The organism is Streptomyces sp. NPDC005811, from assembly GCF_040630405.1.
Lineage (GTDB): Bacteria > Actinomycetota > Actinomycetes > Streptomycetales > Streptomycetaceae > Streptomyces.
On the sequence record NZ_JBEXXK010000077.1, the window covers coordinates 1 to 47,459 of the forward strand.

44 protein-coding genes and 2 pseudogenes are annotated in these 47,459 nt (G+C 72.4%); 15 read left to right on the plus strand and 31 right to left on the minus strand.

The window, feature by feature from the left end; genetic code table 11:
- Positions 1–46: 46 nt before the first annotated feature.
- Complete coding sequence (locus ABZ490_RS47190; RefSeq protein WP_359005397.1) at positions 47–1,273, minus strand: transposase; 1,227 nt, start codon at positions 1,271–1,273, stop codon at positions 47–49.
- Between the two features lie 283 nt (positions 1,274–1,556).
- Here ABZ490_RS47190 and ABZ490_RS47195 point away from each other — a divergent pair, with 283 nt between their 5' ends.
- Positions 1,557–2,552, plus strand: coding sequence for an LLM class oxidoreductase (locus tag ABZ490_RS47195; RefSeq protein ID WP_359005400.1), 996 nt, complete (start codon positions 1,557–1,559; stop codon positions 2,550–2,552).
- A gap of 44 nt (positions 2,553–2,596) precedes the next feature.
- Here ABZ490_RS47195 and ABZ490_RS47200 read toward each other — a convergent pair whose 3' ends face one another.
- From ABZ490_RS47200 to ABZ490_RS47270, 15 genes are all read right to left on the minus strand, one after another.
- The gene (locus tag ABZ490_RS47200) at positions 2,597–2,782 is read right to left on the minus strand and encodes a hypothetical protein (RefSeq protein ID WP_359005404.1); all 186 of its coding nucleotides are present in this window, start codon (positions 2,780–2,782) and stop codon (positions 2,597–2,599) included.
- A gap of 95 nt (positions 2,783–2,877) precedes the next feature.
- Complete coding sequence (locus ABZ490_RS47205) at positions 2,878–6,558, minus strand: AMP-binding protein (protein ID WP_359005407.1); 3,681 nt, start codon at positions 6,556–6,558, stop codon at positions 2,878–2,880.
- Entirely contained in the window at positions 6,555–7,490 is a 936-nt protein-coding gene (locus ABZ490_RS47210) for a helix-turn-helix domain-containing protein (protein WP_359005409.1), read from the minus strand. Before ABZ490_RS47210 ends, ABZ490_RS47205 begins: the two co-directional genes overlap by 4 nt.
- Positions 7,491–7,634: 144 nt before the next feature.
- Positions 7,635–8,819, minus strand: coding sequence for a transposase (locus ABZ490_RS47215; RefSeq protein WP_359005412.1), 1,185 nt, complete (start codon positions 8,817–8,819; stop codon positions 7,635–7,637).
- Positions 8,816–9,931: a 3-dehydroquinate synthase family protein gene (locus ABZ490_RS47220; protein WP_359005415.1), complete on the minus strand. Its 1,116-nt coding sequence runs from the start codon at positions 9,929–9,931 to the stop codon at positions 8,816–8,818. The genes ABZ490_RS47215 and ABZ490_RS47220 overlap by 4 nt, the downstream gene beginning before the upstream one ends.
- A gap of 8 nt (positions 9,932–9,939) precedes the next feature.
- Positions 9,940–11,124 carry a chorismate synthase gene (gene aroC, locus ABZ490_RS47225; protein WP_359005418.1) on the minus strand — a complete coding sequence of 395 codons (1,185 nt, stop codon included), beginning with the start codon at positions 11,122–11,124 and terminating at the stop codon, positions 9,940–9,942.
- Between the two features lie 96 nt (positions 11,125–11,220).
- On the minus strand, positions 11,221–12,381 hold the full coding sequence (locus tag ABZ490_RS47230) for a prephenate dehydrogenase (RefSeq protein ID WP_359005528.1): 1,161 nt from the start codon (positions 12,379–12,381) through the stop codon (positions 11,221–11,223).
- A complete protein-coding gene (gene aroH, locus ABZ490_RS47235; protein WP_359005422.1) occupies positions 12,381–12,761 on the minus strand; it encodes a chorismate mutase in 381 nt (126 codons plus the stop codon). Before aroH ends, ABZ490_RS47230 begins: the two co-directional genes overlap by 1 nt.
- A 37-nt stretch (positions 12,762–12,798) precedes the next feature.
- Entirely contained in the window at positions 12,799–14,190 is a 1,392-nt protein-coding gene (locus ABZ490_RS47240; protein WP_359005425.1) for a class II 3-deoxy-7-phosphoheptulonate synthase, read from the minus strand.
- Between the two features lie 85 nt (positions 14,191–14,275).
- A complete protein-coding gene (locus ABZ490_RS47245) occupies positions 14,276–15,088 on the minus strand; it encodes a class II aldolase/adducin family protein (protein ID WP_359005428.1) in 813 nt (270 codons plus the stop codon).
- 173 nt (positions 15,089–15,261) lie between these two features.
- Positions 15,262–16,797 carry an FAD/NAD(P)-binding protein gene (locus ABZ490_RS47250; RefSeq protein WP_359005431.1) on the minus strand — a complete coding sequence of 512 codons (1,536 nt, stop codon included), beginning with the start codon at positions 16,795–16,797 and terminating at the stop codon, positions 15,262–15,264.
- A gap of 47 nt (positions 16,798–16,844) precedes the next feature.
- Entirely contained in the window at positions 16,845–17,387 is a 543-nt protein-coding gene (locus ABZ490_RS47255; RefSeq protein ID WP_359005434.1) for a flavin reductase family protein, read from the minus strand.
- A 246-nt stretch (positions 17,388–17,633) separates the two neighbouring features.
- Positions 17,634–17,954, minus strand: a complete 321-nt coding sequence (locus tag ABZ490_RS47260; protein WP_359005437.1) for a LysR family transcriptional regulator — start codon at positions 17,952–17,954, stop codon at positions 17,634–17,636.
- Positions 17,955–18,053: 99 nt separating this feature from the next.
- Positions 18,054–18,425 carry a hypothetical protein gene (locus ABZ490_RS47265; RefSeq protein WP_359005440.1) on the minus strand — a complete coding sequence of 124 codons (372 nt, stop codon included), beginning with the start codon at positions 18,423–18,425 and terminating at the stop codon, positions 18,054–18,056.
- Positions 18,422–20,146: a class I adenylate-forming enzyme family protein gene (locus tag ABZ490_RS47270; protein WP_359005443.1), complete on the minus strand. Its 1,725-nt coding sequence runs from the start codon at positions 20,144–20,146 to the stop codon at positions 18,422–18,424. Before ABZ490_RS47270 ends, ABZ490_RS47265 begins: the two co-directional genes overlap by 4 nt.
- Before the next feature lie 316 nt (positions 20,147–20,462).
- On the opposite strand from ABZ490_RS47270, the gene ABZ490_RS47275 reads away from it, so the two are divergent.
- Positions 20,463–20,978 carry a shikimate kinase gene (locus tag ABZ490_RS47275; protein ID WP_359005446.1) on the plus strand — a complete coding sequence of 172 codons (516 nt, stop codon included), beginning with the start codon at positions 20,463–20,465 and terminating at the stop codon, positions 20,976–20,978.
- A 159-nt stretch (positions 20,979–21,137) separates the two neighbouring features.
- Here the strand turns inward: ABZ490_RS47275 and ABZ490_RS47280 are convergent, their stop codons facing one another.
- Positions 21,138–21,812: a ScbR family autoregulator-binding transcription factor gene (locus tag ABZ490_RS47280; protein WP_359005448.1), complete on the minus strand. Its 675-nt coding sequence runs from the start codon at positions 21,810–21,812 to the stop codon at positions 21,138–21,140.
- Between the two features lie 191 nt (positions 21,813–22,003).
- Between ABZ490_RS47280 and ABZ490_RS47285 the strand changes: the two genes are divergently transcribed.
- On the plus strand, positions 22,004–22,969 hold the full coding sequence (locus tag ABZ490_RS47285; protein WP_359005531.1) for a ScbA/BarX family gamma-butyrolactone biosynthesis protein: 966 nt from the start codon (positions 22,004–22,006) through the stop codon (positions 22,967–22,969).
- A 136-nt stretch (positions 22,970–23,105) separates the two neighbouring features.
- Here ABZ490_RS47285 and ABZ490_RS47290 read toward each other — a convergent pair whose 3' ends face one another.
- The gene (locus ABZ490_RS47290; RefSeq protein WP_359005451.1) at positions 23,106–23,894 is read right to left on the minus strand and encodes an SDR family oxidoreductase; all 789 of its coding nucleotides are present in this window, start codon (positions 23,892–23,894) and stop codon (positions 23,106–23,108) included.
- Between the two features lie 184 nt (positions 23,895–24,078).
- On the opposite strand from ABZ490_RS47290, the gene ABZ490_RS47295 reads away from it, so the two are divergent.
- Positions 24,079–25,101 carry an NAD(P)-dependent oxidoreductase gene (locus ABZ490_RS47295; RefSeq protein WP_359005454.1) on the plus strand — a complete coding sequence of 341 codons (1,023 nt, stop codon included), beginning with the start codon at positions 24,079–24,081 and terminating at the stop codon, positions 25,099–25,101.
- On the opposite strand, the gene ABZ490_RS47300 is transcribed toward ABZ490_RS47295, so the two are convergent.
- From ABZ490_RS47300 to ABZ490_RS47335, 8 genes and pseudogenes are all read right to left on the minus strand, one after another.
- On the minus strand, positions 25,055–25,474 hold the full coding sequence (locus ABZ490_RS47300; protein ID WP_359005457.1) for a PPOX class F420-dependent oxidoreductase: 420 nt from the start codon (positions 25,472–25,474) through the stop codon (positions 25,055–25,057). The two genes, ABZ490_RS47295 and ABZ490_RS47300, sit on opposite strands and share 47 nt — an antisense overlap.
- Before the next feature lie 34 nt (positions 25,475–25,508).
- Complete coding sequence (locus ABZ490_RS47305) at positions 25,509–26,012, minus strand: nuclear transport factor 2 family protein (protein WP_359005464.1); 504 nt, start codon at positions 26,010–26,012, stop codon at positions 25,509–25,511.
- On the minus strand, positions 26,003–27,649 hold the full coding sequence (locus ABZ490_RS47310) for an AMP-binding protein (protein WP_359005467.1): 1,647 nt from the start codon (positions 27,647–27,649) through the stop codon (positions 26,003–26,005). Before ABZ490_RS47310 ends, ABZ490_RS47305 begins: the two co-directional genes overlap by 10 nt.
- Positions 27,650–27,791: 142 nt before the next feature.
- Positions 27,792–29,276 carry an MFS transporter gene (locus tag ABZ490_RS47315; protein ID WP_359005470.1) on the minus strand — a complete coding sequence of 495 codons (1,485 nt, stop codon included), beginning with the start codon at positions 29,274–29,276 and terminating at the stop codon, positions 27,792–27,794.
- A 105-nt stretch (positions 29,277–29,381) separates the two neighbouring features.
- Positions 29,382–30,602: an acyl-CoA dehydrogenase family protein gene (locus tag ABZ490_RS47320; protein WP_359005473.1), complete on the minus strand. Its 1,221-nt coding sequence runs from the start codon at positions 30,600–30,602 to the stop codon at positions 29,382–29,384.
- Positions 30,603–30,711: 109 nt separating this feature from the next.
- The gene (locus tag ABZ490_RS47325) at positions 30,712–32,226 is read right to left on the minus strand and encodes an FAD-binding oxidoreductase (RefSeq protein WP_359005476.1); all 1,515 of its coding nucleotides are present in this window, start codon (positions 32,224–32,226) and stop codon (positions 30,712–30,714) included.
- Between the two features lie 440 nt (positions 32,227–32,666).
- A pseudogene (locus ABZ490_RS47330) lies at positions 32,667–32,846 on the minus strand (nitrate reductase); the annotation flags it as partial.
- 545 nt (positions 32,847–33,391) lie between these two features.
- A complete protein-coding gene (locus ABZ490_RS47335; protein WP_359005479.1) occupies positions 33,392–33,625 on the minus strand; it encodes a helix-turn-helix domain-containing protein in 234 nt (77 codons plus the stop codon).
- A 561-nt stretch (positions 33,626–34,186) separates the two neighbouring features.
- Here ABZ490_RS47335 and ABZ490_RS47340 point away from each other — a divergent pair.
- Complete coding sequence (locus ABZ490_RS47340) at positions 34,187–34,549, plus strand: hypothetical protein (RefSeq protein ID WP_359005482.1); 363 nt, start codon at positions 34,187–34,189, stop codon at positions 34,547–34,549.
- A 12-nt stretch (positions 34,550–34,561) separates the two neighbouring features.
- On the plus strand, positions 34,562–34,846 hold the full coding sequence (locus ABZ490_RS47345) for a hypothetical protein (RefSeq protein ID WP_359005485.1): 285 nt from the start codon (positions 34,562–34,564) through the stop codon (positions 34,844–34,846).
- A gap of 112 nt (positions 34,847–34,958) precedes the next feature.
- On the opposite strand, the gene ABZ490_RS47350 is transcribed toward ABZ490_RS47345, so the two are convergent.
- A complete protein-coding gene (locus ABZ490_RS47350; protein ID WP_359005488.1) occupies positions 34,959–35,888 on the minus strand; it encodes an EamA family transporter in 930 nt (309 codons plus the stop codon).
- 116 nt (positions 35,889–36,004) lie between these two features.
- On the opposite strand from ABZ490_RS47350, the gene ABZ490_RS47355 reads away from it, so the two are divergent.
- Positions 36,005–36,859 (plus strand): LysR family transcriptional regulator, encoded by an 855-nt coding sequence (locus tag ABZ490_RS47355; protein WP_359005491.1) that lies wholly within the window; start codon positions 36,005–36,007, stop codon positions 36,857–36,859.
- 52 nt (positions 36,860–36,911) lie between these two features.
- Here the strand turns inward: ABZ490_RS47355 and helR are convergent, their stop codons facing one another.
- From helR to ABZ490_RS47370, 3 genes are all read right to left on the minus strand, one after another.
- On the minus strand, positions 36,912–39,080 hold the full coding sequence (helR, locus tag ABZ490_RS47360) for an RNA polymerase recycling motor ATPase HelR (protein ID WP_359005494.1): 2,169 nt from the start codon (positions 39,078–39,080) through the stop codon (positions 36,912–36,914).
- A gap of 88 nt (positions 39,081–39,168) precedes the next feature.
- Positions 39,169–39,474 carry an antibiotic biosynthesis monooxygenase family protein gene (locus ABZ490_RS47365; RefSeq protein ID WP_359005497.1) on the minus strand — a complete coding sequence of 102 codons (306 nt, stop codon included), beginning with the start codon at positions 39,472–39,474 and terminating at the stop codon, positions 39,169–39,171.
- A gap of 45 nt (positions 39,475–39,519) precedes the next feature.
- The gene (locus tag ABZ490_RS47370) at positions 39,520–40,494 is read right to left on the minus strand and encodes a carbohydrate kinase (RefSeq protein ID WP_359005500.1); all 975 of its coding nucleotides are present in this window, start codon (positions 40,492–40,494) and stop codon (positions 39,520–39,522) included.
- Positions 40,495–40,686: 192 nt separating this feature from the next.
- Here ABZ490_RS47370 and ABZ490_RS47375 point away from each other — a divergent pair, with 192 nt between their 5' ends.
- The 4 genes from ABZ490_RS47375 (at position 40,687) to ABZ490_RS47390 (ending at position 44,739) form a co-directional block, all read left to right on the plus strand.
- Complete coding sequence (locus tag ABZ490_RS47375) at positions 40,687–41,709, plus strand: sugar ABC transporter substrate-binding protein (RefSeq protein WP_359005503.1); 1,023 nt, start codon at positions 40,687–40,689, stop codon at positions 41,707–41,709.
- 89 nt (positions 41,710–41,798) lie between these two features.
- On the plus strand, positions 41,799–42,794 hold the full coding sequence (locus ABZ490_RS47380; protein WP_359005506.1) for an ABC transporter permease: 996 nt from the start codon (positions 41,799–41,801) through the stop codon (positions 42,792–42,794).
- Positions 42,791–43,627 (plus strand): ATP-binding cassette domain-containing protein, encoded by an 837-nt coding sequence (locus ABZ490_RS47385; protein WP_359005509.1) that lies wholly within the window; start codon positions 42,791–42,793, stop codon positions 43,625–43,627. The genes ABZ490_RS47380 and ABZ490_RS47385 overlap by 4 nt, the downstream gene beginning before the upstream one ends.
- 95 nt (positions 43,628–43,722) lie before the next feature.
- On the plus strand, positions 43,723–44,739 hold the full coding sequence (locus ABZ490_RS47390) for a LacI family DNA-binding transcriptional regulator (protein ID WP_359005513.1): 1,017 nt from the start codon (positions 43,723–43,725) through the stop codon (positions 44,737–44,739).
- Between the two features lie 128 nt (positions 44,740–44,867).
- Here the strand turns inward: ABZ490_RS47390 and ABZ490_RS47395 are convergent, their stop codons facing one another.
- Positions 44,868–45,296: a DUF6299 family protein gene (locus tag ABZ490_RS47395; protein WP_359005516.1), complete on the minus strand. Its 429-nt coding sequence runs from the start codon at positions 45,294–45,296 to the stop codon at positions 44,868–44,870.
- Positions 45,297–45,529: 233 nt separating this feature from the next.
- On the opposite strand from ABZ490_RS47395, the gene ABZ490_RS47400 reads away from it, so the two are divergent.
- The 4 genes and pseudogenes from ABZ490_RS47400 to ABZ490_RS47415 all read left to right on the plus strand — a co-directional run.
- Positions 45,530–45,724: a DUF5999 family protein gene (locus ABZ490_RS47400; protein ID WP_359005519.1), complete on the plus strand. Its 195-nt coding sequence runs from the start codon at positions 45,530–45,532 to the stop codon at positions 45,722–45,724.
- 97 nt (positions 45,725–45,821) lie between these two features.
- A complete protein-coding gene (locus tag ABZ490_RS47405; RefSeq protein ID WP_359005522.1) occupies positions 45,822–46,634 on the plus strand; it encodes a PaaX family transcriptional regulator C-terminal domain-containing protein in 813 nt (270 codons plus the stop codon).
- Between the two features lie 146 nt (positions 46,635–46,780).
- The gene (gene cysC, locus ABZ490_RS47410; protein WP_359005525.1) at positions 46,781–47,347 is read left to right on the plus strand and encodes an adenylyl-sulfate kinase; all 567 of its coding nucleotides are present in this window, start codon (positions 46,781–46,783) and stop codon (positions 47,345–47,347) included.
- Positions 47,344–47,459 (plus strand): annotated as a pseudogene (locus ABZ490_RS47415) (sulfate adenylyltransferase small subunit); the annotation flags it as partial. The gene cysC and the pseudogene ABZ490_RS47415, both read left to right, overlap by 4 nt.

Genomic DNA, 47,459 nt, shown 5'->3' on the forward strand with positions numbered 1-47,459 from the left:
CCCCGTGGGGGCGGGGGCCGGATCCGGCCCCCGCCCACTCGGTGGATCACGCTGTCGCCCGGCTCACCTCCGTCACCGGTTCGGCCGTGCCGGAGAGGACGGCGACGGCGTGCGCCACCGAGGCGAGGGTGGCGTGGCGGTGCCAGCCGCTGAAGGAGCGGCCGGAGTAGTCGCGGATGCCGACCCGTTCGGCGATCTCGCTGAAGTCCCGGTCGACCCGCCGGGTCAGCCGGCTCAGCCGCAGCAGCTGCGCCGGATGCAGGTCGGTGATGTCGGTCAGCCACAGCTCTCCGGGCCAGCGCCCGCCGTTCTCGCCGACGCCGAGCAGCACCAGGTCACGGCCCCCGGCCGGACGCCGCGCACCGGGCCGGGGCAGTCGCACCCGGACGGCGGCGGTCAGCCCCGCGTGCACGGCCCTGCCACCCGGCTCCGGCCCGCGCTGGATGAGCGGCTGACGCAACGGCCTTACCGCCCTCATCAGTTGATGAGCCGTCATCTCGTTGTCGACGACGGTCCGCGGAAGTCCCGGGTCGACCGCGGTCACCTGCGCATGGGCGCTGACACGCAGCAGCATCGGCGCGCCCGCGCTCTGCAGCCGGCGCACCAGGCTCGGCACGTCGGACTCGCGCGCGTCCATCACGGCCGGGCGCACGGGCAGCCCCCAGTCCCGGGTGATGGCGAGATACGCCTCCACGGAGCACTGGTCCATGGTCTCGGCCGACATGTGCTCCGGGATGGACGCCTGTCGCCGCCGGGTCGCGTCCTTCAGCCAGGTCTCGGGCAGGTGCAGCCGCCAGTTGACGGGCGTGCTGTGCTCCTCGGACACCGCCCAGACCCCCACCGCCTGCTGGGCGTTGAGCATCTGCCCGCGGCTGGGGTCGAAGCGGCGTTCCACTCCGACCGAGCTGTCGCCGGCCTTGGGAATCACCATGGGCCCCAGCACATAGGCGCGGGCCGGGGAGATCTCCTCCAGGTGGTGGGCGAGGGCCCGGCGGACCGGGCTCCAGTCCCAGGTGGAGCCGCTGATGAAGTGGTGCAGGCTCTGTTCGGCAGCCTCCCCGCCGAACAGCGAGGAGATGTTCCGTATCGACTTGCGGCCCTCGACGCCGAGCAGACCCAGGACGTACTCCACCCCCCGGCGCCGCTGGTCGCTGCGCGGGAGGGACTCGAAGAGCACCTGGCCCAACTCCCCCAGCACACTCTCCTGCGACGTCTCCTGCGCCCGGCGGAACGACTCCCCCGGTGTGGTGCGCTTGTGCAGCCTGGTCTGCATTCCATCCCACCTCGCCACTCGGTCCCGGCTCTCTGTCAAGGAGCCTCGGACCAGGCGTCAAAGGAGCCGCCAAGGCAGGGAAAACGTGCAGGTCAGGGTGCGGACCGCAGGAGGAACGGGCGGCGCGGTGCGCGGACCGGTCAGGATCCGTGCGCGGCCTCGGCACCCGGCGGGCCGGGCGGTGCCCAGGATGGCGGGCGGAGATGGTGTCGGTTTGTTCGCTCACCGCGGCGGGACCGGTCACGGCCGGCCACGGTGAGCGAACTCATTTCTCGGAGGTCCCGTGTCCCGCTTCGACTCCCAGTTCGCCGAGCGGCCCGGATTCGCGCGCATGTTCCGTCCCGACGCCCTGACTCTGGGCGTGTTCTTCCCGCTGGAGTCGTACGACGGCCCGGTGGCCCGGATGGACGTCGTGGAGCAGACCGAGCGCGCCGTGCAGGCCGAACGCGCGGGCTTCGCGGCCCTGTGGGTGCGGGACATCCCGTTGCTGGACCCGGCGTTCGGCGACGCGGGGCAGATGTACGACCCCTGGGTGTGGCTGGCCCACACGGCGGCCCGCACCTCGCGCGTGGCCCTGGCCACCGGCTCCACCGTGCTGCCGCTGCGCAACCCCATCGACACGGCGAAGTCCGCCGCCTCGCTGGACCGGCTCAGCGGCCGGCGGCTGGTGCTGGGCGGGGCGACCGGGGACCGGGGCGTGGAGTTCCCGGCGTACGGCCTGGACCGCGACGACAGCGGGGAGTTGTTCCGTACCGCGGTCTCGACGCTGCGGCGCCTGTGGGCGGAGGACTTCCCCGCCGTCGACTCGCGTTACGGCGCCCTGCGCGACGCGGGTGTGCTGCCGAGGCCGGACGGCGGCGCCGTCCCGGTCCTGGTCACCGGGCACAGCCGGCAGAGCGTGCCGTGGATCGCCGAGCACGCCGACGGCTGGCTCATGTACCCGCGCCCGCTGATCCAGCAGCGCCGCACGACCGCCCTGTGGCAGAAGGCGGTGCACGAGGCGGGTCAGCCGGGGAAGCCCTTCGCCCAGTCGCTCTACCTCGACCTCGTGGAGCGCCCCGACGCCCGGCCCAGCGCCATCCATCTCGGCTACCGGACCGGCCGGCGCTATCTGCGCACCCACCTGGAGGGCCTGCGGGAGGCCGGCGTGCACCATGTCGTACTGAACCTCAAGTACGGTCGCAGGCCGGCCGCCGAGGTCCTGCAGGAGCTGGCCGAGCACGTCCTGCCGCACTTCCCCGCCCACGAGGCGGCCACGCCGGCGGCCTCGGCCGCCTGAGGCCCGGGGAGTCCGACCGTACGCACGTCAGCCGGAGGATGCCGTCAAGCGGCCTCCTCCGGCTGACGTGCGCCGCACCGGCCGCAGACGGACGCGTGCCGTTCGTGCTCCTCACCCGTACGCCGCCGTCCGGGACGCACGGCCCCGCACGGCGGTTCGAGGCTGATCTCCACTCCCGCGGGCACCATCAGCCAGCGGGCCGGTACTGTCGCGTACTCCTCTTGCCGCACGCCGCCTCCTCGGTCGGAGCCATGCCGTACCGGCGGACCCGGTCGGACCGACAGACAGCTTCGGCCCGGCCGGCCCAGCCGGGGTGAAGGCCCGGTCAACGGCCGTGGTCGGCGGCACCGCGCCCCGCCCGCCAGGGCGCCCATTCCGCCGCGGTCAGCACCCCCGACACGGAGCGGTCGCCCAGGTCGCGGTCGGCTCCGGGCAGGACGTGGAGTTTCCCGTGCTGCGGGGACGGCAGCGCCAGCCGGATCAGGTCGGGCACCCGGAACGCGAGGACGGCCGGGTCGCCCTGGTCCACCGGCACCACCACATGGTGGTCGCACAGCCGGCCCACCAACGACTGGACGGACCAGGTGTCGCCGCCCAGCAGCCGCCGGGCCAGGGGGATGTCGAAGGGGGCCGTCCCGGTCGCCGCCAGCAGCGCCAGCGCCCGGCGCAGCGAGCCGGGCAGCCGGGCTATGGCGCCGGCCGCCCGGGCCAGCACGTCGCAGGCCTCGTCGTGCAGTTCCGCCGCCAGCTGACCGTCGTCCACCAGCGCACCGGCCAGGTCGGGCAGCGTCCACATCGGGCGGGACGCGAACTTCTCGCCCACGGCGCGCAGGGTCAGCGGGAAGTTGCCCATCAGCCGGGTGACCTCGGACAGCACGCCCGGTTCGGCGACGCTGCGCTCGGCCCCCGCGACCCGTGCGAAGAAGTCGGCCGCGTCCCGGGCCGACAGCGGCCCGAGCCGCAGGGTCAGGGCGCCGGGCAGGCCGGGCAGCCGGACCCGGGAGGTCACCAGCGCGAGGCTCGCGCCGCCGGCCGGCAGCAGCGGCAGTACCTGGTCGGTGCCGGCGGCGTCGTCCAGCAGCACCAGCAGCGACCGCCCGGCGCTGAACGACCGCAGGAGACCGGCCAGTTCCTCGCTGTCCTCGGGCAGCCGGGCCGGGTCCTCGCCGCAGTCCCGCAGCAGCCCGCGCAGTACGGCGGCGGGCCGTCGCGGCCGGTCCTCGTCGTCGTGCAGCCGGACGTGCAGCACCCCGTCCGGGAACCGGCCGGCGATCCGGTGCGCCGCGTGCACGGCGAGCGCGGTCTTGCCCACCCCGGCCGGCCCCAGGACCACGACGACCCGCGGGCCCTCCCCGGCCGCCCCCTCCTCGGTGAGGGCGGTCAGCTCGGCCAGTTCAGCGGTGCGCCCGGTGAAGTCCGGGGCGTCCAGGGGCAGTCGGCCCCGGGCGGCGGGCGCGGAGGGTGCGGCGGAAGCCGTGACGGGTGCGGGTGCGAACTCCGGCACCGGCTGGGGCAACACCTCGCTCAGCACGTCCTGTTGCAGCTTCTGCAGCCGCTCGGAGGGTTCGATGCCCAGCTCGTCGACGAGCGCGCGGCGCAGCCGTGCGAACGCCTCCAGGGCCGTGGCGCGCTGCCCCGACCGGTGCGCGGCGAGCATCAGCTGCGCGGCGAACTCCTCGTTGAGCGGATGGTCACCGGTGATCTGCTGCAACTCCCCCACCAGGCCCCGGTGGCGGCCGAGGAGCAGGTCCGCGGTGATACGCAGCTCCAGTGCGCCGAGCCGGGAGTCGGCGATCTGCGCGATCTGCGCGGCGAGCAGCGGTCCGGTCTCCAGACCGGCGAAGGGCTCCCCCCGCCACAGCGCGAGCGCCTCGCGCAGCACGGCCGCCGCGGTGCGCGGATCGCCCTCTGCGAGCGCGCTGCGGGCGCGGACCACCTCGTGGTCGAACTCCCACAGGTCGAGCTCGCCGGGCTGGAGGTCGATCCGGTAGCCGCCCGGCCCGGTCCGCACCCGCTCGTAGGAGTTGACGGGGCAGCGCAGCGCCTTGCGTATCTGGTAGACGTACGTCTGCACGGTCTTGCGGGCCAGCCGCGGCGGCTCGGACTCCCACAGCTCCTCGATCAGGGCCGAGGTCGACACCAGGCGGTTGGCGTTCAGCAGCAGTACGGCCAGGGCACGCCGGGCCATCGGAGCGGTGGGGGTGCGGTCCTCTCCCTGCGCGCGGATCTCGAGGGGGCCGAGCACCCCGATCCGCAGCGCGTCGCCGTCCGTGGCGGCCCCCGCGGTGTCACTCATGACCTCTTCCCCCTTCTCCGGTCGTGCCGACCGTGCCTCGCGCGGGACGTCCGCGGCATGACGGTCGATACGATCCTGCGTTTCGTACCACTCCCGCATCCGGGATCTGCGAAGTTTCCCGATGCCGGTCCTGGGGATGTCCTCCACGTCCACCGCGACGACGTGCGCCACGTGCAGGCCGAGGCGGCCGGCGACGCGGGCCCGGACGGCCACCGCCGCGTCGTCCGGGACGGTGCCGGGGCTCGGGTGGTAGAAGACCGCGAGTTCCTCGCCGCCTTCGCCGGTGACCGGGGAGGCCACGGTGTGCGACGGGGTGACGAAGTCCAGTTCCTCCACGACGGCCTCGATCTCGTGGCTGTGCCGGCGCACCCCGTCGCACTCGACGAGGTCGTCCGCCCGCCCGGTGACCGTGAGGACACCGTCCTCGACATAGGCCAGGTCGCCGGTGCGGAACCAGCCGTCGGGGGTGAAGGAGCGGTGGGTCTGCCCGGCGTCGTCGAGGTAGCCGCGGGTGACCGAGGGGCCGGTGACCTGGAGGTGGCCGACGGTGCCGGCGGGCACCAGCCCACCGCGGTCGTCGACGCAGCGCACGGCGGTACCCGGCTGGGGGCGCCCGGCGGGCACGGGGCGCCCGTCCTCGGCGGTGAGGTCGGAGAGCCGGCAGTCGACGACACCGGCGGCCGTCTCGGACATGCCCCAGCCGGGGAACATCGCGTCGCCGGGCAGCCCGAACGGGGCGAGCAGCGCCATGAACCGCCGCACCACCGCGGCGCGTACCGGCTCCCCGCCGTTCATGACGTAGCGCAGCCGTCTCAGATCCCAGCTCCGGCCGGCCAGCCGGTGGGCCTGGCCGTTGACGAGGGAGAAGGCGAAGTTGGGCGCCCAGGTCGTGCAGGCGCGGTGCCGGTGGGCGAGGTCCAGCCAGCGCAGCGGGTCGGCGAGGACCCAGTCCGGGCGGGCGTGCACCTGGTAGGCGCCGAGGTAGACGTCGCGCACATGGAACAGCAGCAGCCCGCCGGCGTGGTCCAGCGGCATCCAGTTGACCGTGCGGGTCGCCCCGCCGAGCCCGTTGACGCGGGCGGTGGCGGCACTGCGGGCGAGGATGTTGCGGTGGCTGAGCATCACCGCCTTGGGCACTCCGGTGGAGCCCGAGGTGAGCAGCAGGGCCGCGAGGTCGTCGGGGCGGGCCGGGTGGCGGTGGTGGTCGGGGGCATCGGCGCGCAGCAGCCGCGGGTGGCCGAGCCAGGCCCTGGCCCAGCTCGGGTGGGCCCGGGTGGCGGCGAGGACGGCCTGCTCCCGCCCGGTGACGACGCGGGGACGGCCGTAACGCTGCCAGACCCCCTCCAGCAGGCCGGGCGCGGCAGCGCGGGCGGCCGGGGTGCTGCCGGTCCCGACGAGCAGCGGCACGAACCCGCCCAGCACACAGCCCCAGAAGACGGCCAGCAGCTCGCGCTCCTCGGCGATGTGCAGGACGACCTGCTCTCCCGGACTCACTCCGGCCTCCCGCAGCCCGGCGAGCATCCGGGCCGCCTCGTCCAGCAGCCGCGGATAGCTCCAGTGGGTCTCGCCGCCGTCGCCACCGACGAAGCACACACCCTGGCCCTGGGCGGCGGGGGCGAGGGCGGCCCGGATCAGCGCGTTGCCGAGCGTGCCGCACTCCGGGTGCGGGGCGGGCCCGCCGTCCAGCAGGGAGCGTCCGGTGCCGGTCATGAGGCACGCTCCCGGCGGTACTCGGTGGGGGTGGTGCCGTAGCGGTCGCGGAACTGGCGGCTGAAGTGGGACGCCCCGTACAGGCCGGCCCGTTCGCCGATCAGCGCGACCGGCAGATGGTCCAGTGCGGGGTCGGCGAGTTCGGTACGGCAGCGGGCGAGCCGTTCGTCGCGGATCCAGCGGGCTGGGCTGATCCCGTGTTCCTGGAAGATCTTCTGCAGGTAGCGCAGCGAGACATGATGCTCGCGGGCGATCGACGCCGGGCTCAGGTCGGGCTCGGCCAGCCGCTCGCGGACATGGGCCTGGATGTGCAGCATCAGCGTCTGCCGGGCGATCTGCGGGTCCTCGGCGACCTCGCGCATGCGCTCCGCGAAGAGCGCCGCGGTCAGCCCCACCACACTGCCGCCGAGCAGATCGACCGCGGTCTCGACCTGGCTGCCGTGCCGGCCGAGCCCTTCCAGCAGCGAGGACAGCAGGGCGGCCAGGCCCTCGGCCCCGGACCACGGACGGGCGGTCAGGGGTTCGGCCTCGGGGGCGGTCAGGCCCACGAGCCGGTGCGTGACCATGACGTCGACCAGCCGGAAGTTCTCCGGCATGACCACCTTGTAGGGGCGTGTGCTGTCGAAGCAGACGAGCTGCGGGGCGCGTACGGTGCCGTGCCGGCCGTCCTGGAAGACCCAGACCTCGCCGGTCATCGGCCGCACGACGCGCAGACAGCCCGCCGTCCGGGTGTCTATCTGCCGGTTCGGCCGGATCAGTTCCGCGGGGCCGCTGCCCTTGACCAGCGCCACCCGGACCCCGCCGAACTGGTGGGTCCTGGTGGTGCCGTCGAGCGGCTCGTCGTGCTCCCGGACGATCTGCACTCCGCCGCGGCCGGGGGGAGCGGACCCGGCCGCGGCGCGCACCGGCTCCAGTTCATCGAGACGTACCACCGCGTCTGCCTCCATCCGTGCGTCCTGTTCTCACCCTTCAAAGAAAACATACCTGCATGCCGGTATCGCAATGGTATTGGAGAGTTCGATGACGCACGGCCCGGGGCCGGCCCCGGCGATGGACTCGGGACGGAAGGACCCTAGCTAGGGACGTGGTGGCGAGGGGGTGGTCCTGCTGTGGGTGGGAGGCAGGAGGGTGGTGGCGTGGGCGGCCGAGGCGAGGGTGATGTGACGGTGCCAGCCTGCGTGGGAACGCCCCTCGAAGTCGTACAGCCCGACACGGCGGCCGGCACCGCTCGCGCCCCGCGCGACCTGTGCGGGGACGGCGGTCAGCCGCACCAGGGCGACCGTGTCCAGGTCGGTGAGGTCGGTGAGCCAGAAGGCGGCGTCCAGCGGGCTGACCGGGTCGCGCAGCGCCAGCAGAAGCTGACGGCGCCGGGGCCCCGGGCCGTCGGCGGCCCGGCACGGCACCTGCGCGACCTCACGCCGGCCGGTCGCGGGTCGAGGCGCGGGCACCCGGCTGAGCAGACCGCGCGGCAGGGCACCGGCCAGCTCGCGGGCGGTGCCCGGGGGCCCGGTGGCGCGACCGTCGACGCCGAGCCGGGTCAGCAACTGGGCGGCGCTGATGCGGAGCAGGTAGGAGAAGCCGTGAGCGCCGAGCCGGGCGGCGACCTGACCGGCCGGGGCGTGGCGGGCGTCCAGGAGGACCGGGGGGTGGGGCGCCGCTCCGGTGCGGGCGGTGTCCAGGAGCATCATCAGCCCGGCCGACACCCCGTCCAGCGCGACCGCGTCGGCGGGGATGCCGGCCTGCTCGCGCAGCTGCCCGTCGCCCAGCCAGCGCGGGGTGAGCTGGAGGTGCCAGTCGACCGGACAGCCGCCCCGGTCCGAGGCGGCCCACAGTCCGAAGGCCCGCTGCGCGCTGACGGTCCGTGCGGTGCGCGGGTCGGCGAAGTGGTCGACGCCCACTCCGCCGCGTCCGGCACGGGGCACCGTCGCGGTGTGCACGACCCAGGCCCGGGGCGGCAGCGAGCCGCCCATGTGCCGGGCGAGGGCGGCCCGTACCGGCCGCCAGTCCCACGTCGACGCGCTGACCAGGTGATGCAGCCGCTGAGCGTCGGCCGGATCCCCGGTGTGCGAGGCGATGTTGCGGATGGTCTTGCGCCCCGTCGCCTCCAGCAGCCCCCGGATGTACAGCTCCGCGCTGCGCCGCTGGTCGCGGCGGGCGAGAGAGCGCAGTACGTGATGCGCCAGGTCGGCGACGGGATCGGGGGTGGCGGTGGGCCGGGGACCCCACCGGGGTGGGGCGTGCGCGGCCGCGGGGACGGTCATCCCGAGATCCGGGCGTACGCCGCGTTCAGGAGGTCGGGGTCGGGGTCCTCCAGCAGGGCGGGGCGGCCGAGGGCGTCCAGGACGACGAACCGGAGGCGGGTGCCCCGGGCCGGTCCGTCGACGGCGAACGCGGCACGCAGGCGCTCCCAGGCATACCGCGGATGCGAGGTCGGCAGCCCGACAGCCGCCAGCACGGACCGGTGCCGTTGCACATCCCCGGCGTCCAGCCGCCCCGCCTCACGGGCGAGTTCAGCCGCGAACACCATGCCGACGGACACCGCGTGCCCGTGCCGGACGCGGTAGCGCTCGGTGTACTCGACGGCGTGGGCGAGCGTGTGGCCGTAGTCGAGGAACACGCGCGCGTCCCCGGCCGACGCGTCACCGGCCGCCGCGCCCCCGGCGACCACCGCGACCTGGGCCCGCAGCGCGCCCTCGATCAGTTCTCCCGCCCGCTCGCCCGTCGGGTCCGTCGCGGCGCGTGGGTCGGACTCGATCAGGTCGAGGAGGGCGGGGTCGGCGATCAGGCCCGTCTTCACGATCTCGGCGAGGGAGCCGGTGTACTCGGCGGGCGGGAGGCTACGAAGGAGGTCCAGGTCGCACACCGCGCCGACGGGCGAGTGGTGGACGCCGGCCAGGTTCTTGCCCTGGGGCACGTTCAGGGCGGACCGGCCGCCGACGCCCGCGCGGACCATGCCCGCCGGGGTGGCCGGGGCCAGCACCAGGGAGATGCCGCCCTGCCAGGTCGCCGCCAGGAAGCCGGCGAGGTCGACCGTGGCACCGCCGCCCAGCGCCACCACGGCGTCGGCGGCGGTGAAGCCGGACTCGCCGAGCTGCGACCACAGGTAGACGAGGACACCGGCGTCCTTGGCCGCCTCACCGGGCGGCACCACCAGCGGCAGCACCTGGCGGCCGGTGCGTTCGAGGTCCCCGGCGATCCGGTGGGCGGCGCCGGCCAGCTTCGGCGGGTGCACGATCGCGACGCGCAGCGCCCGGTCGCCGAGCATGCGCCCGGCCTGCTCGTGCAGTCCCCGGCCGAGAACGACGGGGTACGGTGCCGGGCCCGCCGACCTCAGGGAGACGGACGTGGGGGACGAAAAGGTCGGGAAGGTCAAGGCAGTCCTCATTCGATGGTCAGATGGTCGAGATAGGCGCGGTGGTTGCGGGCGGTCTCCGGCACGCTGTCACCGCCGAACTTCTCCAGCGCGACGTCCGCGATCACGAGGGCGGTCACGGCCTGGGCGACCACGGCGGCGGCCGGTACCGCGCACACGTCGGAACGCTGGTGGTGGGCCACGGCCGCCGCACCGGTGGCCACGTCGACGGTGGCCAGGGCCCGCGGCACGGTGGCGATCGGTTTCATCGCGGCCCGTACGCGCAGGGGTTCCCCCGTCGACATGCCGCCCTCGACGCCGCCGGAACGGCCGCTGGAGCGACGTACCCCCGCGCCGGTGGGGACGATCTCGTCGTGCGCGGCGGAACCGGGGGCGGCGGCGAGCGCGAAGCCGTCCCCGAACTCGACGCCCTTGATGGCCTGGATACCCATGAGGGCACCGGCCAGCCGGGCGTCCAGCCGCCGGTCCCAGTGCACATGCGAGCCGAGACCCGGCGGAAGGCCATGGACCAGGACCTCGACGACACCACCGAGGGTGTCCCCGGCCCGCCGCGCCCGATCGACCTCGGCGACCATGGCGGCCGACGCGACGGCGTCGTAGCAGCGTACGGGGTCGGCGTCGAGCCGCCCGGTGTCCTCGGGACCGGGCAGCGCGGGCGAGCCGGGTCGCTGTCCGCCGAGCGCCACGACATGGCTGACCAGCCGGATCCCGTACGCCTGTGCCAGGAAGGCCTCGGCGACGCTGCCCAGCGCGACCCGGGCCGCGGTCTCCCGGGCGCTGGCCCGCTCGAGAACGGGCCGGGCGTCGTCGAAGCCGTACTTCTGCATGCCGGCCAGGTCCGCGTGGCCGGGGCGGGGGCGGGTGAGTGGGTCGTTGCGGGCCTGGCCCGCCAGTACGGCGGCGGGCACCGGGTCGGCGGCCATCACGTTCTCCCACTTCGGCCACTCGCTGTTGCCGACGCGGACGGCGACCGGGCTGCCGAGGGTGCGACCGTGCCGCACCCCGCCGACGAAGTCCACCTCGTCGCGCTCGAACTTCATCCGGGCACCCCGCCCGTACCCCAGCCGTCGGCGGGCGAGCGCTTCGGCGACCTGTTCGGTGGAGGTCCGGACGCCGGCCGGCAACCCCTCGAGCACAGCGACCAGGGCCGGCCCGTGCGACTCGCCGGCGGTGAGCCATCGCAAAGCAGACAATGCAGTTCCTTCGGTCGGGGCCGTTCCTCTGGTGGGAGCCGTTCTCTCGATGGGCGCCGGTCTTTCGACGGGTGCTCCGTCATCTCGGTGACGTGCTCACGCCGCCGTGCGCACGCCCGTCCGGTCGCGGACCACCGCGGGCCGGGACGGGGTGTGGGCGGCGGGTGCCCCGAACCGCTGGACCCGCCAGCCGCAGTCCTTCAGCCGCTGGACCATGCCCGGGGCTGCGGTGGGGGCGACCATCAGCTCGACCAGGCCGCTGGGTTTGCCCGGCGAGTGGTCGATGGACATGTCCTCGATGTTGACGTCGAGTTCGGAGGCGGCGCCCAGCAGCCGCGCCAGCTCGCCCGGCTGGTCGCCGATCAGGATCCGTACCGGCACACAGCCGACGTCGGAGGCACCGTGCTTGCCCGCGATCGCCGCGCGCCCGGCGAGCCCCCGGGTGAGCAGGTCGGCCAGCAGGGTGGTGCCCTGTGCGCGCTCGTCGGCGTCGACGGCGGCCAGCCCCCGCAGCGCGGCGACGGTGACGTCGAGGTCCGCGGCGAGGTCGGCCAGCACATCGGCGACGGCCCTCGCGTTGGCCTCCAGGATGTCGCCCCACAGCCGTACGTCGCCCTCGGCGATCCGGGTCACGTCCCGCACCCCCTGCCCCGCGAGCCGTACCGCGTCGGCGGACAGGTGCTGCAGCCGGGCCGCCACCAGCGCGGCCACGACGTGCGGGGCGTGGGAGACCGCGGCGACCGCCCGGTCGTGCGCCTCGCTGTCCATGAGGACGGGAATCGCACCGCACGACGCGACCAGCTCCAGTGCCCTGTTGAGCGTCTCGCGTGTCGTGTCTGCGGACGGGCTGAGCACCCAGGTCCGCTCCTCGAACAGCGTGGCGCAGGCGGCCAGCGGCCCGGAGCGCTCCCGCCCGGCCATGGGATGGCCTCCGACGAAGGCCGAGGGGTCCGTGCCGTGCGCGGCGGCCCCCCGCTCCGGCCGGCCCTTCACGCTCGCCACGTCTGTGTAGGCGTGGGCGAGCCGGCGCGCCTGCTGCTCGGCGAGCACCGCGCCGACCCGGCGCGGCGGTACGGCGAGCACCGCGATGTCGGCCGGCCCGGGCGGGGGGCCGACCAGTCCGGCGCCGAGCGCCGCGGCGGTACGGGCCGTGGACTCGTCGGTGTCGGTCAGGTACACGGTCACACCGTGCCGCGTCAGGGCCAGCGCGATGGAGGTGCCGATCAGGCCGGTGCCCACCACCGCGGCGGTGCGGATCACGCCGGGTCCTGTACGGCCGTGGCGAGGTCCCGGCGCAGTGCGGCGGCGCCCCCGAGGTAGACGTGCTGGATCTCGGGCTTGGGCCGCTCGGTGTCGGCGTGCGCGAGGATCCTGACCACCCGGGGCAGCGCCCCTTCGATGTCGAGTTCCTGCGCGCACATCAACGGCACGTCGGCCAGGCCCAGTTCACGCACGGCGACGGCTGGGAAGTCGCTGTGCAGGTCGGGCGTGGCGGTGAAGATGACGCTCACCAGGTCGTCGTGGACGAGTCCGTTGGCGTCGAGCATCTGCTGGAACAGGGTCTTCACGCTGTGGCGCAGATGGGTCCGGTCGTCGCGCTCCAGCTGGACCGCGCCGCGCACTGCTCGCATCGTCATGGCACCCTCCTCGTTCGGTGGTACGGATCGTGACGGCTCAGGCCACGGAGGCGATCCGGGGGCCGGGCTGGTGGACGGATGTGGTGCGCTCGCGGTAGAGCTCGGCGACCTGGAAGGCGAGGTCGAGGGACTGATAGCGGTTGAGGCGGGGGTCGCAGGCTGTGCGGTAGCGCTGGTGCAGGTCGCTGACGGCCACGTGGTCACCGCCGCCGACGCACTCCGTGACGTCCTCGCCGGTCAGCTCGATGTGGATGCCGCCGGGGTGGGTGGCCAGGGCACGGTGTACCTCGAAGAAGCCGCGGACCTCGTCCAGGACGTCGTCGAAGCGGCGGGTCTTGTGCCCGCTGGGCGCCTCGAAGGTGTTGCCGTGCATGGGGTCGCACAACCAGACGACCTGGGCGCCGGAGGCGGTGACCTTCTCGACGAGACCGGGCAGCACGTCCCGCACCTTGTCGTGGCCCATGCGGGTGATGAAGGTCAGCCGTCCCGGTTCGCGCGCCGGGTCGAGCCGGTCGATGAGGGCCAGCGCCTCGTCGGCGCTGACGCCGGGGCCGAGCTTGACGCCGATCGGGTTGCGCACCCGGGCCGCGAACTCGACGTGCGCGCCGTCGAGCCGGCGGGTCCGCTCGCCGATCCAGATCATGTGCGCGGACACGTCGTACGGCAGCGCGGTGCGCGAGTCCGTGCGGGTGAACGCCGCCTCGTAGTCGAGCAGCAGCGCCTCGTGGCTGGAGTAGAACTCGGCGGAGTGGAACTCGCCGGGGTCCGCTCCGCAGGCGGCGAGGAAGGTCAGCGCGTCGTCGATGGCCCCGGCGAGATCCTCGTACCGCTCGCCGATCGGTGAGCTGGCGACGAAGTCCCGGTTCCACTCGTGGACCTGGCGCAGGTCGGCGTAGCCGCCGGTGATGAAGGCGCGGATCAGGTTCAGGGTGGCGGCGGAGGCGTGGTACATCCGCTTCAGCCGCTCGGGGTCGGGCCGGCGGGACTCGGGGGTGAACTCCAGGCCGTTGACCGAGTCTCCCCGGTAGACGGGCAGTTCGACGCCGCCGCGCACCTCGGTGGGCTTGGAGCGGGGCTTGGAGTACTGGCCGGCGATACGGCCGATCTTCACCACCGGCACCGAGGTGGCGTAGGTGAGGACCGCGGCCATCTGCAGCAGAGTCTTGATCTTGTCGCGGACCTTCTCGGCGGTGACCTCGCGGAAGGTCTCCGCGCAGTCGCCGCCCTGCAGGACGAACGCCTCGCCGCGGGTGACCTGGGCGAGCCGGCTGCGCAGTTGGTCGCACTCGCCGGCGAAGACGAGCGGCGGATAGTCGGACAGCTCTGCGACGACCGCGCGCAGGGCTTCGGGATCGGGCCAGTCGGGCTGTTGCGCGGCCGGCAGCCGGCGCCAGGAATCCGGGGACATCACGGTGTGCTCAGCGTGCATACGGGTGAGGCCTCGATCTCGTACGGAGGGAAGGACCGGCCGGACCGGACCGCGGGCGTGCGGGGTCGGGAGTGGGGGACACGCCCTACTCCTCGAGCAGGTCGGGCTGCTCGGCGGTGATCTCGTCCCACAGCAGCTGGAAACTGAACCAGCCCAGCTGCTCGTCGCCGAAGCCCTCACGGGCGGCCAGGGCCTGTTCGTGCGTGAAGGTCTGCGGGGTGCCCGCGGCCAGGGCGAGCAGCTGTACCTGGGCGCAGCTGTCGTAGGTGAGGAACCAGTGCACGGCCTCGTCCAGGGAGCCGCCGACCGTGATCAGGCCGTGGTGGCGCAGCAGGATGGCCTGGTTGTCGCCGAGCCGCTCGGCGATGTCGCGGCCCTGGCCGAGGGAGACCGAGGGGCCCTCGTAGTCGCCGTAGAGCACCTGGCGTCCGTAGAACGCGGCGGACTCCTGGTCGATGGGCTCCAGGAGCCGGCCGAGGGCACCCAGCGCCCGGGAGTGCGGGGTGTGGGCGTGGGCGGCGGCCGTGGCGCCGGGGTGCAGTTCGTGGATCTGCGAGTGGATGACGAAGGCGCTGGGGTTGACCGGGTGGTGGCCGCTGACGACGCGTCCGGTGGAGTCGACGCAGATCAGGTCGGCGACGCGGACCCGGTTGAAGGAGACGCCGAAGGGATTGACCCAGAAGCGGTCCTCGTGCTCGGGGTCGCGTACGGATATGTGGCCGGATATGCCTTCGCCGAAACCGTACTTGCCGAACAGTCTCAGGGCGGCGGCCAGCCGCTGCTTGCGGTGCCTGCGGGTCTCGTCGTGCGTGGCGAAGTGCGGCTCCCCGGGGATGGGCAGCCCGGTGGCGGTGTCGGCGAGGTGGGCGGGACGGGGCTCGGTGGCGGTGACGCTCATGCGCGATGGTTCCTTCCTGGGTGGGCGAAAGGGGGCGCGGGGCGGTAGTCGATGCGCTGTGCGGTATCGATGTGCTGTGCGGTATCGATGTGCGGTTCCGCCACGCGGGCGCGACCGGCCACGACGGCGCCGCGGACGATCGATGCCCCGTCGCGGTGCTGTCGGCGCGGCCGTCAGGCGGCGACGGGGGTGCTCTCGCGGAGCGCCGCGTTCACCGTCGCCGCGTGTTCGAGGATCGCGGCCACGATGTCCTGACTGCGGTCGACGAGGGACGGGATCCCGAAGGTGAAGAACAGAGCGCCCGCGGCGATGTTGCCCAGGCCGTACAGCCGCGGGTCGGGCCGGCCGTTGCTGGTGAGCCGGCTGGTGGCGCGGGCCAGCTGGAGTCCGCCGTGCGGGTGGCGGCTGACCGCGCGGGCCCGGATCAGCGAGGTGACCAGGGACAGCGCGCTGGTGGGGATGCGCCCCTCGGAGGCGTTGACGGCGCTGATCACCCGGTCGGCGCACAGCTCGGTGCCGTCGGCGGCGACGACGTCGAAGCCGCCCTCGTCGGCGGGGGTGATGTCGAGCACGCCGGAGAACATCTCCAGCTGCCCCGTCTCGACCAGGTCGAGCAGGACGGCTGCGCTGCTCGGCGGCATCGGGCAGCACAGGCTCATGATGGTGCGGTAGTGGGCGCGCAGGATCTGGATCTTGTCCTTCTCGCGCAGCAGCGGCCAGACGTCGGGGCCGGTCTCCGGCACGGCGCGCTGCAGGATGCGCAGACCCATCTGCGGCGAGTCGACCTCGTCGATCTGGCGGCGCAGCCGGTCGACCGGGTCCTCCAGGTCGACGCGGAGGATCTCCTGGACGACGGCGTCGAGGTCGGCCCCGGCGTCGCGGAACTCGGCGCGCAGGACCGCCGCGATGTCCTCGATGGCGAGCTCGCGCCGCCCCCGGGCAGTGGTGTGAACGCGCTCCGGTGTCAGATGGCGCAGCTCGAAGTGGACGGGCCGCTGCCGTACTCCGGGCAGCACACCGCGGCGCGAGAGCAGGCTGATCGGGCCCTGGTGGCCGCGCGCGGCCAGCGACAGCACGATGTCGACGGCGGTCAGGCCGCTGCCGATGACGGCGACGTGCTCGTTCTCGCCGATGTCCGCGAGCGTGCCGGAGACCGGATAGGGGTCGCCGACGAAGCCGGGCGTGCCGGCGAGGCCGTAGACGTCCTTGGGGCTGTCGCCGCCGACGGAGAGCACGACGTAGTCGAAGGCCCGGGACTGCCCGCCGGTGCTCAGCCGCACCTGGTTGGGCAGGCGGGAGGCGGAGGTGACGGCCTCGCCGATGATGTCGACGCGCCAGCCGCCCCGCCGCAGTTCGCCGAGGGCCGCGTATGCGGACTCCTCCAGGTACTCGCCGTAGACCGGGCGGGGGGCGAACCGGGCCCCGGAGAGCCGGTCGACGCCCTGCGAGACTCCGGTGACGCGGTCGCGGGCCTGCAGCCAGCGCTCGAAGTGGCCGAGGTCCCCCGCGCGCACCGACATGTCGTCGGGGGTGGCGTTCACCCGCAGCGTGTCGGTGTCGACCTGGTAGGCCCGGCCGCGCCACAGATGGGGCGACGGCTCGAACAGGGTGAGGGTGCCCGGGTCGCCCCCGCTGCGGGCCAACGCGTCGATCAGGCAGACGGCAGCCGCGCCGCCGCCGACGACGCCGATCGATATTCCAGAGGGCATGAGTCAGTCACCTATCGGTATGCGGACGGCTGGTGGGCGGAGTGCTCTCATGACTGCGGGGGCTCGAAGCGGTGGAAGCCGCCCTGCAGGAAGATGAGCGGGGAGCGGGTGCCGCGGACGCCGAGCCCGACGACCTCGCCGATCACCATGACGTGGTCGCCGGCCACCATGTGGTCGCGGTAGCGGCACTCCATCCAGCCGGCGGCGTCGAAGAGCAACGTGCCGGTGTGGACGCCGAGTTCGCTGGGCCGGGTGTGCACGAGACGATCGCGCTCGGCGCGTGGGCGGGCGAAGAGCCGGGCGAGGTCCTCCGATTCGCCGTCGAGGATGGAGATGCCCCAGACCCGGGCCTCCATCAGGTCGGTGAGGAAGCCGGAGTCGCTGCGGAAGCCGAGCGACACCAGCGGCGGCTCGAGCGACACGGAGGTGAGGGAGTTGACGGTGACCGCGCTGTGCCGACGGCTGTCCTGTTCCTGTCGGTGCGTACTGACCACGCAGACCCCGGTGGCGAAGTGGCGCATGACGGCGCGCAGGTCGCTCGGGGCGTCGACGGCACCCGTCGGCTGGTCCGCTGCTGGGGCCTGACCCATGGTTGGTCCTCTCCGGGTGTAGAGCGGGAACGAACGCGGATGTCCCAAAGCGACCGGACGGGATCCGCTGTCAGCGACTGTAGGAACGGGGCCGATTCCCCGCTTGCCGTCCCGCGCACGGGCTCTTGCGGAATAACGCGCCCCGGTTACGCCCCCGTGCGGGCCCCCGGCCCTCGCTTCCGTACACGTGTGACGGCCGGGCCCCGAAGGGACCGGCCGTCACGGGTGCTCGGCGAGAGGCGGCACTCAGAGCAGGGTGCGCGAGGCCGCCGGACGCACCCGGCGGTCGTGGGGGCGTTGCGCCCGTACGGCGACCCGCCCGACCTCGCGACGGGCCGCCTCGGCGATCTCGATGATCCGTTCGGCGTGCGGCAGCAGCAGCTCCCCCGCTTCGGTCAGCGCCAGTCGGCGCCGGCTGCGGTCGAACAGCTCAGCGCCGAAGGCCTCTTCGAGGTTCTTGATCTGTGCGGTCACGGTCGACTGGGCGTAGTGGAGGTTCCTGGCGGCGCGCGTGAAACTCAACTCCGCCGCCACCTCACGGAAGGCCCGCAACTGCTGGAACTGCACAACACGACCCCTTTCTACGACTCGCTCTCCCCGAGATGCAATAACATACCAGCCTGCCTGTATATTTTCGCCTACGCGGAAGCCACCCCGTTGAGCCGATCAGTCGGACATCACGGCGGGCGACATCAGGTCCCGGGCGATCTGCGGCAGCACGGCATCCAGCAGCTCCCCCTCGCGCACGGCCCCTTCGACGGTGCGCGGCATCTCGTCGACGGCCACGGCATGGGCGTACAGATCGGGCAGATTGCGCTGGCAGGCCGCGAGCACGGCACGCCGCCCGGCCATCTCCTGCTCCGCGGCGAGCGGGACGAACGCCACCACGACCGCGCCGCCCAGCTCGGGAAGTTCGGTGAGGACGAGGGCGCACTCCCGCACACAGGCCAGTTCCAGCAGCTCCGCCTCAAGGGCGAAGAAGTCACTGTCGAGGTCGCTGTCGGTCATCCCGCTGTCGGTCCTTCCGGCGCCGGTCATGCGGAGATCTCCTGTCGTGCGCTCTGCTCCAGCTGGAGGTTGAGGGAGATGATCGGCAGGACCGCCTCCAGCAACTCCGCCGTACGGATCCGGCCGGTGGGGCTGTACGGGATGTGGTCGACGGCGATCACATGCGCCGGAATGGACGGCACACGACGGGCGCAGGCGGTCCGCAACGCCCTGTAACCCGTGGCCTCGCGCCCTACTGCGACGGCGATGAACGGCACGACCAGGGCGACGCCGAGCGCGGGCAGATCGACCCGGACCACGGCGGTGTCGCGCAGGCAGGGCAGATTGAGCAGGTCCGCCTCCAGCCGGAACAGCGCGGCGTCGACGGCGCGGTCGCGAACCGGCCGGGTCACCCCCGAACGGCGACCGACCAGCGTGAGCCGGCCCCGCTCGTCCAGGACGCCCAGGTCGTCGGTGACGAAGAAGCGCTGCTCACCCGTACCTGCGTCGAGGGTGACGAAGGCGTCCTCGCCGTCGAGGTAGCCGTCCATCACATGGTGTCCGGCGACGGCGACACGGCCGGGGCGTCCGGCGGGCAGCACGGCTCCGCTGCCGTCCAGCACGGCGACCGTGGTGCCGAGCACCGCCCGCCCGGTGCGCGCCCGGGTGACCTGCGCCTCCTCCGGGGTGAGGATCATGCTCAGTCCGGCCTCGGGCGTGCCGTACGCGAGGTGCAGCACGGGGCCCAGCCGCTCCCAGGCCGCGTTGACCGTCCAGCGGCCCAGGTGCCGTCCAGGCGTGATCACGCACCGCAGCCGCCCGCTGTGCGCCAGCATGGCGGCGGCGGGGTGGGCCAGCAGCCGGCCCAGCACATCCGGGGCGATCACCGCGGTCGTGGCGCCTTCGCCGGCGGCGAGCACGGCAACCGTCTCCGGGTCCTGGGTGTCGTCCAGCACCACGGTGGCACCGACCGCGAGCAGCGTGTGCGCCATCTGCAGTGACAGCGACTGCCACAGCGGCGCGGCCACCAGATGGACGTCCCCGGGTTCGAACCCGAACTCGTCGACCAGGTCGACGAGCCCACGCCCCTCGGCCGCCATCCGCCGTACCGCGATCCGCGGCCCCCGCGCGCCGGGCACGAGCCGGAGGGACTCTCCATGCAGGGGTTCGGGGAGCCGCCGCGAGGGTCCGGTGCGCATCAGGCGGTGGCAGGACACGGGTGCGTCGGGCCGGGGGGCGTTCGGCGGCCGGGAGTCCGGCGCGGTCGACACCTCGGCAGGCGGGGCGAGCGGCGGCTCGGGGCGCGTCCCCGCATCCCGCGCCCGCCCTTCGGACACCGCCGCGTCCGCGGCCGGCTCCCCGAGGTCGCCCTCGGCCGGCCCGTCCAGTGCGATCTCCAGCGCCCGGGACCTGGCCGGCCACGTACGCTCGGCCAGCAGCGGCCGGTACTCCGCTGTGACGAACACCGCGCACGGGTCGAGCAGGCCGAGAACGGCTTCGAGCCGGCTGGGGTCTTCCTGCGGGTCGAGTCCCGTGCAGGGGATGCCGAGGGTCGCGCACGCGGCCAGGGCGACCGCGAGCTCCCAGCGGGGGCCGGACAGGAACACCGCGCGAGCCGGACGGGTTTCGGGCAGCCGGGCCGAGAGCCCGGCCGCGAACCGGTCGACCGCGTCGGCGAATGCCGCCCAGGACAGGCGCGTCGGTCCGTCGACGAGGGCGATCGCGTCCGGGCGGGCGGCCGCGTGCCGGCGGATGTCATCGAGCTTGATCATGTGGCTTCTCCGTGGTCGGTGAGCCCGGGCCCCGACGTCTGGCCGGAACCCGACCAGGGTAAACAAACCCGCATGCGGGTTTGCAAGGCGTATTGGAAAGTGCGATGACAGGGGCCCTTATGTCAGGTCGCGCCCCTCGACCCGCCCACCGGCCCGCACGATCGAGGACCGCCGCCCGGCCCCGCCCGACGCGCCGTGCCACCACCCGGACCCGAGCATCCCGACCCGACGCACCCGACCCACGCGAGGAGGCCCCATGCCCGCCGACCGGCCCCGCCCACCCATCGCCCGACACCACCACCGTCAGGGAGCCCTCATGAGGCCGGTCGCCGTTCTGATCGGCCTGCCGGGGGCCGGCAAGTCCACGGTGGGGCGGCTGATGGCAGAGCTGCTGCGGGTCGGGTTCCGCGACACCGACGAGGACATCGCGCGCACCGCCGGACAGTCGATCGCGGAGATCTTCGCGGCGCACGGCGAGCCCCGCTTCCGCGAGCTGGAGAGAGCAGCCGTACGCACCGCGCTCGCCGAGCACGACGGCGTACTCGCGCTGGGCGGCGGCGCCGTCCTCGACTCGGGCACCCGCGAACTGCTGGCGGGCGGACCGGTCGTCCATGTCGACGCCGAGGCCCACGAGGTGCTGGGCCGCGGCGACGGCCTCACGGGCCGTCCGCTGCTCACCGGCGACACCGCCACCCGGCTGCGCGAACTGGCGGCACGGCGCGCCCCGTTGTACCGCGAGGTCGCCGGGGCGACCGTACCGACCCTGGGCCGCACCGCCGCACAGGTCACACAAGCGGCCCTGCGAGCCCTGGCCCTCACCCCGGTCCGCTGACCACCCGCCACCCGGAAGGGCGCCAAGGGCGGGTACGCCGGGTACCCATCCCTTCGCCGCCCGCCCGTACGCCGGGTCCCCCGCCCCGACGCACACACCCATGACGCTCCCGAGGAACCGCCGCCCCGCCGGGCGGCCCCCCGCCCCCGGCGGCCTCCGTCATCCGGCCGCCCGCTCCCGCGCCACCTCTTCCGCCTTCTCCATCATCCGTTTGCCGCGGCCCACCTCGATGTCCAACTGGTCGTAGGTCTCCGGCGTCGCGATCGAGCGGGCCAGTTGCCGGTAGAGCACGGCGGCCCGTTCCTCCACGTCGGCGCGGTCGCTCATCACCTCGGACATCAGCTGCACTCCACTGAACGCGCCGACGAACATCTGTGCGCAGTCGTGGATATCGATGTCGGGCAGCAACTCGCCCTGCTCCCGAGCCTCGGACAGGATCGCCACGTGCGCGTCGATCCAGGCCTGGTACGGCACCCGGCGGTCGATCTCGTGCACCTGGTCCACCGCCAGCCTGATGCTGCCCTGCAGCATCCGGTCGAAGGTCAGCCGGTGCGCCACGAGCAGCCCCAGGTCGAGCACGTCCTGGAGCTTGACCCTGCGCTCGGCGGGCGGCACCTCCAGATAGCCCATCTGACTGCCGACCTGCTCGTCCAGCACGGCCTGCGCGAGTTCCACCTTGGAGGCGAAGTGGAAGTAGAAGGCCCCCTTCGTCACCCCGCACCGGCGGTACACATCCAAAATCGTGGCTCCCGCGTAACCGTGTTCCGCGAAAACCTCTCCTGCTGCATCCAGGATCACTTGCCTGGTCCTGACCGCACGATCCTGTCGCGCCACGCGGCCTCCTCACTTTCTCGGACCGCCCGGGGGGACGGCTCCCGCTGCGTGCTCCGGCGGGCTCGCCTTCTCAATCCATTGAAAAACAAACCCGCATGCCTGTACCTTACCGACCGCGGGGGGAAACAGCCATACCCCCACTCGGCATGCACCTTCACCGACGAAGGAAGAAGGCAATGACCTTGAGTGATATGGCTTCAAGCGTCCGGGACATCCAGCAGAGCACGCTTCGCACCGCATTCCCGGAGCTCACAGCGGCAGAACCGTTAAACCCGCCGGCCCTGCCGGTGGATCGGACGCTCGTACACAGGGCACACCTGGACGACGTGATCCCCACACAACTCACACGCCGTGACGACACACACTTCACGATTTCCACACGCTGGCCCTCGGCTCACCGGCTCTTCGCGGCGGACGGCCGCTACACGGCCTCGCTCGTCCTGGAGTCGATCCGGCAGACCACCCTGCTCGTCTCGCACGCGGAACTGGGGGTCCCGCTGCGGCACCACTTCGTGATGTGGGAACTGTGCCACCGACTGGACGCGGCGCTGCTGACGCGCGCGACGGTCCCCACGGGGGTCACCCTGGACGTGCACGTCATCGCGCTGCGGAGACGGGGTGCAGTGCCCTCCAATGTCGACATGGACATGACCATAAAGGTGGGGGACCGCCCGGTCGGCTCCGGCTCCATCCGGTTCAACATCACCTCGCCCGCCGCCTACGCGCGCATACGCGGGGCCATGACCACCTCCGACGCTCCGGAAGTCGCGGCCGCGCTGCCCGAGCCGGTGGACCCGCCGACGGTCCGTCGCACCCGGGCCGACGTGGTCCTCGCCCCCGCCGACCGGCCCGGCCGCTGGCAGCTGCGGGCCGACCCGGCCAACGACCTCTTCTTCGACCGGGTCAACGACCACATCCCGGCGATGGTCCTGGTCGAGGCGGCCCAGCAGGCCGCGAACCTCCTCGTCCCGTCGAGCGGGTTCACCCCGTCCTCGTCCGAGATGAAGTTCTCCCGGTACGTCGAGTTCGGCGTCCCGACCTGGATCGAGGCCCACACCTTCACCGCCGAGGACGGCACCACCTCGGTCAGCGTCACCGGCCACCAGCACGAGCAGCTCGCCTTCGTGATCCGGTTCGCCGGGTCAGCCGGCAGATAGTGCCGCCTGCCGCGCACGGTACGGCGAACTCCCCGGCGGCCCGGGCCCACCGGGGAGTCGGCGTACCGGTGACCGCCGGCGGCGCAATCGTCTCCTTCAGGATCCGGTCGACGTCACGAGCCGTTCCGAGGCCCGGTCAGCGGATCGTCCGGCCGGAGTCCGCGTGCACAGTGACACCGGCGACGGCGGCGGCCCGGTCGCTCAGCAGCCAGGCCGCCGTCTCGGCGATCTCCATCGGGTCCGCGGTCCGCGGCGACGACGAAGCCGCGCCGCGCAGCAGGTCCTCGGCGCCACGCAGCAACTCGTTGGCGCCACCGCCCTGCTGGAGCCAGTCGTCGAGCATCTCACCGCGCATCGAGCCGGGGACGATCGCGTTGATACGGATGTCACGCGAGGCGTACTCGGCCGCCGCCGCCGTGGTCAGCCCGAGCACGGCGTGGTCGGCGGCCCTGGCGACCGCCGGCGCGGGGGCGGCGGCCGGTTGCCCGGGGCTGGCGGCGTTCACGATGGCGCCGCCGTGCGGCAGCATCGCGCGGATCTGGTGCCGCATGCAGTTCCACACCCCGCGCACATTGGCGTCCATGACCAGGTCGTAGAGCTCGTCCGCCATCACATGCAGGGCGGTGTGCACGGCCGCGGGGCCGTTGATGTTGAAGGCGACATCCAGTCGCCCGAAGGCGGCGAGCGTACGGTCCACCGCGTCGGCCACCTCGCCGCTGTGCGCGACGTCGGCCGTCAGGTACTCGGCCGCGTACCCCTCCTCCTGCAATTCGCGGGTGAGTGCGTCCAGTCTGTCCCCCTGGCGGCCGACCAGCATGACCGTCGCGCCCTCGCGACAGAACAGGCGTGCGGCCGCCGTTCCGATGCCGGTCCCCGCCCCACTGATAAAGGCGCACTTGCCTGCAAGAAGGCTTTGTTGCGTCATGAATTCAAGCTATCGGAAGGCTGCATTCCATCAGCGTCATGGACCATCACTCGGTCTGTTCCCTCCCTGGTAATCCGCGTTCTCATCGGAATTTCACCGCCGAACGCTCTTTCTTCGATCGGGCCACCGACTTGACGGACGTGGCCGAAAAAGTATGCCCGCTGCTCCCCACAAGGATGACCACATGAGACCGAGCCGCATTCTGATCACCGGTGCCACCGGTTTCATCGGCGCCAGGGTGACCGGGCTGCTCGCGTCCGGCACGGCCGGCGGCCCCCGTCCGGCCCGGCCGGCGCTGCGGCTGCTCGTCCACCGCTCCCGGCCTGGGCTGCCCGGCGCCGACCCGGTGGAGGTCCGCCGCGGCAGCCTGAGCGACCCGGCGTCCCTGCACGGCCTGTGCGACGGCGTCGACACGGTGCTGCACCTGGCCTCGCGGATCGGCGGCAGCCTCGAGCAGTGCCGCGCGGTCAACGACACCGGCACCGCGGCGCTGCTCGCCGAGGCCGAACGCAGCGGCACCGTACAGCGGTTGATCCAGCTCGGCACCACGGCGGTGTACCGCGACGGCGCCCATCGGGGCGCGGCGGAAGAGGAGTTGCCGCTCGGCCCAAGCTCCCCGACCAGCATCACCCGCCTCGCCGGCGAGGAACGGGTGCTGGCGGCGGGCGGGCTGGTCCTGCGCCCACATCTGGTCTACGGCCGTGACGACCTGTGGGTGGTGCCGGCCCTGGCGCGATTCATGACGGAGCTGCCGCACTGGGTGGACGGCGGCCGGGCCCGTATGTCGGTGATCGGCGTCCGTGACCTGGCCCGCGTGATCACCGCCCTCGCCCTGCGCCCGAGCCTCCCGCGCGGCGAGGTACTGACCGCCGCCCGCTCCGAACCGGTCACCGGGAAGGAACTGTTCACCGCCGCCGCCCGGGCCGTCGGTCTGCCGCTCCCGGCCGGCGAGGTGTCGTACGCGCAGGCCCTTGCCTGGCCCGGCACGGAACAGGACCCCGGCTGGCAGCGGCGTCTGTCGCTGCTGACGGTGGATCACTGGTACGACAGCTCCCGGCTGTGGCGGCTGCTGGACACCGAGCCCGGCACCAGCTTCGCCGACGACTTCGCCGCGGACGCCGACTGGTACCGCTCCCGTCTCGCCGGGCGGTACGGCGGGATCAGTGGCCCCACACATACTGTCTCCGGGGCGCGATCCGCAGGATGACACGGGGTGAGCCGATGTCCTCGGGCGGGTAGGGGCGTCCGGTGTACTTCAGGGCGAGTTCGTCGATGTGGTCGCGGGCCGCGGCGCCCGTCGTCCCGCCCACCACCCCGCCGCGGACCTCCACGTACCGGTAGGGGTTGTCCCGCTGCCAGATCATGAGCGTGGCCCGCGGGTCGCGGCGCAGGTTGCGCACCTTCTGCCGCCCCACCTCGCTGTTGACGAGGAGGTGGTCGCCGTCGGCGGCCACCCACACGATCTGCGTCTGCGGGATGCCGTCCGGCATCAGCGTGGTGAGCGCCGCGAAGTTGGGCCCGTCCGCCAGCGCGCGTACCTCCTCGCGCAATACGGCGGTTTCGGCCTTCTCGGTGGTCAACGTACGTGCTCCTTCCGTCTGTCCGGGGTGGCCGTCAGCGGCCGAGGATCACCTGCGGGTCGCCCGTGAACCAGAGATTGGCGACCCGGACCCGCCGCATCAGCCAGCGCCGGTCGTCGCGGACCAGGTCGACGTCGTACAGGTTCTTCAGCAGGAGGTGCCGGCTGTGGTCGGCGCCGGGCAGGTGCTGTGCCTCCACCAGCGCGGTCAGCCCGGCCACGTCCCCGTCCTGCCGCACCCGGCAGTTGCTCACCGTGTGGGAGGTGTCGAGGTCCACGTCCGGGGCGAGAACGTGCGCCGCGATCGTGTCCACCCCGTGCATCGGCGGGAACTCCAGGCCGATCCGGGCGCCGACGGGCCGGAAGTCGAACTCGGCGTCGGGGGTGAACGCCGAGCGGAACAGGGCCGTGTCCTTCAGGTCGCGGCCCAGCGCGAACCGGTGCAGGGCGTCGACGATCTCCTGGCGGTCGGACAGTTCCCGGAGGGCGTCGGCGGTCGTGGTCGCGTCCAGGGCGTGGTGATGGTGGATCAGCTGCATGTCGGTGTGGACTCCTCGAGAAGAGCACGCAGTTGAGCGCGCTTGGGCTTGCCGGTGGGGGTGCGGGGGATGTCCGCCGGGTCGAGCGGTACGACGTGGTCGACGGCCAGGCCGAACCGCGCGCCGACGGCCGCCCGGACACTCCGTACGGCCGCGCCGGTGTCGGTGCCGTCGGATAGTGCGCAGAAGACGGCCAGCTCGCCGCCCTCCACCGTGCACGCCACGGCCGACGAGGCCACGATGCCGTCCAGTTCCTCTACGAGCAGCTCGATCTCGTGGCCGTGGCAGAGCAGTCCGCCCTGCCGGACCAGGTCGTCGACGCTGCCGGTGACGGTGAGCGCCCCGTCCTCGACGACGGCCATGTCACCTGTCCTGAACCAGCCGTCCGCGGTGAACGCACGCCGGGTCAGCTCCTCGGCTCCCGCGTACCCACGACTGACCGTCGGGCCGCTGACCTGCAGATGGCCGAGGCTGCCCGTGGGCAGCACGCGATCGTTCTCGTCGACCACCCGTACGGCGACCCCGGGATGGGGCACGCCGACCGGCACGTAACGCGCGTCCTCGTCGAGCAGCCGGGCGTCGAGACGATGATCGACGACGCCCGAGGACGTCTCCGACATGCCCCAGCCGGGACGCATCACGGTCGCCGCCAGGCCGTGCGGGGCCAGGTTCGCCACGAAACGCCGGATCGTCCGCGCCTTCACCGGGGCGCCGCCGTTCATGACGTAGGCCACGCAGCTCAGGTCCCAGCGCCGCCCCGGCTCCGCCTCCACTCGCGAACTGACCCGGTCGAAGGCGGAGTTGGCGGCCCAGGTGGTGTTCACCCGGTGCCGGTCCATCAAGTCCAGCCAGCGCAACGGGTCGGCGAGGACCCACTCCTTGTCCGCGTGGATCTGCGTGGCCGCCGCGACCACGTCCCGGACATGGAACATCACCAGGCCGCTGACATGGTCCAGCGGCATCCAGTTGAGGGTCACGCACCGCTCGCCCACCCCGTTGGCCAGGGCGGTGCCCGCCGAACGGCTCAGGATGTTCTCGTGACTGAGCATGACGGCCTTGGGCGCGCCGGTGCTGCCCGCCGTCAGGACGAGCACGGCGACGTCGTGCCCGCCGCCCGGCGTCGGCGCGGTGTCGGCCGGCCCGGCAGGTCCGCCGCCGAGGACATCCACAGGACCGATCCAGTGTGCCCGTGGGCCCTCGGCCGGCCCCGGCAGCAGGGCGCCGGTGACCGTGTCGGTGATGATCCACGGCCCGCGCAGGGTGTGCCAGGCCGCCTCCAGCGGGCCGGGGCCCTGCGAGGAGACCGGCACGGGCACGAACCCGCCCAGCACACACGCCCAGAACGCGGCGAGCAGCTCACGCTCACGGCCGAGTCGCAGCAGCACCCGCTCACCCGGCCGTACCCCGGCCCGGCGCACACCGCCCAGCACCCGCGAGGCCTCGTCCAGCAACTCGCCGTAACTGCTCCAGGACTCGCTGCCGGACCCGTCGATATGACAGATCGCCGGGTCACCGCGCCGCCGTGCGGCTTGGTGCAGGGCCTCGGCCAGATTCGCCGGGCCCGGCTCGGGCAGCGGCCCCCCGGCGAGCAGCGAGACCTCGGCGACCGGCTGACGGCCTGTGGTCTGCGGGGACACCAACGGTGTACTCCTTCGGCTCGTTCGGCAGTTCAACTGTTCGACTGTTCGGCACGGGCGCGGACCCGCGCGACCGGCGGCCACGACGGCGCCGCGGACGATCGACGCCCCATCGCGGCACTTCCCGCGGAACACGTGGCGCTCAGCGCGCAACGGCTCCCGCCGCCCGACGCCGCGCAGCGCCACGCACCGCCGACACCAGGGCGAACAGCATGGTGAGCGCGGAGATACCGGTGACGACGTACAGACCGGAGTGGTAGCTGTCGAGCCGGTCCGCGGCGGAGGAGCCGTCGCCCGCCATGGTCGCGGTCACCGCGGCCAGCACCACCGCGGCACCGACCTGGTAGCCGGTCTGCAAAATGCCCGCGGCAGCGCCCTGCTCGGACTCGTCGACCCCGCTGGTCGCCTGCACATAGGCGCCGGTGAAGGAGAACGGGAAGGCGACGCCGATCAGCAGCATGGTCGGCAGAATGACGCCGACGTAATCGGACGCCGTACCGATCCGCCAGAACAGCAGGTACGCCGCGGTGTAGGCGACGAACCCAGCGAAGATCATCCAGGCTGGGCCGAAGCGGCCGACCAGCTTGCCGGCGCGCGGCGCGATGGTGGCGATGAGCAGCCCGCACGGCAGGAAGGCCAGCGCCATCTGCAGCGGGGACCAGCCGCGCAGCGACTGCATGTAGAGGGCGCCGACGAACTGGAAGCTCATGTACGTGCCGAGGATGGCCGCAGCCGTCAGGGCGGCACCGATCAGAGCACGGTTGGTGAGCAGTCCGAGCCGGATCAGCGGCTCGGCGGTACGCTGCTCGACGCCCACGAACAGGGCGACCAGGGCAGCCGCCACGACGAAGCCGCCGATGGTGGTGGCGCTGCCCCAGCCCGCCTCGGGCGCCTGGACGATGGTGAACACCAGCAACAGCATGGCGAGGGTGACCAAGGCGGCCCCCGTCACGTCGTAGGTGCGCCGGCCCGGGGCGCGGGCGGGGTCGCGCGGCACCAGCGCGAGTGCGCCGAACAGCACACCGAGGGCAACGGGCACAGGCAGCAGGAAGGTCCAGCGCCAGCCGATCTCGGTGAGCAGACCGCCGAAGACCAGGCCCATGGAGAAGCCGGCCGCGCCGCACGCGGTGTAGATGCTGACGGCCCGGTTGCGCTGGGCACCCTCCGGGAACGTCGACATGATGATCGCGAGGCCCGCCGGGGCGGTGAAGGCCGCGCTGACGCCCATCACGAAACGGGCGGCGATGACCAGCGCGCCGTCGCTCGCAAGCCCGCCGGCCAGCGAGGCGGCCGCGAACACGGCGACTGCGACCAGCAGCACCTTGCGCCGGCCGAGCAGGTCGGCCATCCGGCCGCCCAGCAGCAGAAAGCCGCCGAAACCCAGTACATAGGAGCTGACGACCCACTGCACGGCCGAGGTGGACATGCCCAGGGAGGACTGGATCGGCGGGACGGCGATGCCGACCATCGCGTTGTCGAGCGCGTCCAGGAACATCGCGCCGCACAGCACGATCAGCGTGCCCCAAAGACGGGCACTCCAGGCGGAGTTCGCCTCGGCGGGCGCCGACCCGGCGGTCGGTTTGTCGGTGACGTCGTTAATGACGGGTGGTTCGGTTGACGTAGCCATGAGAGCCGGTCCTCGTGATCGATGGGGTGTGGAGTGGTGCGATGGCCCGCGTCGGGTCGGGCGACATGGGGGGTGCTGCGGTGCGGTGCGGTGGCCTTCGTCGGATCAGGCGACGACGCCCACGCTGTAGGCGTTCTGCGGAACGCCACCCAGCAGATGGGCACCTGCGGACTGGACGACCTGGTCCTGGGCGATGACGTGCTGGCACATGGTGTTGAGGTCGCGCAGCCAGCGGTCGAGCACCGAGGGCCGGTAGACCGCGGAGGTCGCCACCAGGTCGAAGAGGGAGGTCACGACGGAGCGGGCGGTGCGGAAGGCGCCCACCCGGGCCAGCACGGTGGCCACCTGCTCGTCCCTGGTGGGTACGTCGCCGGCCTCGAGGATCTCCCACTGCTCGCGCAGGCTGCCGTAGACGGCGTAGCGGGCGGCGGACAGGTCCATCTCGGCCTGCGCGATGGTGGTCTGGACGCGGTAGCTGTCGGTCCAGGAAGTCTGGGTGGTGCGGTCGATGCGGGTCTTGGCCACCTGGCGGACGTGGTCGATCGCGGCGCGGGCGACCCCGAGCGGCACACCGGGCATGTTGCGCAGGACAGCGTCCGGGGTGCCGGCGGCGCCCTCGACGCGGGGGGTGGCGAAGCTGAAGGTGTACTCCTCGGGGACGTACAGGTTCTCCGTGCGGTAGTCACGGCTGCCGGAGCCGGCCAGGCCGGTGGTGTACCAGGTGTCCTGGATCTCGAAGTCCTCGACCGGGGCCACGACGATCCGCCAGTTGCCGGGCGCCCCGGCCGGGCCGGGCTCGAGTTCGCCGCCGCGGGTGACCAGCACGCCGCCGACGACCCAGGTGCTGTGTGTGATGCCGCTGCCGAAGTGCCACTGCCCGTTGACCCGGTAGCCGCCGGGCACCCGCTCGGCGCGGCCCATCGGCATGATCGCCCCGGCGGTGACGGCGTCCGGGTCGGCCAGCAGCCGGCGGGCGACGTCCTCGGCGAGGAAGCCGGCGTAGATCGGGGTGTCCATGCCGATCATGGCGCACCAGGCTGCGGAGGCGTCACCGGTGGCGAGGGCCTCGACGACCTCCGTCTGCTGCATGGGATCGAGGTCGGGCCCGCCCCATGCCTTCGGCAGGGCCATGCGGAAGACACCGGTCCCGCGCAGCAGTTCGACGACGTCCGGTGGCAACTGCCGGTTGTTCTCGATGTCCTCGGCGCGCTCCCGCAGCCGGGGCGCGACGGCGCGGGCACGCGCCAGGACTCCCTCCGCGGTGAGGGAGTCCTGCTGCGACCCGCGTGTGATGGAGGCGGTGTCCAGGACTTCTGTCAGTGTCATACGGCGCTCTCCCAGCATCCGGTGTGTTGCAGTCAGGGGCAGGTGCGGCAATTCGGCAGGCGCATAAGGCGCGGCAGGCGGGGCAAGCGGGGAATTGAGGGCCGGGCACTCAGGTGTAGCGGCCCGGGGCGATGACGTGGTGGGGGTCGACGGCGTCCTTCAGCAGCCGGGCGAAGGCCCGCGCGCCGGTGCCCGCCGAGAGCCGGTCCGCCCAGTCGGCGTGCTCGATGCCGAGGCGGTAGGGGATGAACCCCTCGGCCACGAAGAGCTTGTGGAGCCGGTCCAGCGCCCGGTGCGCCCGCTCGGCCTCGTCCTCGGCCCGTGCGAACTTCATCGTCACCACGCAGTCGACGAGGTCCGGCCCCAGCGCGTTGAGCGTGACCCCGCAGCGTATGCCGGTCTCCACGCGTACCTGCTCGACCAGCTCGTCCACCCGCGCCAGCGCCGGCCCGGTGAACGGCACCAGCGGAAGGAAGAACAGAAAGCCGCCCTCCTCGTCCAGCCGTGCGGCGGGCCGGCCCGTCTTGGCCTCGAACAGCACGTCCGTCGGGTCCGGATCACCGGCGTACGCCCGCTCCACGCGGACGGCGATGTCGTGGTTGGGGGCGTCCGGGTCCCGGGCGTCGCGGTCCGCGACGGCGGTGAACAGCCCGGACTTGACGGCCTCGGTGACCACGATGCCGCAGAGCGCGTCGACGGCCTCCGTGGTCCCGTCCACACAGACATGGACCAGGTACTGCCCGGCCGGGCTGTCGTAGGCCTTGGCCGCGGCCTCGTTGTAGATCTTCACCACGCCACGGCTCAGCCCCTGGCTCACCCAGCGCTGCACCTCCCCGGTGGCCGCCTCCACCTTGTCCGGCGTGAAGTTGAGCCGGACCACCCGCAGGTCCTCGGGCCGCGGCAGCAGCCGCACGGTGGCCGCGGTGATCACGCCCAGGCTGGACTGGACGAACAACTGCACAAGGGAGGGCCCGAGCCCGTGGGAGTACACCGGGGTGGTGCGATCGGCGTCCGGCCACCATCCCACGCGGATCAATTCGCCACTGGGCAGGACGACTTCGAGCCCGGTCAGATCATCCACCCGCTGATGGCGCAGCCCCACACCGCGGTCCAGCGCATTGCCGACGACACTGGTGCCCGCGGAGGACACCGTCACGTTCAGCATGCGCTCGCTGCCCTCCAGAAGGCGGGCGAGCCGGGCCTGGGTGACGCCGGGCTCCAGCACGGCCCAGCCCTGAGCGACGTCGATGTCGCGGATCTGGTCGAGCCCGGACAGATCGAGCACGACGGCCCCGTCCTGAGCGGGCTCGCGGGAGCCGAGACCCCAGTTGCCGCCGGTGCTGAAGGTGTGCAGCCGGGCCGAGGTCCGCCCGTCGGCGAACAGCCCGACGACACGGCGCACCTCCTCCGCGGTCTGCGGGCGTACGACACCGAAGACGGTGCGCGAGCGGTACAGACTGACATTCGGGCCGAGCGGAGTGGACAGCGGCCCGCCGGCCACGGCTTCCTCCGGGTAGATGACCCGGTCCGCGCCCACCACCTGGGCGGCCTTGTCCAGCACGGCCCCCAGATCGTCGGGCGCGAACACCTCGTGCCCGGCGGTTGCTTCCGGAAGGACGGTCATCGAAACACCTCGAGTTCCTTCGTCAGGGGCGGTCGAAGGCGGCCGGAGCACGGTGCTCACCAGGCGCCGCGTCCACGTTAGGAAGGAGGAGCCATCCGCCTTCCCGCGAAAGCGCACGCGCACTGCGGAGTTCGCGCACACCTCACCGGCGTGCGGGTTCTTCGCACGCCCCCGCCGAGGCCGAGCGGCTGCACGGTCCGGTTCGAACCAGTACGGACCGGGGTCCGGCCAAGCCCCCGATCGGGCAAAAAAACGGCCCCTGACCAATACTTCCGCTGGTCAGGGGTACTTGGCGGCAGACGAGTCGGGCTGTACGCCGGGTACTGTCGCCCTCCCGATATAGAGGCACAGGCGCGCTCCGCCACATCCGTACCCGGCGTACTCACCAGCCACCAGCCAGTCTGCGGTCGAGCTTCCTGGTTCCGCCCGGTGCCGAGGCTGAGCAGCGTGTAGAGCAGCACAGCGGAGGCCAGGCCTACCGCCCAGCCGTGATCGGCCAGCGGCTTGAGGAACGGGATGACACCGTCGACGGGGAACGGGCCCTGCTTAATGACCCTGCCCACGGTCGAGTACGAGCCGCCGACGGCCAGGACGCCACCGACCACGAAGGCCGTGACCGCGGGTTCCAGCCGCCGGTGCCCCTGGTCGTGGTCAGGGGCGGCATCGCGGAGGTCGCCCCCCGATCGCGTGAACGCAGCGCTGGTAGTGGCAGAGGCGTGCGATTGCTTGGCGTCGTCGTCACCAACTCGACCAGTTGTTCGCATTGGCGTCGGCCTCGGTGTCCACGTAGATGAGGGGGCCTGGGACGACAAGCTGCCAAAAGTCCGAACCTCCGCCGGCCGATTGAGCAGTCGATGCCATCGTCCTGGAAGCTGTCCCTGTCACGCTCCGAGAGCGCTGCCGAGCTGACAGATCGCTACGAGCCGGGCGTCATACGACTACACCGAAGCCCTGGGTCTCGTCCTGCTCCTGGTCGTCGAGGGTGTCGTCCCCGCGCCTGTGGGAGTCGCTCGGACTGGTCGAGCCGTCGCTCTTCCTCGCGCTCAAACGCCTGGGACGCCCCGAAGGCCCCCGGCACCAAGGCCGGCACCGAGCTCATGGGGGGGAAGCCTACGACCGCTCTCGGCGGTCAGGGATCGTCAAGCCTCTGCGGGCTTCCCCCTATTCAGACCGCGCGATCCACCACCTGAGCTTCCAGCCATGCCTCCACCTCCGGCCAGCGGTAGCGCAAATAGCGGCCAACCTTGTGGGCTCGCGGACCCTGACGTCGGTGATTCCATACGTAGACCGTGTTCAGTGGCACGCCGAGGAAGTCGGCCAGTTCCTCAGCACTCATCAGCGGGCGGCGGTACCCCGCGTCACTGGCGGCTTCTGCCGCACGGGCAGTGGTTCGACGCACGAGTACTCCAGAAAGACTCGAAAACGGGCAGGGAAGAACCACGCGAGCGATTGCCCACTGGTTGGTGCACCGAACAGTGACATGAGATTCCAGCCGCGCCAAATAAAAGGGATTGCGGCGAAATTACTGAGACTCTGCAGAACTCTCGAAAGACACCAGCGAACCCTCACCGATACCTCAGCGAGGATTCGGCTAGGGCAAGTTCCTTCCCCATCACTCTGGATCCCCATGCCGCAATGCCACAGATAATACATTTGACATTTCCTGATCCCTGGATCAACATTCCATCACACGATTCCACCGTCGCTGACGACCCTGACACGAGAGAACTCCACCGGCAACGTCAAGGCTGCCCGACAATTAGGAGTTAAGTCCATGCCGTACGACCGTTGGCACAAGTCACGCCCGAAAGCCGGAGAGGCGACCGGGAAGGCATCCAGCAGACGGAGTTGTTCCGCACCGAGGCCGAAGCCCGCCGGCACGAGACCAAGATGCGGTCCGGAGTGGATGACGGAATCCGCGCACCTTCAACTACACATCGTTCCTACCGCAGTTGGGAAAATGCGCGCAAAGGACGTGAACGCGTCGTCTTTGCTGGACTGGCTGCACGACCGTCGTCGGCTGCTCGAAAGTTCCACGCTGCGCCTGGTCTTCGACAATCTTCGGGCTGTCTTTGACCTGGCCGTGGACGACAGCCTGATACCCAAGAATCCATGCCTTGCCAAATCGGTGCAGGACGCCAAGCCGAAGCGGGGAGATGGCGGCCGGGCAGAGCTGACCCTGACGTGGGAGGACACCGAGAAGGTCCGCACCGAGCTTCCCGACCGCTACAAGGCACTCGTCGACTGCGGTCGAGGTCTGGGCCTTCGTCAAGGAGAGCCAAAGGGCGGAGACGACGAGCATCCGAAGGACCGGTGGATCTAACTGACCGACGACGTGGCCATCCCCCTGCGCGAGCACATGGAGAAGTTCCCGCCCGTCGAGTCGAATTGGTTCAACTCCTACCGCTGGAAGCCTGCCCTGGCGGCGGCCGGCCTCATCAAGCCCCTGGACCCCAACGCGAAGGGACGGCGCGGGGAGAAGTCCCGCGACATGATGATGCACGCCCTACGACACCTGTACGCGTCGATGATGATCAACGGCGGGGTCGACGTGTACACACTCGGAGCCGGTTCCAAGATCCGCATCGCGGTCCGTAGCGCTTACACAAGGGCTGCCTGACTCGTGCACGGTTCGGCTTGTGCAACGATCATGCAAGATGATCTTTGAAGAGCGGCGGGCGCCGCTCGACGGGCAGTGCCGTTCCGGGTGGGCGGGGTTCGGGGCCGGTCCCTCAATCCCGGCTCCCGTCCCCGCTCCCGTCCCCGCTCCGGTCCCGGGTCAGCATGCTCGTCGCGTTGGCCGCCACGATCGCCGCGATCGCCGTCCATTCCAGGACGCCCAGGCGCTGGCCGAGGACGGTCCGGCCGACGAGGGCGGCGAGCAGGGGGTTGACGCTCATGAAGAGGCCGAACGCCTGGGCGGGCACCCGGCGCAGGGTGAGCAGGTCGGCCAGGTAGGGGACGGCCGAGGACAGCACACCGGCGGCCACCGCGCAGCCGACCGCGGCGAGGGTCGGGGGGTGGCGCAGGGCCACGACGGCACCGATGGGCAGGAACGTCACGGCGGAGACGAGCGAGGCCGCCGCGGAACCCTGCGCGCCGGGGACCCGCCGGCCCACGGTCCGGTTGAGCAGGATGTACGAGGCCCAGCAGCACGCGGCGAGCAGACCGAGCCCCAGGCCCACGTAGTCGGTGGAGGGCTGCGGGCGCATCAGCGTGACCGCTCCCGCCGCGGCCACCACCGCGCACCCCGCGTCGGTCCGGCGGCGCGCCCCGGCCAGCGCGACGGTGAGCGGGCCCAGGAACTCCAGGGTCACCGCGAGGCCGAGGCCGATCCGGTCGATGGCGGTGTACAGGGAGAGGTTCATGGTCCCGAACACCACGGCCAGGGCCAGCACCGGCCGCCACTGCCACCAGGTGAGACGGCGCAGCCTCGGCCGTCCGACGGCCGTCAGCACGACGGCCGCGACGTACTGGCGGACCGCGACGACCCCGACCGGACCCAGGACGGGGAAGGCGAGGGAACCGATCGCGGCACCGGTCTGGTTGGACAGACCGCTGCCGATCATCGTGAGCACACCGGCCGCCCCTACCCGGGCCGGGCCGGGGGCCGAGGGCGCGTCGGGGCTCGCGGGTGTGGTGGAGGCAGGGGCGGCTCGCATGCTCCGATCGTGGGACTGTGCTGCCGATACGCAAAATGCATCCGGGCAGATATCTATACGCTGGAGTTATGGATCGAGTCGGGGATCGGGCCAGGGAACGAGCCGGGGAACGAGCCATGGATCTGGAGCTGCGGCAGCTGCGCTGTCTCGTCGCCATCGTCGACGAGGGCACGTTCACCGACGCCGCCATCGCCCTCGGCGTCTCCCAGGCGGCCGTGTCCCGGACCCTGGCCTCGCTCGAACGGGCCCTGGGGGTACGGCTGTTGCGCCGCACCTCGCGCGAGGTGACGCCGACGGCGACCGGGCTGCGGGTGGTCGCCCGGGCCCGACGGGTGCTCGCCGAGGCCGACGACCTGGTCCGCACGGCCACCTCGGGCCACACCAGCCTGCGCGTCGGCTACGCCTGGTCGGCGCTCGGCCGGCACACCCCCGCCTTCCAGCGCCGCTGGGCGACCGCGCACCCGGCCACCGATCTGCACCTGGTCCGTCTGAACTCCCCCACCGCCGGCCTCGCGGAGGGCGCCTGCGACCTCGCGGTGGTGCGCCGGGACCTGGACGACCGCCGGTTCGACTCCGCCGTCGTCGGTCTGGAACGGCGTATGGCGGCCGTGTCCACCGACGACGCGCTCGCCGCCGGCGGCCCCGTCCGGCTCGCCGACCTCGCCGAGCGCACCCTGCTGATCGACCGGCGGACCGGGACGACCACACCGGAACTGTGGCCGCCGGACTCCCGGCCCGCGACCGAGGACACCCACGACGTCGACGACTGGCTCACCGTCATCTCCACCGGCCGGTGCGTCGGTATGACGGCCGAGTCCACCGCCCACCAGTACCCGCGGCCCGGTATCACCTACCTCCCGGTGCTCGACGCCGAACCGATCGTCGTACGGCTCGCCTGGTGGCGGGACGACCCGCACCCCGCCACCCAGCCCGCGGTGGAACTGCTCACCGCGCTCTACCGCACCGGCTGACCGGCCGCCTCACCTGCCGCCTCCTCACCCGGCCGCCTTCCCGCCCGCGGCCTCAGGAGCCGGTCAGGACGACCAGTTGGCGGGTCGCGCGGGTCATCGCGACATAGCGGTCCACCGCCCCCTCGACGCCCGTGCCGAACTTCTCCGGGTCGACCAGGACGACCAGGTCGAACTCGAGGCCCTTGGTGAGCTCCGGGGGCAGGGAGCGGACCCGGGGTGTCCCGGGGAAGGCCGGGGCGCCGATGACACAGGCGATCCCGTCGGCGTTGGCGGCGAGCCAGTCGTCGAGGACGGTGTCCAGGTCCGCGGCGGAACCGTGGACGACCGGGAGGCCGTTGCTGCGGATGGAGGTCGGCACGTTGGCGTCCGGGAGCGCGGCCCGGACCACCGGCTCCGCCTCCGCCATGATCTCGGCCGGGGTGCGGTAGTTGACGCTCAGGGAGGCCAGGTCGATCCGGTCGAGGCCGACCCGCTCCAGGCGCTCCCGCCACGACTCGGTGAAGCCGTGCCGGGCCTGGGCCCGGTCCCCGACGACGGTGAAGCTCCGGGACGGACAGCGCGACAGCAGCATCTGCCATTCGGCGTCGGTGAGTTCCTGGGCCTCGTCGACGACGATGTGCGCGAACGGGCCGGCCAGCAGATCGGGGTCGAGGACGGTCAGTTCGGCCTCGTCGACCAGGCTGACCTGGGCGTCCGCACCCCGCAGCATGGTCACCAGGCCCTCGCCGTCGTCCCCGTCGGCGCCGGAGTCGGCCACGGCGTGGATCAGGTTGTCCACGACGTGGGACATGCGTTCGCGCTGGGCGGCGAGGACGGCCTTGTCGCGCTGCCGGCGCCGCGCCGCCTCCGGGTCGCCGAGCCGCTGCCGGGCCGCGTCGAGCAGCGGCAGGTCGGACACCGTCCAGGCCTGGGCGTCGGCGCGCTGGAGCCGTCGTACCTCGTCGGGGCTCAGCCAGGGAGCGCACATCCGCAGATAGGCGGGCACCGTCCACAGGTCCCCGACCAGGTCGGCCGCCTCCAGCAGCGGCCAGGCGCGCTGGAGGGTGCCGAGGAGCTCCTTGTCCTGGCGCACCGCCCGGCGGAACTGCTCGGGCGGGAGGTCGCCGCCGTCGTAGCGGTCCCGCAGGATCTCGACCAGCCGCTCCCAGATCTGGTTGCGGGCCTCGTTGTGCGGGGTGCCGGGTTCGGGCGCGTCGAAGGCCTCGGCCCAGTCGTCGGCGGTCAGCCGTACGTCGGTGTGGTCGACGGTGACCGTGAGGCCCTCGGCGGGCGGCTCCTCGTAGAACCGGACGGCCTTCTCGATCGCCTTCACCAGGTCCGCGGACGCCTTCAGCCGGGCCGCCTCCGGGTCGGTCTCGACCCCCGCGCCGGCCCCCTCGGGGACCAGGTCGCGCAGGACGCAGGTCTGGACGCCCTCCTCGCCGAGGCTCGGCAGGACGTCGGCGACGTACGACAGATAGGGCCGGTGCGGGCCGACGAACAGCACCCCGCCGCGGCGGTGCCCGAGGCGCGGGTCGGAGTAGAGCAGGTGGGCGGTGCGGTGCAGGGCGACGACGGTCTTGCCGGTGCCCGGGCCGCCGTCCACGACGAGGGCGCCGCGCGAGCCCGCCCGGATGATGGCGTCCTGGTCGGCCTGGATGGTGGAGAGCACGTCCCGCATCCGCTCGGAGCGGTTGCCGCCCAGGCTGGCGATGAAGGCGGACTGGTCGTCGAGGGCGGCGGCGTGCCCCTCGAACCCGTCGGTGGTGAACACCTCGTCCCAGTAGTCGCTGATCCGGCCCCGGGTCCAGCGGTAGCGGCGGCGGCTGGCGAGGCCCATCGGATCGGCGTGGGTCGCGGCGAAGAACGGCTCCGCCGCCGGGGAACGCCAGTCGATCAGCAGCCGGCGGCCCTCGCGGTCGGTGAGGCCGAGCCGGCCGACGTACACGGGCTCGGAGCCCTCCGCGCCCGCCATGTGCCCGAGGCAGAGGTCCAGTCCGAACCGGCGCAGGGTGCGCAGCCGGCCGGTCAGACGGTGGACCTCGATGTCCCGGTCCATCGCCTGGCGGCCGGTGCCGCCGGGCGCCCGGAGTGCGGCGTCGAGGAGGTCGGACAGTTCGGCGATCGACTCCTCCAGGCACTCCGCGACGGCCGCGAAGTGCCGCTCGTCGGCGGCGATCAGCGCCGGATCTGCCTTGCGGGAGAGCTGGTCGGGGAGGTCGAACGCACTCGGGACACCCACGTCGTGCCTTCCTCTTTTCTGCTGGATCCTGGCCACGACCTGGGATTTTGCGGCATGAGGGGGGCCTTGCCGCAAGCCCCCCGATACGCTATAGGTTGTTAGTGGCGAGAGGGACCAGGAACGTCAGCACCGAGGCGTCCTCCTCGATCAGCGGGACGAGCGCCGCGTTGAACGGGCCGCCGTACGGGGCCTTCAGATGCGCCTGGAAGGCGTCCTCGTCCCGGTACACCTCGAAGATCCAGTAGGCGCGCGGGGCCGCCGCCCTGGTGTACACGTCGAAGGCGAGGTTCCCCTCCTCCTCGCGCACCGTGCGGGCGTACTCCTCGATCAGCCGGGCGACCTCGTCCTCGGCGCCCTCGCGGGCGGTGAACTCGGCGAGCAGTGTCTTCGTCATGGTCTCGGATCCTTGTCGGTGTCGGGCGTTGTCAGGCTGTATCGGTCAGTCGCGGGCGGCGTCCGCGAACGGCGGCGCGGGCTCGTCCAGCCGGCTCCGCCAGGGCGGGTTGGGTCCGGCGACCGAGCAGGTCAGGGCGGCGACCCGGGCGGCGAAGCGGCAGGCCTCGGTGACGTCGTCGAGGCGGACGTCCGTGAGCCGGCCGCCGAGGAGCGAGCGGGCGCCGAGGTGGTGCAGCAGTCCGGCGGTGAAGGAGTCGCCCGCGCCGACCGTGTCGACGACCGGGGTGGTGACCGCGGGCACCCGCACCCGTTCCCCGTCGAGCGAGGCCAGCGCGCCCTCGGCGCCGAGGGTGATCACGACGAGCCGGACCCCGGCCGCGTGCCAGAGGTCGCAGGCCCGCTCGGGCGCGGTGCCCGGCAGCAGCAGCGCCAGGTCGTCCTCGCTGAGGCGCAGGATGTCGGCGAGGGAGCACCAGTGCGCCAGCCGGGCCCGGTAGACGTCGGGATCGACCAGCAGCGGGCGGACGTTGGGGTCGATGCTGACGGTCGTCCGGGCGGCGGCCGCGGCCAGGAATTCCTCGACGACGGCCGCGCCGGGCGCGCGGACCAGGGCCAGGGATCCGGTGTGCACACAGGCGGTGCCGGACAGGTCGACCCGGGCGAGTTCCTCGGCCGTCCACTGCCAGTCGGCGGTGCCGCGGGCGTGGAAGGAGAACGCGGCCTGGCCGCTGTCGTCGAGTTCGGCCACGGCCAGCGTGCTGGGTTCGGCGGCCTGGACGGCGTACGACAGGTCCACCCCGGACGCCTCCAGCCGGCTGCGGAACAGCCGTCCGAAGACATCGCCGGAGAGCCGGGCGAGGAAGCGGGCCGGGGTGCCGAGCCGGGCCAGCGAGACGGCCGTGTTCGCAGGGCCGCCGCCCGGCAGGACCCGCAGGGCGAGCTCGTTCGGGGCGCTCGCGGGCTCGGTGAACGCGTCCGCGACGCACTCTCCGAGGACGGTGATCTGACGCGGGCTCATGGGCTGCTCTTCTCTGCGGACGGTCGTGGGGCGTTGCCGATTCGTGACGGGCGGAGGGCATTGACGTTTCCGGGAGACGGAGTCCATCATCCTCGCCATGCAGTGTCAACGATGACATAAGTCAACGATGACAACTCGGGACGGCATCTCTCGATGCCGGCCGCGCCGCCCGCAATCCCGCAGGAGTCGTTCATGTCTCGCACCACTCGTCCGTCCACCTCCCTCCTCAGAGCCGCCGCGGTCCTGGGTGTCGCGGCCCTGACCCTGACGGCCTGCGGATCCGGCTCCGGCTCGGACTCCGCGAGCTCCGGATCGGGCTCGGACGGCGTCAAGGTCGGTCTGATCACCAAGACGGACACCAACCCGTTCTTCGTGAAGATGAAGGAGGGCGCGGAGAAGGCCGCGAAGTCCGAGGGCGTCAAGCTGATGACCGCGGCCGGCAAGTTCGACGGCGACAACGCCGGGCAGGTCACCGCGATCGAGAACATGGTCGCCGCCGGGGTGAAGGGCATCCTCATCACCCCGAGCGACTCCAAGGCCATCGTGCCCGCGATCGCCAAGGCCCGCGCCAAGGGCGTCCTGGTCATCGCGCTGGACACCCCGACCGAGCCGGAGAGCGCGGTCGACGCCCTCTTCGCCACCGACAACCTCAAGGCCGGGCAGCTGATCGGCGAGTACGCCAAGGCGGCCATGGCGGGCAAGAGCGCCAAGATAGCCACCCTCGACCTCGCGCCCGGCGTCTCCGTCGGCGTCCAGCGGCACAACGGTTTCCTCAAGGGCTTCGGCGCCACCGACAAGGACGTGGTCTGCGCCCAGGACACCGGCGGCGACCAGGCCAAGGGCCAGACGGCGATGGAGAACTGCCTCCAGAAGGAACCGGACATCAACGTCGTCTACACCATCAACGAGCCGGCCGCCCTCGGCGCCTACACCGCGCTCAAGGCCAAGGGCCGTGAGAAGGACGTCCTCGTCGTCTCCGTCGACGGCGGCTGCACCGGCACCCAGGCGGTCAAGGACGGCAAGATCGCCGCGACCTCGCAGCAGTACCCGCTGAAGATGGCCGCCGAGGGCGTCAAGGCCGTGGTGACGTACGCCAAGGACGGAAAGAAGGCCTCCGGCTACACCGACACCGGCGTCACCCTGATCACCGACAAGGCACAGACCGGGGTCGACTCCAAGGACACGGCGTTCGGCCTGGAGAACTGCTGGGGCTGAGCCGCCCGCGCCCGGCCCGTGCGACGCGCTCCCCGTCGTACGGGCCGCCCTCCCCCACAGCGACATCTGTCTTCCGACAAGGACTCCGCATGACAGCCACGACCACGCCGTACGCCGAGCTCAAGGCACCGACCACGGCCCGCAGACTGCTCACGGCACCCACCACCGGCCCGCTGGTCGCCCTCCTCCTGGCCTGCGCCTTCTTCTCCCTCTCCACCGACCAGTTCCTCACCGGCGGGAACTTCTCACTGATCGTGCAGCAGGTGATGGTGGTCGGCACCCTCGCCATCGGACAGACCCTGATCATCCTCACCGCCGGCATCGACCTGTCCTGCGGTGCCGTGATGGCGTTCGGCAGCATCGTGATCGCGAAGATGGCGGCGCAGGGTTCGCTGCCGCCGCTGCTCGCGATCGCGCTCGGCCTGGTGGTCTGCGGCGGCTTCGGACTGCTGAACGGGCTGCTGGTGCAGAAGATCCCGCTGCCGCCGTTCATCGTCACCCTCGGCATGCTCAACGTGGCGTTCGCGCTGACCCACATCTACTCCGAGGAGCAGACGGTCACCGGTCTGCCGGGCCCGCTGACGGCCCTCGGGGAGACCTTCCCGCTCGGCCGCACCGACATCACCTACGGCTCCCTCGTCACCGTCGCCCTGTTCCTGCTGTTCGCCTACGCGCTCAGCGGCACCGGCTGGGGCCGGCACGTCTACGCGCTGGGCAACAGCCAGGAGGCGGCCCGCCTGAACGGCATCCGCACCTCCCGCCTCACGATCGGCATCTACACCGTGGCGGGCCTGCTGTACGGCGTCGCCGCCCTGCTGCTGATCTCCCGCACCGGGGTCGGCGACCCGCAGGCCGGGCAGACCGACAACCTCGACAGCATCACCGCCGTGGTCCTCGGCGGGACCAGCCTGTTCGGCGGCCGGGGCTCGGTCCTCGGCACGTTCATCGGTGTGCTCATCGTCGGTGTCTTCCGCAACGGGCTCCAGCTGATGGGCGTCGCCTCCATCTACCAGACCCTGATCACCGGTGTGCTGGTGATCCTCGCGGTGACCGTCGACCAGATCTCCCGGAAGAAGGCCCGATGACCGCCTCGGAATCCCCCACCCCCGTCCTCCAGGCCCGCGGTCTGGTCAAGCGCTACGGCCATGTCACCGCCATCGACGGCGCCGACTTCGATCTGCTGCCCGGCGAGGTCCTCGCCGTGATCGGCGACAACGGCGCGGGCAAGACCAGCCTGATCAAGGCGCTCACCGGCGCGGTGGCGCCCGACGCCGGCGAGATCCGGCTCAACGGGGAGCCCATCACCTTCTCCGGCCCGCAGAGCGCCCGCGCCCACGGCATCGAGACGGTGTACCAGGATCTGGCCGTGGCGGCCTCGATGGACATCGCCTCGAACATGTTCCTCGGCCGGGAGCTGCGCCGCCCCGGAGTCCTCGGCAGTGTCTTCCGGATGCTGGACAAGAAGCGGATGCGGCAGGAGGCCGCGGAGCACATGGCCGATCTGAAGATCGGACTGCGCTCGCTGACCCAGTCGGTGGAGACCCTCTCCGGCGGACAGCGGCAGGCCGTCGCCGTGGCCCGGTCCGTGGCCTGGGCCCGCTCGGTCGTCGTCATGGACGAACCCACCGCCGCCCTCGGCGTCAAGGAGTCCGGCCAGGTCCTCGACCTCATCCGACGCGTCCGCGACAAGGGCATGCCGGTCGTCCTGATCAGCCACAACATGCCGCACGTCTTCGAGATCGCCGACCGGATCCATGTCCACCGGCTCGGCCGGCGGGCCGCCGTGATCAGGCCCTCCGACTACTCGATGGCCGAGGTCGTCGCCGTCATGACCGGCGCGCTCACCATCGACGCGGCCGGAGATACTGTCGTGACGGATTCCGAGGCCGCCAAGGCCGCCGGGGTCCAGGCCGGCTAGGACCCGCTCGCACAGGTTCTGGCGACACGATTCGACTCCAAGGATCCGCCCGAGGCCGCGGGCGGAACCGACGAGCACAGGAGACCCGCACCTCCATGGCAGCGAACCGCCGCCCCACCCTGGCCGATGTCGCCCGTGAAGTGGGTGTCAGCGCCAAGACCGTCTCCCGCGTCCTCAACGAGGACGGACCCGCCTCCGCGCAGACCAGGGAACAGGTGCTCGCGGCCGTGGCCCGGCTGGGCTTCCAGCCGAACCTGATGGCGCGCAACATCCGCGTCGGCGGCCCCGACACCACCGTCGGGCTCGTCATCCCCGACCTCGGCAACCCCTTCTTCGGGGCCGTCGCCAGCAGCATCGAGGACACGGTCCGCGACCGGGGGCTGACCCTGCTCATGGGCTCCTCCGCGGACGACCCCGAGCGCGAACGCGCGCTCACCGCCACCTTCCTGGCCCGGCGGGTCAGCGTCCTGATGGTCGTCCCCTCGGTCGGCGCCGACCACTCCCACCTCAAGCCGCACCGGTCCGGCGGGCTGCCCGTCGTCTTCCTGGACCGGCCGGGCACGGGCCTCGCCACGGACAGCGTCGTCAGCACCAACCGCTCGGGCGCGCACGACGGCGTCGCGCACCTGATCGCCCACGGCCACCGCCGGATCGGCTTCATCGGGGACCTGCCCACCAAGCTCTACACCCGCCGCGAGCGTCTGGCGGGATACCGCGAGGCGCTGCGGGAGGCGGGCCTGCCGGACGACCGCTCCCTGGTCACCAACGCCCACGACCAGCACGGTGCCTCGGCGGCCACCGCACAGCTGCTGGACCTGCCCGATCCGCCCACGGCCCTGTTCGCCGGCAACAACATCGTCGCGCTGGGCATAGTGACCGAACTCGCCCGCGGCCACCGCAAAGACGTCGCGGTCGTCGCCTTCGACGACGTGGCCCTCGCGGACGCGCTCGAACCGGCGCTGACCGTGGTCGCCCAGGACCCGGAGGAGATCGGCCGCACCGCCGCGACCACGGCCCTGTCCCGTCTCGACGGCGACCGCTCCCGCGCCCGCACCCTCACGGTGCCCACGCGCCTGATCGTCCGGGGGTCGGGGGAACGCCCGGCTCCGTGACGGGCCGGACCGGACCGGACCGCTCCGTCTCCGCCCGGCCCCTTCCGCGCGGGCTGCCTCTCCTGACCGGCGGCACATCGGGGGACGGCGCCCCGGCCGTGTCGCTCGCCGGGGCGCGCGGTGGGGGGTCAGCTCTGCGTCAGTGTGACGTCCTGCTGGCGGGTCGCGTGGAAGCGGGGCAGTGGCAGGCCGCCGCGGGGTTCGAGTTCGGTGATCGTGGCCTCGACGTGGGCGGGGCCGGCCGTCAGCCGGTCGCCCTGGACCCGGCCGGCGTTCCGCCAGGTGTGGACGGCGCCGTCGCACACCGCACGGCTGCCGCCGATGCCGTAGCGGGCGGAGTCCTCGCCCTGCTGGACGGCGGAGCTGATGAACACCGGTCCCGTGTTGCCGACGCAGCGGTAGGTGCCGGAGAGGACGACGGTGCCGTCGGCCGCGAGCGGGGCGGCCGAGGCGATGGTGAGGGAATCGGTGGGGTCCGCGGTGGCGGCCGGGGCCGGCAGCGCGAGCAGGGCCAGGGCGGCACCGGCCGCCGCGGCCAGTGCGGGGCGAAGCAACATGGAAGACCTCCTGTGGTGGGGGCCTCCACTGGTACCGGGCAAAGGGGCCCGAGGGCGTGACCGTCACCCCTTCGGTGGCGAGTCCGCACCGGTCGTCGGCGAACGGTCCTGGAGTTGTCCTGGTGCTGTCACGCTTCGGGGAACGCTCTGGCGATGCCCGCGGGGGCGGGCGCATGGTCGTTCCATGCGAGGCCGACCGGACGGCCGGCCCCCCACCGACGTGGAGGTGCGCCATGTGTTCCCACTCCTTCGCCGCCGCTCCTGCCGACGCCCGCTCCCTGCACGTCGTCGCCGCCCACCCGGAGCAGGGCTGGAACCTGCTGTGCGACGGCACGATCGTCTTCGACGACTCCGGCGAACTCCTGCCCGACGGCAGCGTGGTGGCCCCCCACCGCGTCCCGGCGGACCGGCTGACCGCCGCGGCCTGACCCGGGTCACCGTCCGCGGCCCGCCGCGGCCGGCACGACGAAGGTCACATCCGGCGGGGACACCCAGGGTGACCGGCCGTGATGGTGACGACCTAAAATGATCAACGTGTCCGACCAGCCCGCACCTCGGTCTCTCATCGTCACGCTCTACGGCGCGTACGGCCGCTTCGCGCAGGGTCCGCTGCCCGTCGCCGAGCTGATCCGGCTGCTCGCCGCGGTCGGCGTCGACGCGCCCTCCGTACGCTCCTCGGTGTCCCGGCTGAAGCGGCGCGGACTGCTGCTGCCGGCCCGTACGGCGCAGGGCGGGGCCGGGTACGAACTCTCCGACGAGGCACTGGAGTTGCTCGACGACGGGGACCGCCGGGTCTACGGCGCCGCACCGGCCGACGACGAGAGCTGGGTGCTGGCGGTGTTCTCCGTCCCGGAGTCGGAGCGGCAGAAGCGGCACGTCCTGCGGTCCCGGCTGGCCGGCCTGGGCTTCGGCACCGCCGCCCCGGGCGTGTGGATCGCCCCCTCCCGGCTGTACGAGGAGACCCGGCACGCCCTCCAGCGGCTCGGACTGGAGGCCTACGTCGACTTCTTCCGCGGCGAGCACCTCGGCTTCGCGCCCACCGCCGAGGCGGTCGGCCGCTGGTGGGACCTGACGGCCATCGCCAAGGAGCACGAGGCGTTCCTCGACCGCCACGCGAGCGTGCTGCACACCTGGCAGCACCGGCCGGACACCCCGCCGGAGGAGGCCTACCGCGACTACCTCCTCGCCCTGGACTCCTGGCGCCATCTGCCCTACGTCGACCCGGGACTGCCCGCCCGGCTGCTCCCGCGGGACTGGCCGGGGGCCCGTTCGGCGGCCGTGTTCCACGGGCTGCACGAGCGACTGCGCGACGCGGGTGCGGAGTTCGCCGGGGTGTGAGCCCGTGTGAGCGGGTGTGAGCGGGTGTGACCCCACGCACACCAGGCGTCACTCAGCCAAACCTCAGGTTCCTTAACAACTCCTCTCAGACTCCTTACCTACCGTTCGACGGGTTGTACGCCGGGTAGGAAAGAGGACTGTTGCGGATGACCAGCACGCCAAGGGCCGTCGCCCCGAGGGCCCAGGGGGCCACGGTCTGGCTCACCGGACTGCCGAGCGCCGGCAAGACGACGATTGCCCGCCTGCTCGGCGAGCGGCTGAAGGCCCAGGGACACCGCGTCGAGGTCCTGGACGGGGACGAGATCCGCCGCTTCCTCTCCGCCGGGCTCGGTTTCAGCCGGGCCGACCGCAACACCAATGTGCAGCGGATCGGGCTGGTCTCCGAGGTCCTGGCGCGCAACGGCGTACTGTCCGTCGTCCCCGTCATCGCCCCCTACGCCGACAGCCGCGAGGCGGTGCGGCTGCGGCACGAGAAGAGCGGGACGCCGTACCTGGAGGTGCATGTCGCCACCCCGGTGGAGGTGTGCAGCGAGCGGGACGTGAAGGGCCTGTACGCCCGCCAGGCCGCGGGACAGCTGACCGGGCTGACCGGGGTCGACGACCCGTACGAGGTGCCGGAGAACCCCTCGCTCGTGCTGCCGACGCAGCGCCAGACCCCGCAGGAGTCGGCGGACGCGGTGTACGCGTTGCTGGCGGAGCGGGGGCTGGTGTGAGCGGGTACACGCTGTCGCACCTGGACGCGCTGGAGTCCGAGGCGGTGCACATCTTCCGCGAGGTCGCGGGCGAGTTCGAGAACCCGGTGATCCTCTTCTCCGGCGGCAAGGA

What these genes read in the sequence shown, in the direction of transcription:
- ABZ490_RS47190 (WP_359005397.1), bottom strand. Translation starts at nt 1,273, where the DNA reads ATGCAGACCAGGCTGCACAAGCGCACCACACCGGGGGAGTCGTTCCGC.
- ABZ490_RS47205 (WP_359005407.1), bottom strand. Translation starts at nt 6,558, where the DNA reads ATGACCGGCACCGGACGCTCCCTGCTGGACGGCGGGCCCGCCCCGCAC.
- ABZ490_RS47215 (WP_359005412.1), bottom strand. Translation starts at nt 8,819, where the DNA reads ATGACCGTCCCCGCGGCCGCGCACGCCCCACCCCGGTGGGGTCCCCGG.
- aroH (WP_359005422.1), bottom strand. Translation starts at nt 12,761, where the DNA reads ATGACGATGCGAGCAGTGCGCGGCGCGGTCCAGCTGGAGCGCGACGAC.
- ABZ490_RS47240 (WP_359005425.1), bottom strand. Translation starts at nt 14,190, where the DNA reads ATGCACGCTGAGCACACCGTGATGTCCCCGGATTCCTGGCGCCGGCTG.
- ABZ490_RS47245 (WP_359005428.1), bottom strand. Translation starts at nt 15,088, where the DNA reads ATGAGCGTCACCGCCACCGAGCCCCGTCCCGCCCACCTCGCCGACACC.
- ABZ490_RS47250 (WP_359005431.1), bottom strand. Translation starts at nt 16,797, where the DNA reads ATGCCCTCTGGAATATCGATCGGCGTCGTCGGCGGCGGCGCGGCTGCC.
- ABZ490_RS47255 (WP_359005434.1), bottom strand. Translation starts at nt 17,387, where the DNA reads ATGGGTCAGGCCCCAGCAGCGGACCAGCCGACGGGTGCCGTCGACGCC.
- ABZ490_RS47265 (WP_359005440.1), bottom strand. Translation starts at nt 18,425, where the DNA reads ATGACCGGCGCCGGAAGGACCGACAGCGGGATGACCGACAGCGACCTC.
- ABZ490_RS47270 (WP_359005443.1), bottom strand. Translation starts at nt 20,146, where the DNA reads ATGATCAAGCTCGATGACATCCGCCGGCACGCGGCCGCCCGCCCGGAC.
- ABZ490_RS47275 (WP_359005446.1), top strand. Translation starts at nt 20,463, where the DNA reads ATGAGGCCGGTCGCCGTTCTGATCGGCCTGCCGGGGGCCGGCAAGTCC.
- ABZ490_RS47285 (WP_359005531.1), top strand. Translation starts at nt 22,004, where the DNA reads ATGGCTTCAAGCGTCCGGGACATCCAGCAGAGCACGCTTCGCACCGCA.
- ABZ490_RS47290 (WP_359005451.1), bottom strand. Translation starts at nt 23,894, where the DNA reads ATGACGCAACAAAGCCTTCTTGCAGGCAAGTGCGCCTTTATCAGTGGG.
- ABZ490_RS47295 (WP_359005454.1), top strand. Translation starts at nt 24,079, where the DNA reads ATGAGACCGAGCCGCATTCTGATCACCGGTGCCACCGGTTTCATCGGC.
- ABZ490_RS47305 (WP_359005464.1), bottom strand. Translation starts at nt 26,012, where the DNA reads ATGCAGCTGATCCACCATCACCACGCCCTGGACGCGACCACGACCGCC.
- ABZ490_RS47315 (WP_359005470.1), bottom strand. Translation starts at nt 29,276, where the DNA reads ATGGCTACGTCAACCGAACCACCCGTCATTAACGACGTCACCGACAAA.
- ABZ490_RS47320 (WP_359005473.1), bottom strand. Translation starts at nt 30,602, where the DNA reads ATGACACTGACAGAAGTCCTGGACACCGCCTCCATCACACGCGGGTCG.
- ABZ490_RS47325 (WP_359005476.1), bottom strand. Translation starts at nt 32,226, where the DNA reads ATGACCGTCCTTCCGGAAGCAACCGCCGGGCACGAGGTGTTCGCGCCC.
- ABZ490_RS47340 (WP_359005482.1), top strand. Translation starts at nt 34,187, where the DNA reads ATGCGCGCAAAGGACGTGAACGCGTCGTCTTTGCTGGACTGGCTGCAC.
- ABZ490_RS47350 (WP_359005488.1), bottom strand. Translation starts at nt 35,888, where the DNA reads ATGCGAGCCGCCCCTGCCTCCACCACACCCGCGAGCCCCGACGCGCCC.
- ABZ490_RS47355 (WP_359005491.1), top strand. Translation starts at nt 36,005, where the DNA reads ATGGATCTGGAGCTGCGGCAGCTGCGCTGTCTCGTCGCCATCGTCGAC.
- ABZ490_RS47365 (WP_359005497.1), bottom strand. Translation starts at nt 39,474, where the DNA reads ATGACGAAGACACTGCTCGCCGAGTTCACCGCCCGCGAGGGCGCCGAG.
- ABZ490_RS47370 (WP_359005500.1), bottom strand. Translation starts at nt 40,494, where the DNA reads ATGAGCCCGCGTCAGATCACCGTCCTCGGAGAGTGCGTCGCGGACGCG.
- ABZ490_RS47375 (WP_359005503.1), top strand. Translation starts at nt 40,687, where the DNA reads ATGTCTCGCACCACTCGTCCGTCCACCTCCCTCCTCAGAGCCGCCGCG.
- ABZ490_RS47380 (WP_359005506.1), top strand. Translation starts at nt 41,799, where the DNA reads ATGACAGCCACGACCACGCCGTACGCCGAGCTCAAGGCACCGACCACG.
- ABZ490_RS47385 (WP_359005509.1), top strand. Translation starts at nt 42,791, where the DNA reads ATGACCGCCTCGGAATCCCCCACCCCCGTCCTCCAGGCCCGCGGTCTG.
- ABZ490_RS47390 (WP_359005513.1), top strand. Translation starts at nt 43,723, where the DNA reads ATGGCAGCGAACCGCCGCCCCACCCTGGCCGATGTCGCCCGTGAAGTG.
- ABZ490_RS47395 (WP_359005516.1), bottom strand. Translation starts at nt 45,296, where the DNA reads ATGTTGCTTCGCCCCGCACTGGCCGCGGCGGCCGGTGCCGCCCTGGCC.
- ABZ490_RS47400 (WP_359005519.1), top strand. Translation starts at nt 45,530, where the DNA reads ATGTGTTCCCACTCCTTCGCCGCCGCTCCTGCCGACGCCCGCTCCCTG.
- ABZ490_RS47405 (WP_359005522.1), top strand. Translation starts at nt 45,822, where the DNA reads ATGATCAACGTGTCCGACCAGCCCGCACCTCGGTCTCTCATCGTCACG.
- cysC (WP_359005525.1), top strand. Translation starts at nt 46,781, where the DNA reads ATGACCAGCACGCCAAGGGCCGTCGCCCCGAGGGCCCAGGGGGCCACG.